The sequence below is a fragment of the Flavobacterium sp. genome (assembly GCF_035292545.1).
Classification (GTDB): domain Bacteria; phylum Bacteroidota; class Bacteroidia; order Flavobacteriales; family Flavobacteriaceae; genus Flavobacterium.
Genome location: NZ_DATDPV010000016.1, coordinates 1 through 43,519 on the forward strand (window position 1 = coordinate 1; position 43,519 = coordinate 43,519).

At 34.7% G+C, this 43,519-nt stretch carries 45 protein-coding genes, 2 tRNA genes and 2 pseudogenes; 30 read left to right on the forward strand and 19 right to left on the reverse strand.

Translation table 11 applies throughout. The features are described 5' to 3' along the window. Positions 1-2,666, reverse strand: a 2,666-nt coding sequence (locus VI621_RS02480) for an outer membrane beta-barrel protein (RefSeq protein ID WP_324216815.1), incomplete at its 3' end; no start/stop codon positions are given. Positions 2,667-2,970: 304 nt separating this feature from the next. On the opposite strand from VI621_RS02480, the gene VI621_RS02485 reads away from it, so the two are divergent. After that, on the forward strand, positions 2,971-3,126 hold the full coding sequence (locus VI621_RS02485; RefSeq protein WP_324216816.1) for a hypothetical protein: 156 nt from the start codon (positions 2,971-2,973) through the stop codon (positions 3,124-3,126). A 96-nt stretch (positions 3,127-3,222) separates the two neighbouring features. Here the strand turns inward: VI621_RS02485 and der are convergent, their stop codons facing one another. Next, on the reverse strand, positions 3,223-4,533 hold the full coding sequence (gene der, locus VI621_RS02490; protein WP_324216817.1) for a ribosome biogenesis GTPase Der: 1,311 nt from the start codon (positions 4,531-4,533) through the stop codon (positions 3,223-3,225). A gap of 107 nt (positions 4,534-4,640) precedes the next feature. Here der and VI621_RS02495 point away from each other — a divergent pair, with 107 nt between their 5' ends. Further along, positions 4,641-5,138 (forward strand): hypothetical protein, encoded by a 498-nt coding sequence (locus VI621_RS02495; protein WP_324216818.1) that lies wholly within the window; start codon positions 4,641-4,643, stop codon positions 5,136-5,138. Positions 5,139-5,317: 179 nt separating this feature from the next. Here VI621_RS02495 and era read toward each other — a convergent pair whose 3' ends face one another. Continuing rightward, complete coding sequence (gene era / locus VI621_RS02500) at positions 5,318-6,199, reverse strand: GTPase Era (protein ID WP_324216819.1); 882 nt, start codon at positions 6,197-6,199, stop codon at positions 5,318-5,320. 118 nt (positions 6,200-6,317) lie between these two features. On the opposite strand from era, the gene VI621_RS02505 reads away from it, so the two are divergent. Together VI621_RS02505 and VI621_RS02510 are read left to right on the forward strand one after the other, a co-directional pair. After that, positions 6,318-6,390, forward strand: a tRNA-Met gene (locus VI621_RS02505). Between the two features lie 34 nt (positions 6,391-6,424). After that, positions 6,425-6,497, forward strand: a tRNA-Met gene (locus VI621_RS02510). A gap of 206 nt (positions 6,498-6,703) precedes the next feature. Here the strand turns inward: VI621_RS02510 and VI621_RS02515 are convergent. Continuing rightward, the gene (locus VI621_RS02515) at positions 6,704-6,949 is read right to left on the reverse strand and encodes a hypothetical protein (protein ID WP_324216820.1); all 246 of its coding nucleotides are present in this window, start codon (positions 6,947-6,949) and stop codon (positions 6,704-6,706) included. A gap of 223 nt (positions 6,950-7,172) precedes the next feature. Continuing rightward, positions 7,173-7,580, reverse strand: a complete 408-nt coding sequence (locus tag VI621_RS02520; RefSeq protein ID WP_324216821.1) for a hypothetical protein — start codon at positions 7,578-7,580, stop codon at positions 7,173-7,175. 163 nt (positions 7,581-7,743) lie between these two features. Between VI621_RS02520 and VI621_RS02525 the strand changes: the two genes are divergently transcribed. Beyond that, positions 7,744-8,364, forward strand: coding sequence for a ferritin-like domain-containing protein (locus VI621_RS02525; RefSeq protein WP_324216822.1), 621 nt, complete (start codon positions 7,744-7,746; stop codon positions 8,362-8,364). Positions 8,365-8,384: 20 nt separating this feature from the next. Here VI621_RS02525 and VI621_RS02530 read toward each other — a convergent pair whose 3' ends face one another. Beyond that, on the reverse strand, positions 8,385-8,672 hold the full coding sequence (locus tag VI621_RS02530) for a hypothetical protein (protein WP_324216858.1): 288 nt from the start codon (positions 8,670-8,672) through the stop codon (positions 8,385-8,387). Between VI621_RS02530 and VI621_RS02535 the strand changes: the two are divergent. Further along, positions 8,556-9,035, forward strand: a pseudogene (locus VI621_RS02535) (DUF72 domain-containing protein). The gene VI621_RS02530 and the pseudogene VI621_RS02535 sit on opposite strands and share 117 nt — an antisense overlap. Positions 9,036-9,240: 205 nt before the next feature. Continuing rightward, entirely contained in the window at positions 9,241-10,152 is a 912-nt protein-coding gene (locus VI621_RS02540) for a DUF6268 family outer membrane beta-barrel protein (protein ID WP_324216823.1), read from the forward strand. Between the two features lie 164 nt (positions 10,153-10,316). Here the strand turns inward: VI621_RS02540 and VI621_RS02545 are convergent, their stop codons facing one another. Beyond that, positions 10,317-10,487: a hypothetical protein gene (locus VI621_RS02545; RefSeq protein WP_324216824.1), complete on the reverse strand. Its 171-nt coding sequence runs from the start codon at positions 10,485-10,487 to the stop codon at positions 10,317-10,319. A gap of 254 nt (positions 10,488-10,741) precedes the next feature. Between VI621_RS02545 and VI621_RS14795 the strand changes: the two genes are divergently transcribed. Further along, positions 10,742-10,861, forward strand: a complete 120-nt coding sequence (locus VI621_RS14795) for a DUF6943 family protein (protein ID WP_414655480.1) — start codon at positions 10,742-10,744, stop codon at positions 10,859-10,861. 447 nt (positions 10,862-11,308) lie between these two features. Continuing rightward, positions 11,309-11,677 carry a hypothetical protein gene (locus tag VI621_RS02550; protein WP_324216825.1) on the forward strand — a complete coding sequence of 123 codons (369 nt, stop codon included), beginning with the start codon at positions 11,309-11,311 and terminating at the stop codon, positions 11,675-11,677. On the opposite strand, the gene VI621_RS02555 is transcribed toward VI621_RS02550, so the two are convergent. Further along, positions 11,678-12,658 carry a CapA family protein gene (locus tag VI621_RS02555; protein ID WP_324216826.1) on the reverse strand — a complete coding sequence of 327 codons (981 nt, stop codon included), beginning with the start codon at positions 12,656-12,658 and terminating at the stop codon, positions 11,678-11,680. A gap of 446 nt (positions 12,659-13,104) precedes the next feature. Between VI621_RS02555 and nirK the strand changes: the two genes are divergently transcribed. The 5 genes and pseudogenes from nirK to VI621_RS02580 all read left to right on the forward strand — a co-directional run bounded on the left by nirK (position 13,105) and on the right by VI621_RS02580 (position 17,705). Beyond that, positions 13,105-14,559 carry a copper-containing nitrite reductase gene (gene nirK, locus VI621_RS02560; RefSeq protein WP_414655481.1) on the forward strand — a complete coding sequence of 485 codons (1,455 nt, stop codon included), beginning with the start codon at positions 13,105-13,107 and terminating at the stop codon, positions 14,557-14,559. Between the two features lie 125 nt (positions 14,560-14,684). Beyond that, positions 14,685-15,020, forward strand: a pseudogene (locus tag VI621_RS02565) (c-type cytochrome); the annotation flags it as partial. Between the two features lie 66 nt (positions 15,021-15,086). Beyond that, positions 15,087-15,815: a formylglycine-generating enzyme family protein gene (locus VI621_RS02570; protein ID WP_324216856.1), complete on the forward strand. Its 729-nt coding sequence runs from the start codon at positions 15,087-15,089 to the stop codon at positions 15,813-15,815. Between the two features lie 27 nt (positions 15,816-15,842). Then, complete coding sequence (locus VI621_RS02575) at positions 15,843-16,442, forward strand: SCO family protein (RefSeq protein ID WP_324216828.1); 600 nt, start codon at positions 15,843-15,845, stop codon at positions 16,440-16,442. A 6-nt stretch (positions 16,443-16,448) separates the two neighbouring features. Further along, entirely contained in the window at positions 16,449-17,705 is a 1,257-nt protein-coding gene (locus VI621_RS02580; protein ID WP_324216829.1) for an alginate export family protein, read from the forward strand. A 63-nt stretch (positions 17,706-17,768) separates the two neighbouring features. Here VI621_RS02580 and VI621_RS02585 read toward each other — a convergent pair whose 3' ends face one another. From VI621_RS02585 to ric, 3 genes are all read right to left on the reverse strand, one after another. Beyond that, positions 17,769-18,212 carry a hypothetical protein gene (locus VI621_RS02585; protein WP_324216830.1) on the reverse strand — a complete coding sequence of 148 codons (444 nt, stop codon included), beginning with the start codon at positions 18,210-18,212 and terminating at the stop codon, positions 17,769-17,771. A 12-nt stretch (positions 18,213-18,224) separates the two neighbouring features. Beyond that, positions 18,225-18,689, reverse strand: coding sequence for a hemerythrin domain-containing protein (locus tag VI621_RS02590; protein WP_324216831.1), 465 nt, complete (start codon positions 18,687-18,689; stop codon positions 18,225-18,227). A 305-nt stretch (positions 18,690-18,994) separates the two neighbouring features. Further along, positions 18,995-19,726 (reverse strand): iron-sulfur cluster repair di-iron protein, encoded by a 732-nt coding sequence (ric, locus tag VI621_RS02595; protein ID WP_324216832.1) that lies wholly within the window; start codon positions 19,724-19,726, stop codon positions 18,995-18,997. A 306-nt stretch (positions 19,727-20,032) separates the two neighbouring features. On the opposite strand from ric, the gene VI621_RS02600 reads away from it, so the two are divergent. The 12 genes from VI621_RS02600 (at position 20,033) to VI621_RS02655 (ending at position 32,656) form a co-directional block, all read left to right on the forward strand. Further along, entirely contained in the window at positions 20,033-20,467 is a 435-nt protein-coding gene (locus VI621_RS02600; RefSeq protein ID WP_324216833.1) for a cytochrome c, read from the forward strand. A 10-nt stretch (positions 20,468-20,477) separates the two neighbouring features. Then, the gene (locus VI621_RS02605) at positions 20,478-21,899 is read left to right on the forward strand and encodes a cbb3-type cytochrome c oxidase subunit I (RefSeq protein ID WP_324216834.1); all 1,422 of its coding nucleotides are present in this window, start codon (positions 20,478-20,480) and stop codon (positions 21,897-21,899) included. Positions 21,900-22,004: 105 nt separating this feature from the next. Next, entirely contained in the window at positions 22,005-22,784 is a 780-nt protein-coding gene (locus VI621_RS02610; RefSeq protein ID WP_324216835.1) for a CbbQ/NirQ/NorQ/GpvN family protein, read from the forward strand. Positions 22,785-22,795: 11 nt separating this feature from the next. Continuing rightward, on the forward strand, positions 22,796-24,571 hold the full coding sequence (locus tag VI621_RS02615; protein WP_324216836.1) for a nitric oxide reductase activation protein NorD: 1,776 nt from the start codon (positions 22,796-22,798) through the stop codon (positions 24,569-24,571). A gap of 8 nt (positions 24,572-24,579) precedes the next feature. Beyond that, positions 24,580-25,545: a DUF438 domain-containing protein gene (locus tag VI621_RS02620; RefSeq protein ID WP_324216837.1), complete on the forward strand. Its 966-nt coding sequence runs from the start codon at positions 24,580-24,582 to the stop codon at positions 25,543-25,545. Between the two features lie 123 nt (positions 25,546-25,668). Beyond that, positions 25,669-26,388 carry a carbonic anhydrase gene (locus tag VI621_RS02625; protein WP_324216838.1) on the forward strand — a complete coding sequence of 240 codons (720 nt, stop codon included), beginning with the start codon at positions 25,669-25,671 and terminating at the stop codon, positions 26,386-26,388. 18 nt (positions 26,389-26,406) lie between these two features. After that, positions 26,407-26,988 (forward strand): cytochrome c oxidase subunit 3, encoded by a 582-nt coding sequence (locus tag VI621_RS02630; RefSeq protein ID WP_324216839.1) that lies wholly within the window; start codon positions 26,407-26,409, stop codon positions 26,986-26,988. A gap of 2 nt (positions 26,989-26,990) precedes the next feature. Then, entirely contained in the window at positions 26,991-27,233 is a 243-nt protein-coding gene (locus tag VI621_RS02635; RefSeq protein WP_324216840.1) for a cytochrome C oxidase subunit IV family protein, read from the forward strand. 103 nt (positions 27,234-27,336) lie between these two features. Continuing rightward, positions 27,337-27,678: a hypothetical protein gene (locus VI621_RS02640; protein ID WP_414655482.1), complete on the forward strand. Its 342-nt coding sequence runs from the start codon at positions 27,337-27,339 to the stop codon at positions 27,676-27,678. 81 nt (positions 27,679-27,759) lie between these two features. After that, complete coding sequence (locus VI621_RS02645; RefSeq protein WP_324216842.1) at positions 27,760-28,599, forward strand: hypothetical protein; 840 nt, start codon at positions 27,760-27,762, stop codon at positions 28,597-28,599. Positions 28,600-28,672: 73 nt separating this feature from the next. Next, on the forward strand, positions 28,673-30,670 hold the full coding sequence (locus VI621_RS02650; RefSeq protein ID WP_324216843.1) for a TonB-dependent receptor: 1,998 nt from the start codon (positions 28,673-28,675) through the stop codon (positions 30,668-30,670). 171 nt (positions 30,671-30,841) lie between these two features. Then, positions 30,842-32,656: a hypothetical protein gene (locus VI621_RS02655; protein WP_324216844.1), complete on the forward strand. Its 1,815-nt coding sequence runs from the start codon at positions 30,842-30,844 to the stop codon at positions 32,654-32,656. A 52-nt stretch (positions 32,657-32,708) separates the two neighbouring features. Here VI621_RS02655 and VI621_RS02660 read toward each other — a convergent pair whose 3' ends face one another. After that, the gene (locus VI621_RS02660) at positions 32,709-33,143 is read right to left on the reverse strand and encodes an Rrf2 family transcriptional regulator (RefSeq protein ID WP_324216845.1); all 435 of its coding nucleotides are present in this window, start codon (positions 33,141-33,143) and stop codon (positions 32,709-32,711) included. A gap of 168 nt (positions 33,144-33,311) precedes the next feature. Further along, entirely contained in the window at positions 33,312-34,172 is an 861-nt protein-coding gene (locus VI621_RS02665) for a leucine-rich repeat domain-containing protein (RefSeq protein ID WP_324216846.1), read from the reverse strand. 232 nt (positions 34,173-34,404) lie between these two features. Here VI621_RS02665 and VI621_RS02670 point away from each other — a divergent pair, with 232 nt between their 5' ends. Next, positions 34,405-34,887 carry a DUF1761 domain-containing protein gene (locus VI621_RS02670; RefSeq protein WP_324216847.1) on the forward strand — a complete coding sequence of 161 codons (483 nt, stop codon included), beginning with the start codon at positions 34,405-34,407 and terminating at the stop codon, positions 34,885-34,887. 49 nt (positions 34,888-34,936) lie between these two features. Here the strand turns inward: VI621_RS02670 and VI621_RS02675 are convergent, their stop codons facing one another. Next, positions 34,937-35,215: a 4a-hydroxytetrahydrobiopterin dehydratase gene (locus tag VI621_RS02675; RefSeq protein ID WP_324216848.1), complete on the reverse strand. Its 279-nt coding sequence runs from the start codon at positions 35,213-35,215 to the stop codon at positions 34,937-34,939. 96 nt (positions 35,216-35,311) lie between these two features. Here VI621_RS02675 and VI621_RS02680 point away from each other — a divergent pair, with 96 nt between their 5' ends. Continuing rightward, positions 35,312-36,460 carry a GNAT family N-acetyltransferase gene (locus VI621_RS02680; RefSeq protein WP_324216857.1) on the forward strand — a complete coding sequence of 383 codons (1,149 nt, stop codon included), beginning with the start codon at positions 35,312-35,314 and terminating at the stop codon, positions 36,458-36,460. 9 nt (positions 36,461-36,469) lie between these two features. Here the strand turns inward: VI621_RS02680 and VI621_RS02685 are convergent, their stop codons facing one another. Then, complete coding sequence (locus tag VI621_RS02685; protein WP_324216849.1) at positions 36,470-37,339, reverse strand: diacylglycerol/lipid kinase family protein; 870 nt, start codon at positions 37,337-37,339, stop codon at positions 36,470-36,472. A 64-nt stretch (positions 37,340-37,403) separates the two neighbouring features. Between VI621_RS02685 and VI621_RS02690 the strand changes: the two genes are divergently transcribed. Then, entirely contained in the window at positions 37,404-38,375 is a 972-nt protein-coding gene (locus VI621_RS02690) for an App1 family protein (RefSeq protein ID WP_324216850.1), read from the forward strand. A 211-nt stretch (positions 38,376-38,586) separates the two neighbouring features. Here the strand turns inward: VI621_RS02690 and VI621_RS02695 are convergent, their stop codons facing one another. Continuing rightward, entirely contained in the window at positions 38,587-40,494 is a 1,908-nt protein-coding gene (locus VI621_RS02695) for an ABC-F family ATP-binding cassette domain-containing protein (protein WP_324216851.1), read from the reverse strand. A 94-nt stretch (positions 40,495-40,588) separates the two neighbouring features. Here VI621_RS02695 and VI621_RS02700 point away from each other — a divergent pair, with 94 nt between their 5' ends. Beyond that, on the forward strand, positions 40,589-40,969 hold the full coding sequence (locus VI621_RS02700; RefSeq protein WP_324216852.1) for a DUF983 domain-containing protein: 381 nt from the start codon (positions 40,589-40,591) through the stop codon (positions 40,967-40,969). Position 40,970: 1 nt separating this feature from the next. Here VI621_RS02700 and VI621_RS02705 read toward each other — a convergent pair whose 3' ends face one another. The 3 genes from VI621_RS02705 to VI621_RS02715 all read right to left on the reverse strand — a co-directional run. After that, a complete protein-coding gene (locus VI621_RS02705) occupies positions 40,971-42,017 on the reverse strand; it encodes an FAD-dependent oxidoreductase (protein ID WP_324216853.1) in 1,047 nt (348 codons plus the stop codon). 115 nt (positions 42,018-42,132) lie between these two features. Beyond that, entirely contained in the window at positions 42,133-43,023 is an 891-nt protein-coding gene (gene gldN / locus VI621_RS02710; protein ID WP_324216854.1) for a gliding motility protein GldN, read from the reverse strand. A 52-nt stretch (positions 43,024-43,075) separates the two neighbouring features. After that, a partial coding sequence (locus VI621_RS02715) for a GldM family protein (protein WP_324216855.1) occupies positions 43,076-43,519 on the reverse strand: 444 nt, incomplete at its 5' end.

A 43,519-nucleotide genomic window follows, 5' to 3' on the forward strand; every position in this document is an offset into this window, starting at 1 on the left:
GTGGTTGGCGATATTGTTCGGGTTGCGCTTTGATTTTGGTTTAAAATGTCATACACCTTTACTTTGGCCGTCATCTTTTTATCAAAGAAACTATATGACAAACTCGTATTCCATAAATAGAAATCTTTTTTGAAGCCATCGGCTATATTAGAATTATAGGTATATCCGAAATCATTTCCAAAAACCCAATTCTTAGGCCAGTAATTAGTGGTTTGAATATTAAATCGATGCAACACATTTGTAGCGGAATTCACTAAATAATTCGCATATTTTGTGTCATTATACGTAAAACTATACGACGGGTTTATAGTCAATAATTCTCCGTATTCATAAGTGAAATTAGCACGCGGAGTCAGTCGCAATGATTTCGCCTCGAATAATTCTGCATTCGTGAACCCTTTTGATAAACCTAAGTTGGCATTTAATCCAAAACCAAATTTAAAAATGTGCGCTTCTCTTTTTATGGTTTTATTCCAATTCCCACCAAGCCAAGAGGAATAGGTTCCTGAAATATTTTCATAAGAAGTCGTTCGCTTTCCATTGGAATTATATAATGTGGATGAAACCACTTGGTTATCATAAAAATTCCCACCAAAATACATACTGTAACCCGATTTGGTAGCCGTATTAAAATCTCTAAAACTCAAATATCCGGTGTGACTTTTATTGGGATCTAAGTTTGGATTTCCAATGTAAGTATTCAACGGATTGGATAAATTTTCTACCGGTAAAATTTGGCTCGCCGAAGGAAAATCAACTTGGTAATAATAATTCATCCAAATGGATTTTGACTTTCCTAATTTGTAATTTACATAAGCATTCGCAAAAGGTAACATAAACGTTTTATTCAAGTCTGTTACATTACTCAAATACAATGAATGGTTCTCGAATTTCGTAATCGACGTTCCCGCATCTAAATTAAAACTGAATTTTTTCTTTTCGATACTAAATCCTGACCTTGGTGTAACGGTTTGGGTTGTAGTGGTCAAATAATTTGATAAAATGTCATTCTCGACGGAATACGATTGGGATATTGCATCAAAATCATAGGTGTTTCTGTCTTCTGATAATTTTTTCCATCTATACTCCACGCCAATTTTTACTTTCAGGGAATCTTTTAAAGGCTCCGTATATTCGATTTCTGTAGCATATATATCTTTTAAATTTCGATTTTTTCTGATTTGGTCTCGCACATCATCGGGATCGCCACTTTCATGAAATACAGTCGTTGATTTGTTTAAGGCATTTGAATCTTCTTTTGAGTTTTCGTTATCAAATGAAACATTTAAAAATCGTCCTTTCCTTTTGAATGATTTATTAAAATTAATCGAATTGGTGAAGCTATTGTTCTCAGTTTCATCAAAAGTTTCCGATGTACTTTCATTCAATAATTGATCGTTTTCATCTTTAGAGGACTCGAAAGAATTATTATCATATTTAATGTTTGATTTAACGAATTTTGGAGCAACGACAATTGTAGTGGTTGAATCTATTTTGTATTCAAATTCGAAATTAAAATTATGTCCTAAACGTTCTTCTTTAGTTTTTGCATTGGATTCTGTCGCAAAATCACCCGTTGGTAAAAAATTGACTTGCTTGGTTCTGTTTACATTATCAGAATTGGAATTGGTAAAGAAATAACTTCCGTTAGTTTCTAATTTTTCACCCCATTCGTCACCATAATTTACGCCAAGCATATTCGATTGCGTAATTCCTTTACCTCCGCCAAAACGCATACTTCCAATTCCATAACTTCCATCGCTATTGCTAAAATAGGATGTATTCCTACCGCCTCCCATATTATCAAAAACTTCATCCATCGAAAAACCGGTCGAATTGATATTATTGGAAGATGCCAAAACACTTATTTTTCTTTTATTCTTGAAATAATTAATTAATGCACTGCTTTCATAACGATCTTCGGTGCCATAACCTCCCATAAATTTTCCGAAAAAACCTTTGTTTTTATCTTCATCAATCGTCAGATTTATACTGGCATTATTAGAACTTGATGCTTGTCCGGACAATTCTTCTTTTTTAGTTTTGGTATCCGATATCTGAACTTTATTAATGATATCCGAAGGTAAACTTTGAAGCGCAATCTTGCCGTCTTTGTCAAAAAAAGGTTTCCCATTTACTAAAATCTGATTCACTTCTTTACCATTAACCGTGATTTTTCCATCGGCAGCAACTTCAACACCTGGCAATTGTTTCAGTAACGTTTCCACATTTGAATCAGGGCGTACTTTAAATGATGACGCATTAAACTCTAAAGTGTCTTTCTTTATTCGTATTGGCGGTGCTTCACTTTTGACAACCACCTCGCCTAAAACAGTTACATTTTCTAATAAATGTAAAATACCAAAATCTTTGCTTTCTGAAATTCCCTCAATTTCTTGTTTAAAGGTCTGATACCCCATATAAGAAATTTTTAAAAATACGGGTTTGGTAATTTTCCTGATATCCATTTTAAAAAAACCGTTTTTATCAGAGATTGTGTAATCGATTACTGTAGAATCCTTAACAGACGAAAGATAAACGGTGACTGCCTCTAAAGGGACTTGGGTATTTTTGTCAAGAATTTTACCTTTAATAGTAATGTTGTTTTGTGCAAAAGAAGAAAAACTTAAAAATAAAAGAAACAGAAAGGAATAGAATTTTGGCATAAAAAAAATTTCTCGGTTAATATAAGGATATATAAACTGCGAAATAAGTCATTTAGTATTCAGGGACATAATTTCTTACAAAATTTTTAACAAATTATTTTATTTATGTAATATTCACAAGGTGTTCTAAATACTAAAAATTATATTTATTGTTTTTTATTAATTGATTATCAATGCGTTAACAAATTTTTACAATTATTAAACGTAAATTTAATAGAAAAAAGCCATGAAAAATTTTGCAATTAAACTCGTGTGGTTTACCACGCTGTTTGTTTTTATTTTTGCTGGTTTATGTCTAACTAATATGTCTTTACCAGTACTGATGAGTTTGTTTATCATAGGACATTTTTTAATACTATTTATGGTTTACAAGGTTCTGACCGATAAATATGAAACCTTAAAAACGTTTAAAGATTGGTATGAAGACCATCCTATGAAAACTTTAGAGGAAGAGAATTAGTGACGCTTTTCATTATAATAAATGGAAACCCACTAAACTATAGAAGTGTTTATGGTTTTAAAAGAAAAAAGTCCCGATTTCTCGGGACTTTAAAATTTATTTTTCTCTAATATAAATATCAATTGGAACTCCTGAGAAATCCCAATGTTCTCTGATTTTATTTTCTAAGAAACGTTTATAAGCTTCTTTTACATATTGTGGCAAATTGGCAAAAAACACAAACTGAGGCGTTGGTGTTGGCAATTGCATGCAATATTTAATTTTTACATATTTCCCTTTCAATGCTGGTGGCGGATAACCTTCGATCACTTTCAGCATATAATCGTTGAATTTTGATGTCGGTATTCTTTGTTTTCTATTTTCATAAACCTGAACCGTGGCTTCCAAAGCTTTCAACAAACGTTGTTTGGTTAAAGCCGAAACAAAAAGAATAGGCACATCGGTAAATGGCATTAATTCTTCTCTGATTTTAGCTTCATAATCACGGGTTGACATCGTTTCTTTTTCGACTAAATCCCATTTGTTCACTAAGATTACCACTCCTTTTCGGTTTTTTTCAGCCAGCCAGAATATACTTTGGTCCTGACCTTCAAATCCACGGGTGGCATCAATAATCAAGATACAAATATCGGCGTGCTCAATGGCACGAACGGAACGCATTACGGAGTAAAACTCTAAATCTTCCTTCACTTTTGCTTTACGACGGATTCCCGCAGTATCGACTAAGTTGAATTCGAATCCAAAACGGTCAAATTTCGTATCGATAGAATCACGGGTAGTTCCCGCAATATCAGTGACAATATATCGGTCTTTACCAATTAAAGCATTGATAAAGCTTGATTTTCCAGCATTTGGTCTTCCCACAACGGCAAAACGAGGCAATTCTATTTCTTCCTGCGTTGGTTCTGGTTTCACTGGGAAAGCATCAATCAATGCATCCAATAAATCTCCTGTTCCGCTTCCTGAAATACTCGCAAAAGTGTAATATTCTCCTAAACCAAGGTTATAGAACTCAATGGCATCTTTCTCACGCATGGAGTTGTCCACCTTATTTACAGCCAGTAAAACCGGTTTCGTTACCTTACGCAATAGTCTTGCAACAGCATCATCCATTGGGGTAATTCCTTCCTCTACATCAACTACAAATATGATAACATCTGCCTCATCGATGGCTAATTCTACTTGTTTACGAATTTCTGCTTCAAAAACGTCATCCGAACCACGAACGTATCCTCCAGTATCAATCACAGAAAATTCCTTTCCGTTCCATTCGCTTTTTCCGTAGTTTCTATCACGGGTCACGCCCGAAACAGAATCTACAATAGCTTCTCTTCGTTGGATTAATCGATTAAAAAGTGTCGATTTCCCTACGTTTGGTCTTCCTACAATGGCAACAATGTTATTCATAATGCTTCTTTCAAATATTTTGCAAAGGTAGTGTTTAATAATTCAATATCCATTTTTTTACTATATTAGCTGAACTATACCCTTTTAAAAACCAAAAATTAATAGCTATGGACGCAAATAATGAAGCAAGACTGCTTTTACGTTTTTATAAAGATGTGGAAGAAAATATAGATACTGTTCTTCAAAAATTTGAAGATTACAAAAAAAATAATTTAAATGACTGCTTATTAAAGATTAAACACAATCATATCTGGCTTGATATTTCCGATTCAAAGAAAGAATATTGGTCGCCCCATTTACATTTAGAATTAGAAGAGAAAAGCGAGAACGAAACGCATATTCGGGGATTATTTGGCCCTGAACCTACATTATGGACCTTTTTCATGTTTCTGCACTTTATAATCGCAGGTGTTTTTGTAATCTTTACCGGCATCGCCTATTCTAACCATGTGTTGAAATCACCGATACAGATGAATCTTGTTGTGATGGGTCTGATGGTTATCATTTGGTTTTTATTGTATTTTATTGCCAAACAAATTCGGTTTAGAGGTCACGAACAAATGAATGATTTGGAGAAGGTCTTTTTAGAAATTATAGCGGCTTAATTTTTTGGACCCATTCTATAATTTCATTAAATATTAAAATTAGTGCTTTATCGGTTTTTTGCGTGAAGGATAGCAGTGGAAATCCTTTTATAAACAACAAAGTCCTTTGCTAAAAGGACTTTGTTGTTTATAAAAGATTGTAACGGATAGCCTGACCCTTTTCGGGTCACGCCCAAATATTATTGGTTATACCCAAAACGTTTTAACATATTGGCATTACTTCTCCAGTTTTTATTGACTTTCACCACCAATTCAATGTGAATTTGTTTTCCGAAAAACTTCTCTAAATCGGCACGAGCCTCTACGCCTACTTTCTTCAAAGCGGCGCCTTTATGTCCGATGATGATTCCTTTTTGGGTTTCACGCTCTACCATGATTAGGGAACGAATTCGGATGATGGCTTCATCTTCAAAAAATTCTTCGGTTACGATTTCTACTGCGTATGGGATTTCTTTGCTGTAATTCAACAAAATTTTCTCACGAATGGTTTCATTTACAAAGAAACGCTCCGGTTTATCCGTCAATTGATCTTTTGGATAATACGCTGGCGATTCCGGCAATAATTGAATGATTCTTCCAAAAACTTCCGGCACATTAAAATTCTGCAAAGCTGAAATAGGAAAAATCTCCGCATTCGGAACTTTCGCAGCCCAAAAAGCCACTTGTTCTTCTAATTGCAATTGGTTTGAAGTATCGATTTTGTTCAATAGTAACAAAACCGGAATTTTAGCATGAATGATTTTATTAAAAAAGGCTTCATCTTTCAAATCCTGCTCACCAATCTCAACCATATAAATTAAAATGTCCGCATCTTCGAAAGCCGATTTAACGAAATTCATCATCGATTCCTGCATTTCGTAGGCGGGTTTGATGATTCCTGGCGTATCTGACAAAATCATTTGGAAGTCTTCCCCGTTCACAATTCCAAGAATTCTGTGACGGGTTGTTTGTGCTTTAGACGTAATAATGGATAATCTTTCTCCTACGAAAGCGTTCATTAACGTTGATTTCCCAACGTTTGGATTTCCGATGATGTTTACAAAACCTGCTTTATGTGACATTTTAAATATAATTTATGCTGCAAAGGTAGTCATATCAAGTCAATAGATAAAATAAAACATTTTTTAATCGTTTTTGTTGCAAGTATCAAATTTGATTGTACCTTTGCACTCGAAACATCGCGGGATAGAGCAGTAGGCAGCTCGTCGGGCTCATAACCCGAAGGTCACAGGTTCGAGTCCTGTTCCCGCTACTAAGTAGCTTTATTGAGATTACAAACCGTACATCGCGGGATAGAGCAGTAGGCAGCTCGTCGGGCTCATAACCCGAAGGTCACAGGTTCGAGTCCTGTTCCCGCTACTAAGAAAGACCCATCACATTTTTGTTGATGGGTTTTTTGTTTTTTATCTTCGTAAATCCTTTTAAAACAATCGGTTAGCGACGAACTGGAATCGCACTTGCTTATCAAGTCTGGACATCTTTGGAAGTTTCTTTATGGTCGGCTTTGATTTTTTGCCGGTTCCTCCTGATATGTACCTTGGGCTATGCCGCTCTTTCGCTCTATTTTATAGGTTGTTGTTTTCTACAAAAGAAATAGCTGGTTTATATGAATCCTTTGCCGAACTAAATTTTTCCTGAATCTCTTTAATTGTTGCATTTTTAGCGTACTCAAGTATATCCTGCACAGCATCTGACGACATCCCGTCTTTCACTGCTTGCAATACCATATTTCTTAATTTTTCATTTTTTCCTAGTACGATTATTCCAACGACCACTAAGGCTGCGGATCCGATTAAAATTGAATTTTTCATCTTGTTTATTTTTAGAAGTTATTGTGAATCTATTTTTAATAATATTAGATACTATCAGCTAAAGAACGGCGCCTTTTCTAGGGCACGTGGGTTTGAAGGCAGTATTTTTTTTATAAAATTACAAAGACTTAGGATAATGAGATTTATATTATTTCTGTAAATATTTATATAATTCCCATATAAAGTAAATCCTTTGCACCACGAACTGGAAGCGCACTACTTATTAAATTGGGATGTCCTGGGAAGTTCCTTTATCGTTTGCCTTGATTATTTGCCGGATCCTATCAATAGGTATCTGGGACTGCGCCGCCCGTTCGCGCGCTATTTTTTCGGAAGTTCCTATTCGGGTTTCCGCCAGAGTTAATAAAGGATTTTTTCGTTCTTCGAACATCCGAAAGACAACCCACATTGTCTCTTCTATTTTTTCTGTCTGTGCAGCCAGAAGCGCCTCAGAGGTATAGGCGTGTCTGGTATGGCAGCGATAGCGAAGCGGAACGTCATTGTCTATCTTCCATTGAACACCGCCGCAACCGGGACAGTTATAAGAAACATGTTCACCAAGGGCATTTACCGAGAGTAAATCGCTGAACGCTCTTTTTGCGATGTTGGATTCAAGGATTACGTCTTGCAATTTGTTTCGCAAATTTAGCTATAGTTATATTGGTTTTGTTAATTAAATATACATAAGTGTGAATTTTACAACTATTTATAATAATTGTGTATAAAATAGATTTTACTAATTTTTAAATTTGTTTTTCAATTAATAACACAATTAATTTATAAAATAAAAAGTTATGAAAACGACAAAAGATCAGCCGGCAAAAACGGGTATGGCAGCCAAAAAAACGACAGTAACAGCAGCTAAGAAAAAAACCGCTGAGCCAAAAAAAGGCGTTGTAAAAGCAAAACCTGATGCAGCGAAAGACTTAAGAGATTTTTTCGAAGACGGATTAAAAGACATTTACTGGGCAGAAAAAGCACTAACAAAAGCACTGCCTAAAATGACCAAAAACGCAACGGCTTCACAATTAATTCATGCATTCGAGCATCATTTGAAAGAAACCGAAGAACACGTCACTCGTTTGGAAAAAGTATTTGAATCTTTGGGTATTAAAGCGGTTGGTAAGAAATGTGATGCAATGGCAGGGCTACTGAATGAGGCTGAAGGAATAATTGCAGAAACTAAAGTTGGGGATGTCCGCGATGCAGCGATAATTGCCGCAGCGCAAAAAATAGAGCATTATGAGATAGCCACTTATGGGACTTTGCGTGTTTATGCAGTTACCCTTGGTGAAACAAAAGCCGCCTTGCTTCTTGCTAAAACACTTGAAGAAGAGAAACATGCTGACGTAAAGTTAACGGAAATCGCTATGTCACATATCAATGTTGATGCTGCGCACGAAGGTCATAAATAAATAAAAGTTCTCATCACGGATTATATCGTGATAAAAGCGCCCGGATCAAAGATTAGGGCGCTTGTGTTTTTAGTTTTTTTTTGAATTCTTATCTTCGTCAGTGCAATTAAAATGTTTGGAGACGTCTTCTTTCTCAAGTGCAAGCTGTTAACAATTCCGCCTTCCTTTTCATAAACGTAATTCTTATTTTTATGTCTGCTAAAAATATACATATCGGTTGTTCCTCCTTCTACAACGCCAAATGGAAAAATGTCTTTTATCCCGAAAATATTCCCTCGTCCAAATGGTTTGAATTTTATTGCACGCATTTCAACACCTTTGAAATAAACGCTACATTTTATAAGTTCCCTACATTGTAAATCCTGGAAAATTGGTTAACGAAAAGCTCTGATGGTTTTATCTATTCCGTTAAAGCGCCAAAACTGATAACTCATATCAAGAAGTTCGTCGACTGCAAAAAGGAAATCGATGAATTCTATTCGCTCTGCAAACAAGGACTCAACGATAAACTAGGCTGCATCTTATTCCAACTCTCTCTTGCCTATAGGATTTTCAGAAAAGATATTCCTGTTACAATCGCTAACGGAATATCCGCCATGATTTACGCAATTATTCTCTTCCTGAAATGCGCTTCGGAAAAACAACTTAATGATTTAAACATAAAAACATGAATGTGTGCAGATGTCGCTTTAAAATGTATGAATTTTGTAAATATTTTACATTATTATATAATAACTAATATCTTATAAATCAATAATTTTACGTTTCAATTTTAAGCAAGAACAATATCGGCGATTAATAATCATTGTCAGTTTTACTATACCAATTTTAAGAATGAATATTTTGAAATAATCAAATAACATCAAAATTTATAAAATGAAAAAAATAATAATACAATTGTTATTTTTAATACTGCCTTTTTTATGTACTGCACAAGAATACATAGACATATTTTCAATAAATTATGGAAAATCGCAAAAAACAACTTTTGAAAACTCATCTGTTACTACCAGCATATCTACATTTCAAACAAATCTTATTTTGCCAATTGTTTTAAATGAAAAATATACTGCTATCACTTGGGTAAATTTCAGCAGTTACAGCTTACAATTATTTCCTGACTCCAATAACAACCATTTATATTCAACAAATTTAAGAGCCGGTCTAAAAATAAATCATTCTGAACACTGGAGTGGAATATACCTTTTTATGCCAAAAGTTGCCTCCGATTATATCAATCTGAGTAGTGAGGATATTTATCTGGGCGGAACGGCTTTATTGAAATATAAAAGAAACGAAAGATTTAGTTATAGTCTTGGACTTTACGGCAGTAGTGAAGCTTATGGTATATCCATGACTCCAATTATTGGTTTCTACTATCATAGTCCTGATAAACGTTTCGAGATGAATTTCTTATTGCCAAATGATGCTGATATCAATTATAGTTTAACTGATAAAACAAAAATAGGTGTTGATTTTCTGGGTCATGGAAATAGTTATAAACTGACAACAGATAACATTCGTTCTACTTATATCGAGAATAATTCGATAGATTTTTCTTCTTACGTACAACGAAGCGTGTTAGACAAAAAAATTCTTTTACGTCTAAAATTAGGATATTCTTTAAATGAGTTTAGAGCCTATCCAATAGACCAAAAGCTTGATTTACAAATTCTAGTGTTAAAATTTGGTGATAACCGCACCCTGCTATTAGAGGACAAATCAAACACTTTCCTTTTAAAGTTGGAAGCCATTTATCGCTTTGATTTGAGCACCGTTAAAAAGTAAGCAGTTTTTTTAAATCTTTTTGTCGGTATTTTGCTCCCTATTAAAACAAAGTTTAATTAATTAAACTTTAACGGCGATATAGCAGTTAATACAAAAATCTGCAAATCAAATAATTTACACAACCTTTATATTAACGGCGATAATCATTGCCAACTACTAAACTTTTAGATTCCTTTTACCGTGGTTCCTACTGCCAAAACAAGGAAACCAACAAGCAGTAGCGTGAAACTATGTTCTGTTAAAAACTGAACTTGTGCAAAATGTCCAATAATTCCAAGTATCCCACAAATCAATCCAATAATCCAGGTAATATTCTTTGGTGCTGAAGGGTTCATATATTTAATTTTAAATGATGGCTAAAAATAATTTGTTATGTACAAGTAAACCTAGCAATATATTTGAAGAAATGCAATACAATTCTTGATAATATTTCCATAATTCACCTATTTTTAGCAAACAAGTTTCACGAACGTCGCTAAAAGAAAGCAGACAATCAAAAAAAACTCCCGTCACGAAGCACACTAATCTCTATCCTCAACAAAGGGATGGACAGCGTAAAACCGGAAAAGAACCGTTTACTAACAGCTTTGTGATTCAATTTTTAAATGAAGCAGCAGATACGTTTTACTGGTTGGTCGACAGCCTCTGGAAAGCCAAATTCTGGCATCCGTCATTCAAAAGTTCGGTGATTCCTTTTTTGGCAATCTAGGATTTTAAAAAAGATTTTCTCTTAAATACGATGAAATACAGGAAGACACGAGCTGCGCTCAAAACAAATCCAGACGTTGAATTTGTTGGAGCAAAAAAAGATCTATTACGTCAAAACATCATATGCTTATTAATGAAATGAGGCGAATTATTTTGAATCGATATTACAAAAAATCATAACAGCAGAATTTTTAAGTAGATTTATATGTATATATTTGAAAGCCATAAGTTTGAGGTTTGTCAGACCTACAAACAAGTTAGCAGTCATTGTAGCCGAACGACACAAATAGCATAGGTGTTTAACAATTTAAATTTAACTAACCGAAAAAAGATGAATACAACAGAACAAACGCCAGAACAACAGAAACAATCAAAGTTCAGCATCAAAAGCATTTTTGTTCCTGACTACGAGCACTACGAAGGTGTTCGCAGAATCAATATTTATGTGATGAGGCTGTTCTTCGCCTTAATGTTTGTATTTGTCGCCACAGATTCCTGGACAGTTATTCTTACACATGAAGGCGCATGGGATCCCACAAGGGCTGTGGCTTGGTGCACTTGGGCTGCCTATTCAACACTTGCTATTTTAGGTGTATTCCATACGCTTCGAATGTTACCTATAATGCTTTTTATGATTTTTTACAAAGGTCTTTGGCTTATTGTTGTAGCTTATCCTTTATGGTCGGCAGGTACGCTCGAAGGTTCACCAGCCGAAGGAATGGCTTATATGTTCACAGGCATTATTATACCGATAATTTTCATGCCTTGGAAATATGTATTTAAAAAATACATATTAATAGAGACGAAAAAGAAATGATTAATATTGTTTACTAAATAAAAACACTTCTCCTTTATCACTAATCTTTGTTCCAAATTTTGTAGATAAATGCTGCATGCGTTGCATACACCATTTGTAATCTTCGTCAGTTGCAAGATTTACCTGAGAACCTGAAATCAAAACAGGAATGAGCATTACATTTTCAATTCGCTGTTTGGAGACTTCAACCTTAAAAAAAAATGAATGGTCATTTTTTAAAATCGGGTCTATTGCATAATCATCCACAAAATCTCCCGTATCATAAAGAATCAATTTATGATTGTAAACTTCTATGCCTTGGAAATTATGGGCACTATGACCATGAATAATATCCGCCCCTTGTTCTATCATTGCATGTGCAAAGTCAATGAAATGTTTTTTTGGTTCCTCCCTCATATTAGGTCCCCAATGAATACTAACTATTAAAATATCTGTTTCTTTCCTTAATTTCGCTATATCCGCTAAGGCCTTATTACAGTCATCCTCTTTGGAAATATCAATATAATTGATTCCGCTGGTGGATGTGCCTGCTTTCCATCCGGGTTCATTATCTGTAAAACCCAGCATCCCTATACTATTATTTTTTTTAGTTACAATAACCGGCTTTTCGGCTTCTTTTTTATTCATTCCTGCGCCGGTATGTTTTATACCTGCCTTATTTAGGGTTTGAATGGTTTCAATTAAACCTTCTTCGGAAAAATCAAGTATGTGATTATTGGCAAGGTTGGCGATAGTTATCGAGGCTTCTGTGAGAGTTTTAATTTTATCCGGAGTTGCTTTAAAATTAAATGTCTTGAAAACCTTTTTATTACTGTGAGTCAATGCTGTTTCCAAATTTATGATATTGATGTCTGTATTTTTCAATAATGGCAACACATTTCCCCAAGGATAAATATACCCGTTATTCGTGATTGTTGTATTGACACCCCTTCCTATCATTACATCCCCAACGAAACCAATGGTAATGGTTTTGTCACTCATAATTACTTGGTTATTATATCTCCGTATAAGATTAAAATTGCATATCTATTTTTCTATTAAATAATTACAAAGCCACTCACACACAAAGATAAATAAAATTAAACAGCTTAAATACAGGTATATATAAAACAACTGTGGATTTATTTATTTTTTTATTAAAATAAAAACCGAAAGAATCTGGTCGTTTATACAACTGTTGAATAAGTGAGTTTGCGAAAAATGTTACTTAACCAATGAATCTGACTTTATACTTCTTTTAAAAAAAACATAGAATTCTAATTATAACAATTTGTTGTTTTTTTTACCTATTAATTCTTCTAAAAAATATTTAAAAAAAATCCACAACATGATATTTATCATAATAAAGGACAAATCTGTCTTTTAATTTTGTACTATAATTTAAGACAAAATTAAGATGAATTTAAAACCCTATTATTATGAAAACCATGTTTAAAATTGAAAAAATAAAAATTGCTGCTCTTGCAATAGTAGTAGCTATCAGTTTATTTTCATGTAAAAAAGAATCAAAGCTTTTAGCCAGCAATGAAGCCATTGCTACTAAAGGTGAAATGATTGCTGATCTAACCGCACCTCCTTTTGTACCAAAACCAATTGGAGACAGAGCAGCGACAAAACTGGTTGTGAACATGGAAATTCAAGAAGTGGAAGGCGAAATGGTCGATGGTGTAAAATATACCTATTGGACATTTGGCGGATCTGTACCGGGAAGTTTTATCAGAACCCGTGTTGGGGATGAAGTAGAATTTCACTTAAAAAACCATCCTGATAATAAATTACCACACAACATCGATTTGCATGCGGTAACAGGTCCAGGTGGTGGTGCTTCTTCTTCATTAGTGGCGCCAGGTCATGAAAAAGTATTCAACTTCAAAACATTGAATCCTGGTTTATATGTATACCACTGCGCAACTGCTCCTGTTGGTATGCACATTGCAAACGGAATGTATGGTTTGATATTGGTAGAACCAGAAGGTGGTTTGCCTCCAGTTGACAAAGAATACTACATCATGCAAGGTGATTTTTACACTAAAGGAAAATATGGAGAACAAGGACGCCAGCCTTTTGATATGGACAAAGCTATCGAAGAAGATGCTGACTACGTTGTTTTTAATGGAAAAGTGGGTGCTCTTGCCGGAGACAATGCGATTACTGCCAAAGTTGGAGAAACCGTTCGTGTGTATATGGGTAATGGCGGACCAAACCTTGTTTCATCTTTCCACGTTATTGGTGAAATATTTGACAAAGTTTATGTCGAGGGTGGTGATATGATTAATAAAAATGTACAGACAACATTAATCCCTGCCGGAGGTGCTGCTATTGTAGAATTTAAAGTTGATGTTCCCGGAACATTCATCCTGGTTGACCACTCTATCTTCAGAGCTTTTAATAAAGGTGCTTTAGGGATGTTAAAAGTAGAAGGTCCGGAAAGTAAAACTATTTATTCTGGAACAACACAAGAGGGAATCTACTTACCTGAAGGCGGAACCATTCAAAATATGCCGAAAGTAAAAAAAGACACCAAACTTATTGCTGCAAAAACATTGCCTGAACAAATCAAAGCGGGTAAAGAACTTTTTGGAGGAACTTGTTTTGCCTGTCACCAATCCGAAGGACAAGGTATTCCAAATGTATTCCCTCCTTTAGCAAAATCCGATTACTTAAATGCTGATCCTAGCAGAGCTATATCTGCGGTTATACATGGTTTATCCGGAGAAATCAAAGTAAACGGAAAAAAATTCAATAACGTGATGACCAGTCAAAACCTTTCCGATGAAGAAATTGCCAATGTGATGACCTATGTTTATGACAGTTGGGGTAATAATAAAACAAAAGTAACCGCAGCGATGGTTAAAGCACAAAGAAATAAAAACGATCATTAATAATTCAAATATTTTAATTTATGAAAAAGTATATTTTCGGTATTGCCGTATTAGCAATAGCATTACAAAGTTTCAATACCTTAACTGAGGAGCCAAAAGTGGCAACAAACACAAACAACAAAGCCAAAACAGTTGTTTTTAAAAAAGCCGATAAAGGAAAAGACATCTATACTAAAACCTGTATCGCCTGTCATCAGGCTAATGGTCAGGGAATACCTGGTGCTTTCCCTCCTTTAGCGAAATCAGACTACTTGAACAAAGACGTTAATCGTGCTATTAAAGGTGTAGTAAAAGGACTAACCGGTCCAATAACCGTAAACGGGAAAAAATACAACAGCGCCATGCCAGCACAGGCACTAAGCGATCAACAAATCGCAGACGCAATGACTTATGTTTACGCCAATTGGGGAAACAATAAAACAGTTGTAACAGCAGCTATGGTAAAAGCCCAAAGAAAATAATAATTAAAAAAAAGATGTGTCATGATGTTACAACTGAAAATATTAGCTTCTGCTTTTTCATTACTAATGACAACATCGTTATTGGCTCAAGACAATCAAATGGTTTCTATAAAAAGGGGGGCTTATGTTCCCCTTTATGGAACTACTGATAAAAAACCAGTAGAAGTTAATGCTTTTAGCATCGATGTTTATCCGGTTACTAATGCGCAATTTGTAGCCTTCTTAAAAAAATACCCAACTTACAGTCGTTCTAAAATCAAAGGTCTTTTTGCTGACAAAAGTTATTTGTCCCATTGGGAAAGCGATTTCGATTACGGTAACAATAAAAGCAATGCTCCTGTAACCAATATTTCGTGGTTTGCTGCCAAAAAATACTGCGAATGTCAAGGAAAAAGAATGCCCACCATGGATGAATGGGAATATGTGGCTATGGCCGATGAAAAACGCATCGATGCCCGTACAAAAGAAGCTTTCAATAATTATATTTTATCCTGGTATGAAAAGCCCAAAACCTATACCAATCCGGTTGGCAAAACATTTAAAAACTATTGGGGCGTATATGATATGCATGGGTTAGCCTGGGAATGGACTTCCGACTTTAACAGCATTTTCCTATCCGGAGAATCCAGAAAAGACAAGGACACGGATAAGAATTTATTTTGCGGAAGCGGTTCCGTTAATGCATCTGATTTAATGAATTACGCTGCTTTCATGCGCTATGGTTTTCGAGCCAGTTTAAAAGCAAGATATACCACTCGAAATCTTGGTTTTCGTTGCGCAAAAGACCTTAAATAGTTCAAAAACAATTTAAAAAATAAAAAAATGAACAAGTTAATTTTAGGATTAGTACTCATTCTTTTGATATTACAAGGTTGTAATTCCAATAAAGAAGAGAAAATAGCATTAGACCCCAAAACGATTTCCGACTTATCAATCTACAATCTTCCCTCAAAATGGACCAATCAGGAAGGAACTGATATAGAAATGAAAGATTTAAATGGTAAAGTCATTGTAATGGTGATGATTTATACTTCATGCAAATCGGCTTGTCCACGGTTGGTTGCCGATATGCGCAATATTGAAAGCCGTTTGCCGGAGAACATCAAGGACAATGTTAAACTCGTTTTAGTAAGTATCGACCCAAAAGTAGACACTCCTGAACGCTTAAAATCTTTTTCAATCGAAAATAAAATGGAAGGGGAACAATGGATGTTCTTGCGCTCGTCCGAAGAAAATACACGTGAATTCGCTGCTGTACTGGCTGTGAACTATAAAAAAATATCCCCGCTTGATTTTTCACACTCTAACATCATAAGCGTATTTAATGCCAAAGGCGAATTAGCTTATCAGCAAGAAGGCTTAGGTGTGAACTCTGATGAAACAATTAAAAAAATTACCGAAGAAGCTGAAAAGCTAAACTAACCCCTTATGAAATCACTGAAAACAATCGGTTTATCATTATTAGGAATGATAAGCCTAACCACTTACGCTCAGGAATTTGACGTAAACCTACAACTCAGACCGCGTTATGAATACCGAAACGGGTTTAAAAGTTTAATGCCTTATGGCGAAAATTCTACCTCGTTTGTATCGCAACGTTCCCGACTTAACTTTAACTTTAAACAAGAAAAATTAACAGCAAAACTAAATTTCCAAAACGTTCGTACTTGGGGAGATGTAGCCACAACAGCACAAGCCGACAAAAACGGAGTCGCTTTATTTGAAGCCTGGGCGCAATATGATTTTAATGCTAAATGGAACGCTCGTTTGGGGCGTCAGGTAATTTCTTATGACAACCAACGCATTTTTGGCGAAATTGATTGGGCGCAACAAGGACAAAGTCATGATGCTGCCGTTTTCTCATTTCATCCGAAGAACCACCAATTAGATTTGGGTGTGGCATTTAATGCTGCAGCAGAAAATTTAGTCGAGCCGGCTACTCCGTATACCATCAATTACAAATCCATGCAATATGTGTGGTACCATACCCAATTCAGTAAATTGAACATGAGTTTATTGCTTTTGAATACGGGTTATGAATATGCAGAACCAGATACTAGCTTAACGGTAGACTACAAACAGACCTTTGGTACTTACCTATCTTATAAAGAAAATAAATGGGATACTAATTTAGGTTTATACGGTCAATCCGGAAAAAGTAACGATAACAGTGTGAACACCTGGTATGCAGGTGCAAACCTTGGTTATGCAATCACAAGTAAATTCAAAGCTACATTGGGATATGAATTTCTTTCCGGTAAAGATCAAGATGATTCCAGTGCTGATATAAAATCATTCTCCCCTATTTTTGGAACCAATCATGGATTTAATGGCTTTATGGACTATTTCTATGTAGGCAATCATCAAAATAGTGTTGGATTGCATGATGCCTATCTTAAATTAAATTACACTCAAAACAAATGGCAATTCAACCTGATTCCACATATGTTTTGTGCTCCCGGAACTGTTCTGGACGGTGCCGAAAAAATGGATAGTTATTTAGGGACCGAAATCGATTTTACTACAAGTTACACCCTTCAAAAAGATATCGTGGCTTCAGCAGGATATTCACAAATGTTTGGTTCAAAAACATTGGAAATACTTAAAAATGGTGATGCCAACCATACCAACAATTGGGTTTGGTTAATGGTTTCTGTCAGTCCAAGAATATTTACTCTTAAATAAAGAATGTCAGGTTAATTAATTCAAAAAAAAAGACTGTGCCATTTTAACAACACAGTCTTTTTTCTATTTGAAGTATAATACATATTCTTTTAGATAAGCGGCAATTTCCTCTTTCATTGCTTCCTTATTCGTTTCTTCGATACGATTGAGTTTCATCTTTAACGGAAACAAATAATTGTGCAATTGATCGTGTGCTTCGCCTTTCATCGTACATTTTTTAAAGATTGAAGCAAATTCAGCATTCAGTTTTTCTTTCAAAACTGCGGCACTTTCTTCCGGTTTATTATCCGAAACTATTTTTTGCAACCTTTTAATTCCTGCGGTAGTTTCCGGATTAGCTTCCCAGAGTTGTCCGTTGTTCAAACTTACTTTTGGAAGTTCCTCTTTTGTTGCTTCCGGACTAACTTTTTCTGTGTGCGCTTCTTTCGGTTCTTTTACTTCTTTGTTTTGGCACGATAGAAATCCAATGGCCAAAAAACTTAATGCTAATACATTTATTTTTTTCATTTTATTTAAATTTTATTTCCAAAATACATCATCTTCTTTTTCTACAAATGCTTCTTCCGAATGAATTTCATTAATTTCAGTCAATTGTTCTGTTGTTGCCATTTTCTGAATCTCACCAAATAAAATCCGTTCCTCAAAACGAATATGCGCTTCTAATTCTTCCTCAATAAGTGTCAATGATTTTTCCAGATCAGACGTTTGCTTGAATAATCGTTTCAATCTTCGGTGCTCTGCTAAAGCACGTTTTATAAGTTCGTTATCGGCATCTAAAATGGGGAAAATGTATTTTTCTTCCAATTCGAAATGCGGTTTTAAATGTTTTTTAAAAAACCAATCGGCATATATTTTAATCCTTTCCGGTTCAATTTGTTTAGACATTCCCGTTCTTATTTTCCAACACAATTGTAATCCATGATGATGATCGTGGCTTAATGGCTGTAATTCCGGAGCTCTTTTTAAAGGTTTATTAGAAATCATTTTGATGAAAATTTATATTATATTAAGAGGTTAATCATGAAAAAGCGCTTCTTCATAATTAACCTCTAAAGGCATTTTTATTTTTTCTTTGTAAAGCAGTTTTCTCTAGTTCTTTGCTAAAGTTAATCCTATTTTTCTAATGTTGCTTTCCATTCACAAAATGTTTGATATAATCTAGTAAAGTGAAAAGCATTATATTGGTTAAATACTTTCTTTAGAAACAGATTTCAAGTTTCTGCGAAGAATCTCCCACTCTTATATAAAAGAGCAAAATCGCTCCTACGGTTTAAACAAATTACAAGATTTTACTCTTGGTTTGAAAATGTCTTTTCTAAAGCTACTGCTCTTGGAAACAAAATGTTATTTTCCAAGTGAATGTGTTTGTGCAAATCCTGTTCAAACTCTTCCAACATCGCAAAAGTCACACGATACGTATTACAAGCATCTGCCGGCGGTGTATAATTATTGGTCAGTGAAGCTATTTTAACAAAACGATCTCCTTCGGCTTCATGTTCCTCCATCATCATAGCTATCGGGTTATTCACGGTTCCAAAAGAGGGTTCCTGGATAAACAGATGATCATTACTTGCTTTTACCATTTTTTTGATAAAAGGAAACAACATCAATTCTTCTTTTTTCATGTGTTGCGCCAATTCACCCGCACAGCCTTTGAATAATTCGTTTACTTCAAATAATTCCGTATGGTTTACTCCGTGCACTTTACACAGTTTGTCCAAAAATTGTAATAAAATCGGTGTTTTTTCTTCAACGTAACGGTGGTGTTTTTTCTCCACATAATCGGCTAACAAATCCAATGGCCAGGATTTGAAATCAATTCCATCATCATTTTTTGTCGATAAAACTGTATTTAACTGATCCAATAAATCATTGGCATCAATTTCTTTTTTATCGCAAACTTCTTCAATAGTTCGGTTTCCTTTGCAACAAAAGTCAATTCCATATTTTGAAAAAATAGCTGCTGTTCTAAAATCCTGGGCAACATATTCTCCAATGGTTGTTTTTTCTAAAATTTCCATAATTTTCATTTTTAAAATTCAAATATCTTTTACAAATTTAGTCTTTTTTTTAATATCGGACAATTTTATCCGAATTAAAATTACCAACATCATTATATTGATAAAAAAAGTTCTGTACTCTACTATGGGATTCTGTTTTTTTCCTATTTTATAAATTTATATTGTCAACAAAAGAAATTGCAAAAAATGATTTTTATCATGTTTTAACTTTATTTTCAAGTCGAAATTTGCAGTAAATAAATAAAAGATATTTTTGTCCTTATATTTAAACTAACTTAATTTTTTAACTAACAAAAACTGATAATTATGCTTTCAAAATCACAGGCAAGAGCATTTTTTTTGGGAGGAACTCTGGTCACCTTTTTAATTTTTATAGGACTGACCATTTATTCGTTTATGCCCAGAAACGATCAAACCAACTACAGCAAGATTAACAAACAGGTGGTCCGAGGAAAAGAAATTTGGGAATCCAACAATTGTATGGGTTGCCACAGTATTATGGGCGAAGGAGGCTATTATGCTCCCGAACTGACAAAAGTCATGGAACGTCGTGGCGAAGGCTATATCAAAGCGGTTTTAATGTCGCCGATTCCATGGGCGCCAAGAGGACGAAAAATGGTAGCTTACAAAATGAGTGAAGCTGATGCCAATGCCATGGTTGCCTACTTCCAATGGATTGGAAAACTCGACTTGAATGGTTTTGACAGAGTAGTTTCGCCATTAGCAAAAGAAAATAATTAATACAAATATTATGAAATATAAATCACAGAAAGTTGCCTATTGGTTTTTTGCCTTGTGCATGCTTTTGTTCTCCCTGCAAATCATCTATGGCTTTATCATGGGCTTTGACAGAATAGGAATTCAAGGATTACACGAAATTATTCCGTTTAATACGGCGCGAGCGGTACATACCAATTTATTAGTGGTCTGGTTATTAACCGGTTTCATGGGTGCCGCCTATTATATTATTCCCGAAGAAGCGCAACGCGAATTAATCAGCGTCAAATGGACTTATGTTCAACTGATATCCTTAGCCGTTGTTGGTGTTGTTGCCATTGTTGGCTTTCACTTTAACCATTGGGAAGGAAGAAAATTTCTTGAAATTCCAAGAGAATTAGACTATTTAGTAGTTGTAAATGTATTGCTTTTCTTAGGCCTAATTTTAGGAACGCTTTTCAAAGGAAAACGCCAAACTACAACGGCTATGGTGCTTACAATGGGTTTATTGTTCGCAGCCCTGCTCTACATACCCGGAATGATTTGGTTTGACAGTCAGGTAATGGATTCATTCTTCCGTTGGTGGGTGGTTCACTTGTGGGTTGAAGGGGTTTGGGAATTAATCATGGGAGGTATTCTTTCGTTCCTATTGATCAAATTAACGGGTGTCGACAGAGAAGTTATCGAAAAATGGTTGTACGTAATTGTTGGTCTTACCTTCCTTTCCGGAGTTCTGGGAACAGGGCATCACTACTACTACATTGGAGTAAATAAAATTTGGTTAATCGTTGGTGGGATTTTCTCCGCTTTGGAACCTTTAGCTTTCTTAGCCATGGCTTTATTTGCTGTGAATATGTATAGAAAGGGCGAAAAAAGTCATCCGAACAAAATCGCTTTATTCTGGACTATCGGTTCAGCTATCGTTTCATTTGTTGGTGCCGGACTGCTTGGTTTTGCTCATACCTTACCACAAACAAACTTGTATACCCATGGAACTTTAGTAACTGCAATGCATGCACATTATGCATTCTGGGGTGCTTATGCCATGATAGTTTTAGCTATGATTAGTTATGCGTTGCCTAATTTAACAGGACGAAAACGATACGACGGGACGCATGGCCATGCCGCATTCTGGTTATCTAACATTGGGATTTTAGGAATGACAGTCGCTTTTGGTGTTGCCGGTGTTGCTCAGGTTTATATGGAACGAAAAATGAAAATGGAATTCATGGATGTTCAAAACGAAATCAGCATTCACTTTGTAGTGCTTCTGATTTGTGCCACCATGTTTACCACTGGAATTGGGCTTTTCATCTATGATTTCATCAAATATGGAAGACCAACCGATGAAACTTTAGAAGAAATACATAGCGAAACCCTGTCTTCTCCTAAAATAAAAAAAGGGCTTAATGGTATCTCCAAACAAAAAGTCACTTTTTCAGAACAAATAAAATAGTTCACTTTAAAACTTTATTATAACTAATGAAACTCATTTCTACTGCAAACAGAACTTGTCATCGCTGTAAACATTAGAATGGGTTTCGTTTTTTAAAATATAATTATGACAACAAACGCTCCATATTATCACGAAGTGGCCAAAGAAAAAGAAGTCTTTGAACACGCCTATAAAAACAAGATCCCTTTTTTGCTAAAAGGCCCAACAGGAACAGGAAAATCCCGTTTCATTGAGCATATGGCACATCAATTGGATAAAAAAATTATTACGATTTCCTGTCATGAAGAAACTTCATCCACCGATTTAATTGGACGATTTATCATCAAAGGTGCAGAAACAATTTGGCTTGACGGCCCATTAACCACAGCTGTAAAAGAAGGTGCAATAATTTATTTAGATGAAGTTGCCGAGGCACGTCCCGATGTAATTGTTGCCATTCACTCCCTAACCGATCACAGACGGGAACTTTTCATAGACAAATTAGGTGAAAACGTAAAAGCACACGAGGATTTCATGCTGGTTGCTTCTTTTAATCCAGGGTATCAAAGAGGTTTTAAAGAACTAAAACCTTCAACACGCCAACGATTTATTGCCGTTTCATTTGAATATCCGGTAGCGAAAATTGAAATTGAAATATTGGTAAATGAAACTCAAATTGATCAGGATACCGCGAAAAAATTAGTGGCCATTGGAAACAAAATTAGAAACTTAACCGAGTTAGGTTTAACCGAAACCGTTTCTACTCGACTTTTAATTGATGCTGCAAAAATAATTCACAGCGGATTACCAAAAAGATTATCCGTTCATGTAGCAGTGGTAGAACCGTTAACCGACGATTTACAAACACTGGAAGCACTAAAAGACTTATGTAATTTGATGATTTAAATCAGAAAAAAATGGGTTTCGAAATAGATGAATATATCGTTGGGAAGTTATTTAGACACTTCAAAAAAAATCGAAAAATCGATATCGGAATAGTAAACAGAACGGTTACTCTAAATGAAATAAAACCGCGATTAACTATTTTAGCTCGAGCTTTGACTGGAAAACCTATCGAAATTTTTCCCGCAGAACGCGAAGGCGGGTATAAAAACAATAATTTTTTCCTTCCGATTTCCTTTGCCGAATTAAAGACCAAAGAAGATAATCTTACTTTTTATCTTTTCAGAATTTTATACCTCAGCGTACAACAGCGCTTGGATCTCAATTGGACTTTTGAAGAAAAAGAACCATCCTTAGCCCTTTCGCAACAAAAAGCAGCAGAAACATCAAAAGAAATTCTGACTGTTCTATTTGAAGAATTTACTATCGCAAAAAAAATATATACCGAAGCAAAGCATCATTTCAGCCAAAAATTAAACTCAAAAAAAGAACCCGATTTTTCATGGATTTATGGCAAATGGATGCAAAATGAAATCGTGCAAAATACGGATACGATCCTTCAAAATTTTTCAGACAAAACAAAAAAAGGAAATGACAATCAGCCTTCCACTACGCTGCAATCAAAAGCAGTTGAAGAAGTGATAACCGTTGAAGTCGACAAAAAACAACAGGAAGATTATGTGTTGATGCATAATTTTGAAAAAGTGGATACGGCCGAAGAATTCAATGGCGTCTGGCGGGATTTTGATGGTTCCGATGAATTGGAAGACCATCAGGAAGCATTGGAAGAATTGAATATGAAATACACCGTTCGTGTTGATGACACGGCGCATTCCGTCTATCAAGCTGATTTTATTGAAAATACCACTATTTCCGAAAGTGCCGAAGTCGATGCAAAAGGCTTTCATCTTACTTACAACGAATGGGATTTCAGCAAACGCGTTTACAAAGAAAATTTCTGTAAAGTATATCCAAAATCACAACAAAAAACGGATCCCAATTATTACAAAAAGACCATTACAAAAAATGCGTCCACTTTATTAGGCTTGCGCAAAATGCTGACCAATGTCAATAACAAAATGCAGCAACAAAAACGCCAGACACAAGGCGATGAATTTGATATTGATGCCATCACCGATTTATACGTCGATGTGCATTCAAAAAGAACCCCTTCGGAGAAAATATACATTTCAAACCGGAAAAAAGAAAAAGATTTATCCATTCTGATTCTTTTAGATATCAGTCTTTCCAGTGATGGTTACGCAGCAGGAAATCGAGTGATTGATGTGGAAAAAGAGGTTTCGATTCTCTTTGGAGAAATCCTAAACGAATTCAATATTGATTTTTCCATTGACAGTTTTTATTCCAAAACACGCAACTTTTCCACTTACCTGACGGTTAAGGATTTTGATGAAAACTGGAATATCGCCAAGCATAAAATCGGCGCCATTGAACCCAACGGTTATACCCGGATTGGTGCTGCTTTGCGACATGCCGGCGCACGACTCGACAAAAGAAACACCAAAAACAAATGGGTCATTCTGATTTCTGACGGCAAGCCCAATGATTACGATAAATACGAAGGCAAATATGGCATTAACGACGTAAAACAAGCACTTCGGGAACTCAACGGAAAAAACATTAATTCTTATGCGCTCGCCATTGAAGCTCAGGCAAAATACTATTTACCCCAAATGTTCGGACAAAATCACTATCACATTTTAACAACGCCAGTTGAATTATTAAAATCATTAGTAAAATTATACGAAAAAATTAAACATCAAAAATAAGCATTACGATGAACGAAACTTCCAATACCACAACACTTCCCGAAGGCCACCCGGTTTGGGTATATTTTCAGGAAAATGATATTATTCATACTCTTTTAGAAGAATTAGCCGCTGCAAATCCTGTAATTGATTTACAGCAATACACCAATATTTTTAACCAGCTTCATACTATTGAGAAACGATTTGCCCGAAAAGAAAATCAGCTTTTTCCATTTTTAGAAAAAAAAGGCTGGGTTGGTCCTTCACAAGGCATGTGGTCGTTTCATGATAATTTAAGAGAACAATTTAGAATGCTCCGTCAAAATATTGATGCGAAAGAATATGATAAAATCAAAACCAATACACCTTTTCTAATTAACGGAATTTACCGATTAATGCAAGTGGAAGAAACGGTTTTATTCCCAAATGCTTTAGACATTCTTACTGAAGAAGACTGGATTACTATGCGTAAGGGAGAAGAAGAAATTGGCTGGATGTTGCCGCAGCCTCCCACTCCATTTCCAGTCCAAGAGTACATCCATCCGAGTGAAGATTTCACCAAAAGAGAAATGAGTTTTTCGCTCGAAAACACGTCTCATTATGACGAAGGATATATGACCGTGGAACAAGTGAACTTATTGTTTAAAACCATGCCTTTGGACTTGACTTATGTTGATGAAAACGACAAAGTTATTTTCTACAATCGTGGTGAAGAACGCGTGTTTCCCAGAAGTGCAGGAATTATTGGCCGTGAAGTAAAATTTTGCCATCCGCCAAAAAGTGTGGGAACCGTTCTTAAAATCCTGAATGAATTTAGAAAAGGAACCAAAAATGAATCCTCGTTTTGGATTAATTTTAAAGAACGCCTGATTTACATTCGCTATTTTGCGGTTCGGGATGCCGAAAAAAACTATAAAGGCGTTATTGAAATGTCGCAGGATATTACAGATATTAAAAAAATAGAAGGTGAAAAACGATTATTGGATTGGGATTAATTTCAATGCAAAAACATCCATTTTTTTTCCAACCTCTTCTTCATTGCAAACAGATTCCAACTAATAAGTTGTGAGGGGGAGGTTATTTTAAAACTTTAGGTTAACAATATAAATTTTAGAAATATGTGTTCAAAATATAAACGTAACAATCGAAGCACAATACTTTTATTTGTATTATTTCCGCTTTTTATACTGACCCTTTTCAGTTTTATATTTTTTAAACATGAAAAACCAGAAGAACTCCATCATGAAATAAAAACTCCTGATGAAGCCATTACGGAATTACAAAATGGCAACCTCCGCTTTTTAGCAAATAAGTCCGTCCACCTAAATTATGCACATGAAATTGAGCTTACAAAAAAAGAACAGCATCCGCACACATTGGTTTTAACTTGTATTGATTCTCGAGTTCCGCCAGAAATTATTTTTGACCAAGGTATTGGAAACCTATTTGTAGCAAGAGTTGCCGGAAATATTGAAGACGATAACATCCTGGGAAGCATGGAATTCGCGACAAAAATAAAACACACCAAACTTATTGTGGTTTTAGGACACAATCATTGCGGAGCAGTTCAAGGAGCGATTGATAATGTTGGTTTAGAACATTTAACCCAACTCACCACGCAAATTAAACCGGCCATAGATTCCCATAAAACCTACCCATTACCTGATTATACCATTGATGATACTTCAAGAAAAAATGTTGTTATGACCATTAAAAATATCCTACGAAAAAGTGCCACATTAGAGCATCAATTAAAAAATAAAGAAATAAAAATTATTGGGGCATATTACGATATAACTACAGGAAAAATAGCCTTTTTAAAGAATGAAGAGGACTAAAATAACTAATACTAAAAAATGAACACACTTAAAATCGATTATAAAAACATCTACTATCCGCCAGGAGGAATTCTGATGTGGATTATTATTTTTCTGGAACTTCTTACCTTCGGGATGGCACTTTTGGCTTTTGTATATTACGGAAAAGACCAGCCCGAATTGTTTCATCAGTCACGGTTGCAACTCAACACTACTTTTGGAGCAGTAAATACTATTTTCTTGCTGACAAGCGGATTTTTTATGGCCACTGCAGTGCATCAATTTAAAGAAAATAACATTCAAAAATCGTCTTTCTATTTCAAGTTGACCATGCTTGGTGGCGTGTTGTTTTTAATAGTCAAAAGCATTGAATACTATCAAAAAATTGAAGCCGGGATTTCATTGGAAACCAATATGTTTTTCACCTTTTATTGGTTGCTGACTATTTTTCACCTTATTCATGTGATTATGGGATTGGTGATTTTAATCTGGACCAACTACGGCATGACCAAGAAAAATTCAGATACCGTAACAGAAGATGTTGAAGCCTGCGCTACTTTCTGGCACATGTGTGATTTAATTTGGTTGCTTTTATTCCCTGTTTTATATTTAATATTTTAAAGATGCAAAAATCCTCCATTATCACCTACGGTCTATTAATTTTACTGACCATATCAACAGCTTTAATTTCAAATGCAACAACAATTTCAAATGCAGTTGTCAGTATAATCATTGGATTATCGGCCATTAAATTCCTGTTGGTTGCTTTCCAATTTATGGAATTAAAAAAAGCCAACTCGTTTTGGAAAATTAGCGTAAGCCTTGTTTTATGCTTAATGGTTGTATTGATAGTTTTTATTCGGTGATTTTTCGAAAAATCTTTGATTTATGATATTTATCATCAAAAAAAAGAAAGCCAATTTATATCTTTGAATCGTGAAAAGAATTATTATCATTATAACATTAGTCATGCTTCTAAAACCGATACTTCCGGTTATAGAATACGCTGTTAATTATGATTATATCTCAAAAGTGCTTTGTGTCAATAAAGAAAAACCAAAACTTCAATGTAACGGAAAGTGCCATTTAACCAAAGAACTTGCGAAAGCTTCAGAAAATGAAAAACCCATTTCTTCCGATAAAAAAGTGGCCTCCCACGAATTCGAAACATTGTTCTTTGAGGAAATAAAATCATTCCTAACTGAACCCGTTTACTTCGATAATAATACAAAAACAAATAGTAATTATTCCAACTTATACTTTTATTTGGAAAGTTCTTCTGTATTTCACCCGCCCACCATTCTTTCTTAATTTTTCAAATTTTAGCATTTCTTTTTTCGATAAAAACTACATCGAAAGGGTTTATAGTATCCAATTTTAAAATTAAAAAAAATGAAATTATTAAGAATAGTATTACTCGTTTTCCTATCTATATTTACTTCTTGTTCCTCAGACAATGAGACTCCAGCCGTTAATGAATTAGAAGGCCTTTCAAAATTTAAAGAAATAACAAACGCAACCCATACCATAGAGTTGTATAAACTCATGGGAACTTTAGAACAGGGATATAATGAAATTGCTTTAAGAATTAAAGACAATTCCACTAATGAATATATTAAAAACGCAACAATAAACTGGATGCCTGTGATGCACATGACATCGATGAATCATTCTTGTCCAAAATCAACCGTTTCTAAAGTTACTGCTGACGGGACATTATATGAAGGGTATATCATTTTTCAAATGGCGCAAAATGCAACGGAATATTGGGATTTGAAAATTGATTATACCATCAACGGGACAGCATACACCACAACTTCTGTTATAGATGTTCCTGCTTCTGTTGAAAAAAGAGTGACTACTTTTACAGGTTCTGATGGCACTAAATATATCATGGCTTATGTAGAACCGCATCATCCAAAAGTAGCTTTAAACGATTTGACTGTGGCATTGTTTAAGATGCAGGATATGATGACTTTCCCAATTGTTGACAATTATAAAATCAAAATTGATCCAAGAATGCCAAGCATGGGAAACCACGGTTCTCCTAATAATGTCGATTTAACACAGTCAGTGTCCGATAAATTATACCACGGAAAAATGTCGTTAACCATGACCGGTTACTGGAAAATCAACTTACAACTTTTGAATGCTTCAGACGATGTTTTAAAAGGCGAAACCGTTACCGATGTGGTTCCTGCAAGCAGCATTTATTTTGAAGTGGAATTCTAATTCCATTTCTTTTCTTAACTAAAAAAGGTCAGGAAGAAGCAATTGCTTTTTGACCTTTTTTAAACTATTCATCATGAAAAAAATATTTTTTCTCCTGCTGATATCCTTCATAACTGCTACAACACCTTTTGCACAAGAGCAACCTCAGGATACTATTGTGCCAAAAACGCTTCATGAAGTGATAATTATTGGCAAAAAAGCGCAATTATATCAAAAACAAACCAAACCATTAGCCACCATTGACGAGTATTTACAACAGTCCGGCAAAGTGGAAATGATTAAAAGAGGCGGTTATGCCTGGGAACCGATTATCAATAGTATGGCGACCGAAAGAACCTTGATAACCATAGACGGAATGCGGATTTTCGGGGCTTGTACCGACAAAATGGACCCGATAACTTCCTATGTTGAAGTGTCTAATTTATCGGAAGCGGCTGTCGCTTCGGGTCAGCAAGGCGGCTGTCACGGCGCAACCATCGGCGGTTCTATTGATTTAAAAAGAAACAGAAGCGGGTTTACCAATTTAGGATGGAGCACTGCTCTAAATACCGGATATGAAACTAATAGCAAGCAGAAAATCATTGGAACAGCCATTAATTATGTCGACAGTTTATTTTATGTAGATACGGATTTCATGTACCGCGATGCCGAAAATTATACTGCCGGAAATAATCAGGAAGTGTTGTTTTCTCAGTTTAGAAAATTCAATATTTCGGCAACTTCCGGTTTTTCTTTTGATAAAAATAAACTGATTGAAGCATCCCTTATTTATGACAAAGCCACCGATGTTGGGTATCCGGCACTTCCGATGGATGTTTCTTTGGCGGAAGCCTTAATTACTTCGCTAAAATTTGAATATGTCCCAAAATCGGCTCTTGTTAAAAATTGGGAAACCAAAATTTATTACAACACCATCACGCATAAAATGGATGATACCAAGCGGCCATTTGTTCCCGTTCATATGGATATGCCGGGCTGGAGCGATACTTATGGGATGTATTCAAAAGCAAAAGGCGTTTTTAAAAACCATCACTTTCTGGCGAATTTAAATTCGTTTTACAACCGTTCCATTGCAGAAATGACAATGTATCCTGCTGATCCCAACGAAAATTTGATGTTTATGTTTACCTGGCCGGATGTGAGAACTTTTTATAACGGTTTATTTTTAGAAGACAATATAACATTGAATCGTCATTCCAGTTTGAAATTTTCAGCAAGCATCGCCAACCACTACAACGAAGTTGCTGATGCATTGGGTTTAGAAAGTTTACAGATTTTTTATCCTAACATGAAAGACCACAAAAACAGAATCCTGAAAAGCATTGCAACAAACTATTTGTTTGATCAAAATGGATTTCAATACGGATTCGGGTTAGCTTATGGTGAAAGGGCTCCATCAGTTTCAGAAGGATATGGTTTTTATTTATTCAATAGTTTTGACCAATACGATTACATTGGAAATCCGGAAATGAAAAACGAAAAATCAGCAGAAGCAAACGCTTCTTTTGGGTATAAAAACAAAAAAATAAGCACGAAAATTTCGGCTTCTTATTTTCATATTGCTGATTATATGGTTGGAAAACCCGATATGAATTTAATCCCGATGACTATTGGTGCCAACGGAGTAAAAATCTATACCGCATTAGATTATGCCACTATTTTTAACACGGATTTAAATATCGAATACCAATTGAGTAAAAGCTTCAAATGGTCCGGACAATTGGTTTACAGTTACGGAACTGATCATAAAAAAGAGAATTTACCTTTTATAAGCCCATTACGGTATTCGGCTTCTTTATATTACAAAAAAGCGAAATTTACTTCAGAAATTGGAGTTCACGGTAATGCCACGCAAACCCAATACAGTCCGTTTTATGGGGAAGACAGAACGCCCGATTATGCTATTCTGAACTTCAGCTCTGGGTATTTATTTACTATCGACAAAAACAAATTGAATGTAAAAGCAGGAATCGAAAACATTCTAGACACGTACTATTCCACTTTTTCAGACTGGAACAATATTCCCAGAAAAGGAAGGAATTTCTTTTTGAATGTGGCATTCAATTATTAATAACATTGCAAATTCTATAAAAAATTGCGTGTCAAAGTTTGCTTCAATAATTCAAACTCCTAAAGTTGTTAAAGTATTTTAATAAAAGACAAAAAGGTATGACATTTATCAGGTTTTAAACAATTTAGGTTTTCGATATTTGTAACTTATTTGAATTAAACAATTTAACGCATGACAACAACAAAGCCCCTACATACTTTTCATATTCCCGTAATGGGACTCGCCTATACCATAGACAGTCCAATTCGAGTGGCAAATTACGGTATCTCTTCAGTAATATCAATTATAGATGATGATTTGATAGAGAAAATGAATGCCTTTTATAGTGAGAAATTTAATCTTCCTTATCAGGAAATTACTCAAAAAATACATGATTATCGTGCAGAACGTGTCACTTCTTATTTAAATTTGGTTGACAAAATTGTAAAAGAAAAATTCGAAAATTTTAAAACCGAATTAGCCGAAAGTAAATTGGCTTTAGAGAATTATATTGCCATGCTACCTAACAAATCGGAGATAAAACAAGGGTTGCAAAATTTAATGGATGACGGAGTCGCATTCAAAGAAAACATCAAAAACTATCTTGAAACCCATTTGTCTTCCGGAAGTATTGATGTCAATATCATGACCAAAGTCGATAAAGACAATTTCATCAAAGACGAACAATTGCCGGTCGCTTTCAATGATGCCCATGCTTCGCTTCGCGGATTTGCTAATAGTACACTTACATCGTCGGTGGTGCTTTCTGCAGGAATGAATCCGAGATTGTACAGTTATTTCGAAAATTTTACAGACTTTTTCCCAGACAGCAGTAATATCTTAAAAAAGAAAATTATTCTTAAAGTAAGCGATTTCCGTTCGGCTATGATTCAGGGTAATTTTTTGGCTAAAAAAGGACTTTGGGTTTCCGAATACCGCATCGAATCAGGTTTAAATTGTGGTGGACATGCTTTTGCTACTGACGGGTATTTACTTGGACCTATTTTAGAAGAATTCAAACAGAAAAAGGATCAATTGATTCAATCTGCACATGATTTAATGGTAAAAGCTTTGACACAAAAGGAAATGCATGTTCCTGAAAACCCATTGGAATTAAAAATTACCGTTCAGGGCGGAGTTGGAACTGCAGAAGAGCATGATTTTTTATTGGACCATTACAATGTGGATTCTGTGGGTTGGGGCACGCCATTTTTATTGGTTCCCGAAGCTACTTCTGTAGATGAAGCCACGCGAGAATTATTGGCGAAAGCCAAAGAAAAAGATTTATACCTGAGTCATATTTCGCCATTGGGAATTCCTTTTAATACTTTGAGAGGCACAACCAACGAGATGCTCAAACAAAAACGTATTCAGGAAGACAATGCAGGCAGCTCCTGTCCGAAGAAATTTTTGGCCTTAAGCAAAGAGTACGGTCCAAAAGGAATTTGTTCGGCCTCCAAAAAATATCAAGACTTAAAACTGGAGGAATTGGAAGCTAAAAAGGACTTATTATCAGCTGAAACTTTTAAAAACGCCAAAAACAAAATTACTGAAAAATCCTGTCTTTGCGTAGGTTTGGCCAATGCTTCTTATCTGGAAAACGATATTAAAATTAAAGGTCAGGCACAAGGCGTTGTCATTTGCCCAGGACCCAATATGGCTTATTTTGATCAGGAAGTTTCACTTTCTAAAATGGTACAGCATATTTATGGAAATGCTTCTGTAATGACCGTTACAAACCGTCCGAATATGTTTGTGAAAGAATTGAAAATGTATATCGATTATTTAAAAAATGAAATTGAAACCGTTTCAGATGAAATTACTTCGCCACAAATAAAGAAATGGCATTTGTTCAAAAACAATTTGATAGAAGGAATTGGGTATTATCAAACCTTATTTTTATCAATCAATTCTTTTGAAAATATTGCAGACAATATTCAATATCTACTCCATTTTTATAAAGAGGAATTATTTGATATTAAAATTCCGGAATTGGAATTGGCATAAAAAAATCGGCTTGAAAAAACTTCAAGCCGATTTTTTTTATTTTAATACAGCCTTAATATCTCAAAAAAGTATCGCCTGACTTTATTCCCAATGCAAGTTCTTCCAGATTTGTATTTTCCAGCATGAATGCCAAATCATTCCTGATTGCTTTGAATTTTTCATGAACCGGACAAGGATGGTCTTCGGAGCAATGACTTAATCCTAAACCGCAGCCTGTAAACACCGAATCACCATCTATTGCCGTGACAATTTGCGCCAATTTTATTTGGCTCATCGTATTTTTCGGAATTTCAAATCCGCCGCCGACACCTTTCACAGAATGAATAATATTATTTTTCACTAATGTTTGTAAAATTTTTGCGGTAAAAGCTTCCGGTGAATCAATCTTTTTAGCGATATCTTTTAAGCCAATTCTATTATTTTGATAGGATTGCGAGGCTATAAAAATGGAAGCCCTAATTCCGTATTCACACGTTTTTGAAAACATAATTGTAAAGTTTCTCTCAAAATTAAGGTTTTTTTTCTAAAAGACAATTTCATCCTGAATATATGTATGCATTTTTTTGTTCCGATTCTTATAATATACAAGCTAATACAAACAAAAAAAGCCTTATCCATTTCAAATAAGGCTCTTTTTTTCATATAACTAACACATTTATTCTCCTGAAACTACGGCACTATTTTCATTCATACTAATTTTTAAACTGGATGTCAACCCATTCTCATTAAGCATAGTCATATTTAACGCATCCAATTGCGACAAATGTTTAGAAACTAAACCAGTGAATCGATTGTACGAGATATTCATTTCTTTCAAATGATTCAGTTTTTCTAAATCAGATGGAACCTGACCTGTCATATTATTTTCGAACAAACTCAAATTTTCCAATGAACTCATATTGACTATTTTTTCACTTAGCCCTCCAATAATTTTATTGCTATTCAATAACAAAACCTTTAATTTTTTTAAATTATAAATAGAATTTGGAATCTGCCCTTGAATTTTATTATTGAATAAAGAGAGCTTTTGCAATTGACTCATTTGGCCGATTTCCATCGGTAATTCTCCTGCAAGTCTGTTCATGTGTAATTCAATGGTTTCCAATTTAATTAAATCGACAATAGAATTAGGGATTATTCCCGATAATTTATTAAATGCTAAATTCAATGATTGCAACGATTTTAAATTTCCGATTGAAGCAGGAATGCTACCCGAAATTTCATTTTTAAACAAATTCAACCGTTGTAAGTTTACCAAATTCGTTATTTCCTCAGGTAATTTTCCAACCAAATTATTGTCTGAAAGATCTAAAGCAATCACTTTGTCATTTTGCAACTTTACGCCATACCAAGAAGAAATTGGAGTATTCAAATTCCATTTTATTTTCCATTGGTTTCCATTAGTAGATTTGTAAAGTTTTATAAGTGCATTTTTCTCTAAAGCGGATACATTTGAGAAGATTGGTATCGAAATCGAGAAAAACAGTAAAAAAATTAAAGTAGTTATATTTTTCATATCGATATTAATGTTTTTATATTAATACCTTATGAAATTAAGTAATATTTTGGCATTATGCAAATAAAATCGACGAAAGACATTTTTTAAAAAATATTTTAATAAATTTCTTACATAGTTGTTTTGATTCATAACTTATCTCTCAAAAATCCAAAAAACCGACTTGTTATTTTAATTTTTTTTAATAAAACTTTTATTACTTTTGAATAACTAACCTTAAAAAATTAACCTTATGGAAATTAACTTTTTAGCCCTTTTAACAGCTGCGCTTTCAACGCTTTTTGTAGGATTTGTATGGTACCATCCGAAAGTTTTTGGGACTATCTGGATGAAAGAAGCCGGAATAACAGAAGAAAAAATGAAAGGCAGCAATATGGCTTTAACTTTTGGAATGGCAGTGGTTTATGCTTTTTTCATTGCCTTTATTTTACAATTTTTAACCATTCATCAATTTGGCGCTTCTGGGATGATTGGTGGTGAAGTTGAAACTGCAAAACCATCCTATGCCGCATTTATGGCGGATTACGGAACTGTCTTCCGAACTTTTAAACACGGTATGCTTCATGGTTTTTTCTCAGGATTGTTTTTTGCCTTACCGGTGATTGGAACCAATGCCCTTTTTGAAAGAAGGTCATGGAAATACACCTTAATAGCCGGTGGTTTCTGGGTAGTATGTTGCATGATTATGGGCGGTATTATTTGTGCCTGGATATAAAAAAATTACTCATTAAAAAAATCTCGCTTCAATGAAGCGAGATTTTTTTTTAAATTACCTCTTCTATTTGAGACGCTAACTTAAAATCCTTATCGGTCAATCCTTTTGGGTCGTGGGTGGTTAAACGAATAGTCACTTTATTATATACATTGAATAGTTCCGGATGATGATTCATTTTTTCGGCTAAAACGCCCACTTTTACCATAAAACCCAAGGCTTCGGTAAAATTCTTGAATTGAAACTTTTTTTCGATCCCATCCGCTTTAAAATCCCAATCTTTTAAATTTTCCAGTAATGGCTGTGCTGTTTTTTCGCTGTATGTTGTCATGATTATTGTTTTTCATAAAATTAGTTAAAATTAATCCAATTGTTTTCTGATTTAACTTTAAATGTTAATTTAGACAAATACAAATTTCCTATTCAATTGAACCCAGCTTTTACTTTTAAAATATATACTTCTGCTTCCAATCTTCCTTCAAATTGGGATCATTTAGCGGTCAACAATATCTTTCTTACCAGTAATTACCTGAAAGTTTTGGAGGCTTCTGCTCCGGAAAACATTGCGTGTCATTTTATTGGGTTATTTAATAACGAAGATTTGGTTGGGTTGGCTTTATCGCAATTCATTAATTTAAGTCATGTAAGTTCTTTTGGAGAAAGAGATCACTGTTTAAAAACCGAGGTTCGGAATTTTGTTTTTAAGAATTTCTGTTCTAATGTTTTAGTGATTGGAAACAATACGCTAACCGGGCAAAATGCCTTTTGTTTTGATGAAATTTTACCAGTACAGGAAGGTTTACTTTTATTAAACAAAGCCGCAAAGGAAATCCAGAATCAATTTTTTAAAAAAGGACTAAATATACACCTCACCGTTTTTAAAGATTTTTCTGCTTCTGATATTCAACATTTCAAAATCCCTGAATTTAAATCTTTTTTTCTGTTCTCCACGCAGCCCAATATGATTTTTGAGATTAAGGAAAAATGGCAGTTGTTTGACGATTATATTGGAGATTTGAGTAAAAAATACAGGGACCAATACAAAAGAGCCCGAAAAAAAGCGGAAGGGATTTCCAAAAGAAAATTATCGCTTGAAGAGATAAGGAATTATAACGACAGAATTCATGAATTGTATATGGATGTTGCCAAAAATGCCCCATTCAACACTTTTTATTTACCTGAAAATCATTTTGAAATCTTCAAAAAACACTTGCACGATAAATTTCTTTTTTATGGTTATTTTATAGATGGTGAATTAATTGGGTTTAATACTTTAATCAAAAACGGTACCGACATTGACACCTATTTTCTGGGTTATGATGAAAAATGCCAACGCGAAAAAATGCTTTATTTGAACATGTTGTATGACATGATTGGCTATTCTGTAAACAAAGGATACAAACGCATTATTTTTGCGAGAACAGCTTTGGAAATCAAGAGTTCTGTTGGCGCAAAGCCTGTAAAAATGTTTGGCTTAATCAAACACAGTAATGGAGTACTTAATTTGTTTATGTCAAAATTATTCGGCTTTTTTGAACCTGAAATGAATTGGCAGGAACGGAATCCTTTTAAATAATTCGGAAAATTATGGAATGGCCACTTTCATCTGTTTGTGCAAAATATGAATATCCAATTTGGTTTCGGCACCGCAATATTCCCCATCAATCTGGAAACTAACGGGTACATTGGTTGTAACGGTTGCTTTATCGGTTGAAATAATTTCTACATCTTCGGAACCTACAGGAATATTTCCTGTAATTATTTTTCCAAAAACGAATAAATCCAGGTTTTTCAGAATTACCAACTCGAACTTTCCATCATTCATCACCCCGTCGGGATTGATGGTTACACCCGTACCATATTTTTGAGAATTGGCAATAACAATCATTCGTGCCACACATTCAATAGTTTGATTATTAGCCGTTATTGTTGCTGTAAACGGTTCTTCTAATTCATTTAAAGTCGTAAATGTTTGTAATGCATATCCCCATTTACCGCGAATGGTACTTTGCTCATAATTCTTAACCAACTCGGCATTTATTCCTAAATCACTTAAGTGCAGACTTTTTTTACCGTTAATCACAATCATATCCATTTCCATGTAATTATTATGGAAAGCGATGGCCAAATTTTCTTCAAGTGATGCCGGTAAATCTAAATCAACAGACAAACCATTAGAGGAACCGACTGGTAAAATTCCAAGAATCACATCCTGTCTTTCCATTGCTTCGGCTACCATTTTTATGGTTCCATCACCACCTGCGACGATAATTCGCTCAGGCTTATAGGTTTTATAGAGAGAACGTATATTTGAAATATCATCCTCTCCGGAAGTTTCGTAGAGAACGAAATGTAGGTTTTCTTTTATCGCAAAAAGGGCTGCAATTTCAATTACTTCTGCTTTATCAATATCTCCGGAAATCGGATTGGCAACCATTATGATATTCTTTTTCAAACTTTACCTTCTTTTATTGATTAAAAATAATTAATTTTCAGCACACATCAAAAGTACTACAATAATGAAGCCGATTTTGAAATTATACCGTGGATATGCAAATGAACAGGAATTAATTGTGATGGGGCATGTTTTTAAACCAACAACACAGAAGGATTATGATTTTCAGAAAAAAAACTTTAAGAATGCCACTTCAATTATAGGTATGTTTCAAGTTAAAACTCACGCAAATGCTGATGTTTATCTGGAACATAACAACACAAAAATCCATACAAAAACACTAAATGACGGTTATTTTAAATTTTGCGTGCCATTAGATCAGGATGTGAATTATGGCTGGATTGATTATAAGGTGAGTATTATTTACAAAAGTGAAACAATAGAAACCAAGGAAAGTTACATCCGGCCCCACAAAGGAAATTTAGGAATTATTTCGGATATTGATGATACTTTTTTGGTTTCGCATACCATGAATCCTTTTAAGAAATTATATATTTTGTTGTTCCGAAACGTGAACAACAGAAAAGTTTTTGAAGATGTAGTTCCACATTATCAAGCGTTAAGTTCAGCCGGAAGGAATAACAAAGAAGAACAAAATGCCTTTTTTTATGTTTCGAGCAGTGAATGGAACTTGTATCGATTTATTGTGAAATTTACTGAAATTCATGAATTGCCAAGAGCGGTTTTATTACTGAAGGATATTAAAACCAGTTTAACTGATTTTTTCCTGACCGGAAGAGGCAATCACAATCATAAATTTGATAAGATTAAACACATTTTAGAGTTTTATCCGAATTTAAAATATATTTTGTTGGGTGATGATTCACAACATGATCCTTTCTTGTATGAGGCCATTTGCAAAATTTTTCCAGTTACTGTAAAAGCGGTTTATATTAGGCAAACCGGTGAAAACAAAAAAGAAAAAGCTGTAATTGTGATGAAAAATCTGGAGAGCCTGGGCGTAGCTGTTTGTTATTTTTCAGATAGCAGTGAGGCGATTGCACACTCTAAAACGATAGGATTGATTCTGGAGTAAAATCTAATTTCTAATTGAAATCTATAGCCCTAGCCCAGATGGAAGTGAAAAGCCTTTTGCCGAAAACGGCTAATTTTTGTTAAAGTAAAAAAGCGACCATAGAAGCTCTTTTTACTTTTTACAAAAATAGCCGTTTTCAAGAAAGCTTGTAACGGACAGCCGGAAATAGCTCCAGATTCCTCCTTTCTCGGAATGACAAGTGAGTTATAAATTAGGCGTTGTCGATTTCTTCCTGCACTAATTCCCAATCGAGAAGCAGTTTGTCTAATTCGGCTTTCTTTTTGTTGTAGGCCATAAAAAACGAAGCGTCATCGATATTTTTGTCGTAATTGGAAGCCAATTGTTTGTCGTCCTGTTGAATATCTCTTTCCAATTGCTTGATTTGACTCTCCACTTTGCTCAAACGATTTTGTAACGATTTGTTCTTTTTCTGATCTTCATACGAAGATTTGTTGCTTTCTTTTGGAGCTGATGCTTTTAAGGCGTCTTTCATCTCCACTTCACGCATGTTTTCGAGGTTGCGTTGTTCTAAGAAATAGTTTACATCACCTAAATATTCTTTGATTTTCTGGTCTTTGAATTCGTAAACCAAATTTGACATTCCCTGAAGAAAATCCCTGTCGTGAGAAACCAAGAGCAGTGTTCCTTCATATTTTTGCAACGCGGCTTTCAAAACATTTTTGGATTTGATGTCCAAGTGATTCGTAGGCTCATCCATTACCAAAACATTTATGGGTTGCAAAAGCAATTTACAAAGTGCCAGACGGTTTCTTTCGCCTCCTGAGAGGACTTTTACCTTTTTCTCGACATCATCGCCGCGAAACAGGAAAGAACCCAGCATATCGCGTACTTTGGAACGGTTGGTATCAGTTGCGGCATCTTCCATGGTTTGCAGCAAGGTGATTTCGCCATCGAGATATTCGGCTTGATTTTGAGCAAAATAACCTACTTGTACGTTGTGACCCAATTTTATGCTTCCTTGGTATTCGAATTCGTTGACAATAGCTTTGATGAAAGTTGATTTTCCCTGACCATTTTGACCTACGAAAGCGATTTTGCTTCCACGTTCCACCAATAATGAAATGTCTTTCAGGATGGTTTTATCACCGTAACTTTTGGTTACTTCTTCAGCTTCTATAACTACTCTTCCGGGAACTTTTGAAACTGGAAACGAAATATTCATTACGGAATTATCGTCTTCATCGACTTCGATGCGTTCTACTTTATCCAATTTTTTAATCAAGGATTGCGCCATGGAAGCTTTGGAAGCTTTGGCACGGAATTTCTCGATTAATTTTTCGGTTTCTTCGATTTTTTTGGCTTGATTCTTTTGAGTGGCCAATTGCTTTTCGCGAATTTCGTGACGCAACTCTAAATATTGAGAATATGGTTTATTGAAATCGTATGCTTTACCAAGAGAAATTTCGATGGTTCTATTAGTCACATTATCCAAAAACATTTTATCGTGCGAAACAATTACCACAACGCCGGGATAATTACGAAGGAAACTTTCTAACCAAATAATACTTTCGATATCCAGGTGATTCGTTGGCTCATCCAGTAACAAAACGTCATTGGCCTGCAATAATAATTTGGCTAATTCGATACGCATTCTCCAACCTCCGGAAAAAGTTTCGGTTTGGTTATCAAAAACGTCTCTTTTAAAACCTAATCCAAGAAGGATTTTCTCGGTATCGCCAACATAATTATATCCGCCTAATAATTCAAAGCGGTGCGTGTAATCAGATAAATCTTCAATGATTTGGCTATAGGCATCACTTTCATAATCGGTTCTGGTAACCAATTGATGATTGATTTCTTCCAGTTTTTTTTCTACAATCTTAATATCCACAAAAGCTTCGTATGCTTCTTCAAGCACGGTTCTTCCTTGTTCGAAATCAATATCCTGACGAAGGAAACCCATTCGAACTTCTTTTTCCTGCGAAATAACGCCAGAATCAGGAGCAAAATCCCTTGCTAATATTTTTAGCATTGTGGATTTTCCAGCACCATTTTTTCCGACCAATCCAACTCTGTCTCCGGCACCCAATCTGAAGGTAACTTCTTCGAACAAATAAGTTCCTCCAAAAGAAACAGATAAATTATGTATATTAAGCATTTATTGTATTTTATGTGTAATTGTATGTGTAAATTTGTATCCCGTCCCGAAGCTTCGGGATCGAAACCAAAACGGTAAATCAAATTTTTTGCAAATGTTAGAAAAAGGATCCAAATTATATAGTATTTTAACAGGAACTTGTCCAAGATGTCAGAAAGAGAGTATGTATTTGGACAAAAACCCTTTCCATTTGAAAAATCTTTTAAAAATGAATGACTATTGCAGTCATTGTGGTTTAAAATATCAGATTGAACCTTCGTTCTTTTATGGCGCGATGTATGTTAGTTACGGATTGAATGTTGCGATAGGTATTGCCGCTTTTATAGTATCGTTTGTTATTCTAAATTGTTCCTTAAAAACCGCCTTTATTTCGATAATTGCTGCCATTATTGTATTGTTTCCTTTCGTTTTGCGATGGTCAAGGAATATATATATCAATATGTTTATATCGTATGATAAAAATTTCGAAAAATAGGTTATCCTTTTTTATAAAATCTAACGATATCAATTTCCTTATCTAAAGGTATTCCTAATTCAATATTTTCATGTAAAGCCTTTGCCATAGCTGGCCCAAGCATTACGCCACGCGTTCCTAAACCGTTTAAAATATGGATTCTTTCATAATCTGGATGCGTTCCTACTAATGGACGCCTGTCTCTTACAGTAGGACGAACACCAGCAAAGTGTTCTACTATTTCGAATTCACAATTAAGAATTTCGTTGATTCTTTCGAGTAATTCTGATTTTCCTTCTTCTGTCGGCAAACTTGTTTTGTCTTTCCAATTGTAGGTTGCCCCTACTTTGAATAAATGATTTCCTAAAGGCAAAATGAATACGCTGGTGTTAATTATGACATCTAAATTCAATTCCGGCGCTTTGATGATAAATAGTTCGCCTTTGGTACCGTCTAATGGCAAATCTTTAAAAAAAGGATTGGCGTGCATACCAAAGCCTTCTGCAAAGATGATGTGTTTGGCTTGAATATTTTTATATTGAAAAAATTCATTTTTATTTTCTAGAGCAGCGTAATCGAAGGTTTCTTCTAATAATATTTGATTTTCAATCAGGTACTTTTTATAATTTGCCAATAAAGTTGCGGTATCTACATAACCTGTTTGCAAGACTTCTCCATATCCAAAAGGAGCATCTATGCCTTCGTACTTTTTTGAGATTAAATCTAAAGAAAGAAAAGGAGCTACATTTACTTTATCAGAAGCGGCAAACCAATTGTTTTGTTCCTCGATTGAAAAGAATTTTCTTAAAATTGGAATTTTGAAATCAATTTTTATGTTCAGCTTTTCTTCTAATGAACTATAAAACTGATCTACTAAAAGTAACTGTTCCTGAGCCTGCCAAACTTCACTAAATCTCTTTAAAATTACAGGATTGTATAAACCTCCGGCAATTTTAGAAGAGTTTTGTGAATCGTTATCAACTAACAGAACCGTCTTTCTATTTTGTAAAGCAGTTTCCGCAAACGCTATTCCTGCTAAGCCAGAGCCAATAATTAAATAATCTAACATCGATTTTAATAATTTTGAATATTTTGAAACTCAATTCAATTTGAATAAGATACAAAAATAAAAAACTCTTACCATTACAGTAAGAGTTTATATTTAGTATTGGAGAAATTTTGTATTAGTAATTCCACATATCTTGTTCGAAATCACGGATTTTATCTTTTACTCTTTCTGATTCTAACAATTGCATTTGAGAATTATCTTTCATATAATCTGCAATAGCTCTATCGCCTTGCACATTTTCTTCCTGATAAATCACACCACTAAATCTTCTAGAGTTTAAGAGGTGGTCAAAATCGATTGGCATTGCTGAATTTCTATTGTTAAATGCTTTAGCTTCATGCAACACTGCTCTTGCTGATGGAAAATAAATCCAGAATAATTCGATATAATCTTGTTCTTCTTTTCCAACTGTAAAAACGTCAGGAGTAACAGGACATAAACCTAAAAGTCTGTATTTCAATTCACTTTGACGTTTGTCAAAATACCAGAACCCTTTAATTTTGTAATCCGAAACGTGAAAAGCACCTAAATCAGTTCTAACGATATATTGTGGGTCAATAGCGACACCAGCATTATATTGTTCTCTTCCTGCGTCTGTCGTATCAATACGTGACAATGAAGCTTCAATATCTTTCGTTGTCTTCTTTGCATTGAAATAACTATCGGTGTAAATTTCTGTTATTCTTCCGTCTTTGATTGCTTTAGTCAGAACATCATATAAAGATCTTCTGTCTTTACCGATATTAGTACTATCAACAGGATAATACAAAGGAAAATTGATACGTTCATCTAAATCGATGATCTCCCAAGTAGTTTTCCCCATTAAAACATCTCTGTCGTGCACATAACCGTAAGCTAAGGCTTTATCATTGTCAGAAATTAGTTGAGCGGCTGTTTTTTTTCCTATTTCCTCAGGCGTTTTGGCATTCAGCAAATTTGATTGCGCAAATGAAGAAACACTTCCTGCAACAAAAATAATAACCAATAAAAAATTTCTCCAATTCATCTTTTCTATCATTTTTAATTTATCTAAGTAGAATAACGTCTAACTTAAATTATTATTGTATTTCAAAAATTACCGGTGCAGTTCTAGGCAACATATAGCTACCGGCACCTACTAATTTAGTTTTAATTTCAGAAATAGTAACTTGGTCACCACGTCCAGCTTTAGAAATAACAGCTTTACATTGTGCATTTAATTTGTTCCCCTGAACCACAACAGTAGGTTGTCCGGCAACTTTAAGATTAAATCCAACAACATTTAAACCAACTTCAAAATCAAAGTCAAATAATTTAGCTCCAACTGTAGAAACTTCTAAACTGTTTTTAGGACCTTTAACAATTCCTGCTTCTCCTCTAATAGTTCCTGTTGGACCTGGAATACCTTTAATTCTGAATGTTTTCTTATCTGAAACCGATGTTCCGTCAGGTAATTTACCAGTAACGTTAATCGTTAATTCGGTTCCTTGACCAGGACTGATATTATATTTTCCAGGCTTACC

Bases quoted from the DNA above. Each gene is read 5' to 3' on its own strand.
- VI621_RS02545 (WP_324216824.1), bottom strand. From the start codon at position 10,487: ATGAACCCTTCAGCACCAAAGAATATTACCTGGATTATTGGATTGATT.
- VI621_RS02530 (WP_324216858.1), bottom strand. From the start codon at position 8,672: ATGCGTGCAATAAAATTCAAACCATTTGGACGAGGGAATATTTTCGGG.
- VI621_RS02635 (WP_324216840.1), top strand. From the start codon at position 26,991: ATGCAAAAATCCTCCATTATCACCTACGGTCTATTAATTTTACTGACC.
- der (WP_324216817.1), bottom strand. From the start codon at position 4,533: ATGAATAACATTGTTGCCATTGTAGGAAGACCAAACGTAGGGAAATCG.
- VI621_RS02675 (WP_324216848.1), bottom strand. From the start codon at position 35,215: ATGACAACATACAGCGAAAAAACAGCACAGCCATTACTGGAAAATTTA.
- VI621_RS02570 (WP_324216856.1), top strand. From the start codon at position 15,087: ATGACAACATCGTTATTGGCTCAAGACAATCAAATGGTTTCTATAAAA.
- VI621_RS02600 (WP_324216833.1), top strand. From the start codon at position 20,033: ATGCTTTCAAAATCACAGGCAAGAGCATTTTTTTTGGGAGGAACTCTG.
- VI621_RS02555 (WP_324216826.1), bottom strand. From the start codon at position 12,658: ATGAGTGACAAAACCATTACCATTGGTTTCGTTGGGGATGTAATGATA.
- gldN (WP_324216854.1), bottom strand. From the start codon at position 43,023: ATGAATTGGAGAAATTTTTTATTGGTTATTATTTTTGTTGCAGGAAGT.
- VI621_RS02485 (WP_324216816.1), top strand. From the start codon at position 2,971: ATGTCTTTACCAGTACTGATGAGTTTGTTTATCATAGGACATTTTTTA.
- VI621_RS02590 (WP_324216831.1), bottom strand. From the start codon at position 18,689: ATGATTTCTAATAAACCTTTAAAAAGAGCTCCGGAATTACAGCCATTA.
- VI621_RS02620 (WP_324216837.1), top strand. From the start codon at position 24,580: ATGAACGAAACTTCCAATACCACAACACTTCCCGAAGGCCACCCGGTT.
- ric (WP_324216832.1), bottom strand. From the start codon at position 19,726: ATGGAAATTTTAGAAAAAACAACCATTGGAGAATATGTTGCCCAGGAT.
- VI621_RS02550 (WP_324216825.1), top strand. From the start codon at position 11,309: ATGAGGCTGTTCTTCGCCTTAATGTTTGTATTTGTCGCCACAGATTCC.
- VI621_RS02640 (WP_414655482.1), top strand. From the start codon at position 27,337: ATGCTTCTAAAACCGATACTTCCGGTTATAGAATACGCTGTTAATTAT.
- VI621_RS02525 (WP_324216822.1), top strand. From the start codon at position 7,744: ATGAAAACGACAAAAGATCAGCCGGCAAAAACGGGTATGGCAGCCAAA.
- VI621_RS02515 (WP_324216820.1), bottom strand. From the start codon at position 6,949: ATGAAAAATTCAATTTTAATCGGATCCGCAGCCTTAGTGGTCGTTGGA.
- VI621_RS02650 (WP_324216843.1), top strand. From the start codon at position 28,673: ATGAAAAAAATATTTTTTCTCCTGCTGATATCCTTCATAACTGCTACA.
- VI621_RS02605 (WP_324216834.1), top strand. From the start codon at position 20,478: ATGAAATATAAATCACAGAAAGTTGCCTATTGGTTTTTTGCCTTGTGC.
- VI621_RS02695 (WP_324216851.1), bottom strand. From the start codon at position 40,494: ATGCTTAATATACATAATTTATCTGTTTCTTTTGGAGGAACTTATTTG.
- VI621_RS02625 (WP_324216838.1), top strand. From the start codon at position 25,669: ATGTGTTCAAAATATAAACGTAACAATCGAAGCACAATACTTTTATTT.
- VI621_RS02610 (WP_324216835.1), top strand. From the start codon at position 22,005: ATGACAACAAACGCTCCATATTATCACGAAGTGGCCAAAGAAAAAGAA.
- VI621_RS02540 (WP_324216823.1), top strand. From the start codon at position 9,241: ATGAAAAAAATAATAATACAATTGTTATTTTTAATACTGCCTTTTTTA.
- VI621_RS02630 (WP_324216839.1), top strand. From the start codon at position 26,407: ATGAACACACTTAAAATCGATTATAAAAACATCTACTATCCGCCAGGA.
- VI621_RS02670 (WP_324216847.1), top strand. From the start codon at position 34,405: ATGGAAATTAACTTTTTAGCCCTTTTAACAGCTGCGCTTTCAACGCTT.
- VI621_RS02700 (WP_324216852.1), top strand. From the start codon at position 40,589: ATGTTAGAAAAAGGATCCAAATTATATAGTATTTTAACAGGAACTTGT.
- VI621_RS02580 (WP_324216829.1), top strand. From the start codon at position 16,449: ATGAAATCACTGAAAACAATCGGTTTATCATTATTAGGAATGATAAGC.
- VI621_RS02585 (WP_324216830.1), bottom strand. From the start codon at position 18,212: ATGAAAAAAATAAATGTATTAGCATTAAGTTTTTTGGCCATTGGATTT.
- era (WP_324216819.1), bottom strand. From the start codon at position 6,199: ATGTCACATAAAGCAGGTTTTGTAAACATCATCGGAAATCCAAACGTT.
- VI621_RS02665 (WP_324216846.1), bottom strand. From the start codon at position 34,172: ATGAAAAATATAACTACTTTAATTTTTTTACTGTTTTTCTCGATTTCG.
- VI621_RS02575 (WP_324216828.1), top strand. From the start codon at position 15,843: ATGAACAAGTTAATTTTAGGATTAGTACTCATTCTTTTGATATTACAA.
- VI621_RS02660 (WP_324216845.1), bottom strand. From the start codon at position 33,143: ATGTTTTCAAAAACGTGTGAATACGGAATTAGGGCTTCCATTTTTATA.
- VI621_RS02690 (WP_324216850.1), top strand. From the start codon at position 37,404: ATGAAGCCGATTTTGAAATTATACCGTGGATATGCAAATGAACAGGAA.
- VI621_RS02645 (WP_324216842.1), top strand. From the start codon at position 27,760: ATGAAATTATTAAGAATAGTATTACTCGTTTTCCTATCTATATTTACT.
- VI621_RS02495 (WP_324216818.1), top strand. From the start codon at position 4,641: ATGGACGCAAATAATGAAGCAAGACTGCTTTTACGTTTTTATAAAGAT.
- nirK (WP_414655481.1), top strand. From the start codon at position 13,105: ATGTTTAAAATTGAAAAAATAAAAATTGCTGCTCTTGCAATAGTAGTA.
- VI621_RS02705 (WP_324216853.1), bottom strand. From the start codon at position 42,017: ATGTTAGATTATTTAATTATTGGCTCTGGCTTAGCAGGAATAGCGTTT.
- VI621_RS02615 (WP_324216836.1), top strand. From the start codon at position 22,796: ATGGGTTTCGAAATAGATGAATATATCGTTGGGAAGTTATTTAGACAC.
- VI621_RS02655 (WP_324216844.1), top strand. From the start codon at position 30,842: ATGACAACAACAAAGCCCCTACATACTTTTCATATTCCCGTAATGGGA.